The organism is Candidatus Symbiopectobacterium sp. 'North America' (assembly GCF_015762685.1).
Classification (GTDB): domain Bacteria; phylum Pseudomonadota; class Gammaproteobacteria; order Enterobacterales; family Enterobacteriaceae; genus Symbiopectobacterium.
In genome coordinates this window covers 1-49,398 of the sequence record NZ_PEHF01000004.1, presented here as the reverse complement: position 1 = coordinate 49,398, position 49,398 = coordinate 1, and the positions used below count along the sequence as shown (strand labels likewise).

Annotated in this window: 32 protein-coding genes and 14 pseudogenes; 34 read left to right on the top strand and 12 right to left on the bottom strand. The window is 51.9% G+C overall.

Annotation, left to right across the window (positions count from 1 at the left end; all coding sequences use genetic code 11):
* Positions 1–756 precede the first annotated feature (756 nt).
* The 15 genes and pseudogenes from CS369_RS01550 (at position 757) to CS369_RS01475 (ending at position 15,435) form a co-directional block, all read left to right on the top strand.
* Positions 757–1,452 (top strand): hypothetical protein, encoded by a 696-nt coding sequence (locus tag CS369_RS01550; protein WP_210769472.1) that lies wholly within the window; start codon positions 757–759, stop codon positions 1,450–1,452.
* Between the two features lie 355 nt (positions 1,453–1,807).
* A complete protein-coding gene (locus CS369_RS01545; RefSeq protein WP_196905732.1) occupies positions 1,808–2,401 on the top strand; it encodes a hypothetical protein in 594 nt (197 codons plus the stop codon).
* A gap of 71 nt (positions 2,402–2,472) precedes the next feature.
* Entirely contained in the window at positions 2,473–2,727 is a 255-nt protein-coding gene (locus CS369_RS01540) for a hypothetical protein (protein ID WP_196905731.1), read from the top strand.
* A gap of 456 nt (positions 2,728–3,183) precedes the next feature.
* Positions 3,184–3,936, top strand: a complete 753-nt coding sequence (locus CS369_RS01535; RefSeq protein WP_196905730.1) for a hypothetical protein — start codon at positions 3,184–3,186, stop codon at positions 3,934–3,936.
* The gene (locus tag CS369_RS01530) at positions 3,937–4,326 is read left to right on the top strand and encodes a hypothetical protein (protein WP_196905729.1); all 390 of its coding nucleotides are present in this window, start codon (positions 3,937–3,939) and stop codon (positions 4,324–4,326) included. It begins immediately after the preceding gene.
* A gap of 1,017 nt (positions 4,327–5,343) precedes the next feature.
* On the top strand, positions 5,344–6,030 hold the full coding sequence (locus CS369_RS01525) for a MurR/RpiR family transcriptional regulator (protein ID WP_196905728.1): 687 nt from the start codon (positions 5,344–5,346) through the stop codon (positions 6,028–6,030).
* A complete protein-coding gene (locus CS369_RS01520) occupies positions 5,990–6,271 on the top strand; it encodes a hypothetical protein (protein ID WP_196905727.1) in 282 nt (93 codons plus the stop codon). The genes CS369_RS01525 and CS369_RS01520 overlap by 41 nt, the downstream gene beginning before the upstream one ends.
* A gap of 48 nt (positions 6,272–6,319) precedes the next feature.
* Entirely contained in the window at positions 6,320–7,357 is a 1,038-nt protein-coding gene (locus tag CS369_RS01515; protein WP_196905726.1) for an ABC transporter substrate-binding protein, read from the top strand.
* Between the two features lie 35 nt (positions 7,358–7,392).
* Positions 7,393–8,172 (top strand): annotated as a pseudogene (locus CS369_RS22820) (ABC transporter ATP-binding protein).
* Positions 8,173–8,308: 136 nt separating this feature from the next.
* Entirely contained in the window at positions 8,309–8,938 is a 630-nt protein-coding gene (locus CS369_RS01500) for an ABC transporter permease (RefSeq protein ID WP_244664703.1), read from the top strand.
* Between the two features lie 34 nt (positions 8,939–8,972).
* Positions 8,973–10,184: a Zn-dependent hydrolase gene (locus tag CS369_RS01495; RefSeq protein ID WP_196905722.1), complete on the top strand. Its 1,212-nt coding sequence runs from the start codon at positions 8,973–8,975 to the stop codon at positions 10,182–10,184.
* A 30-nt stretch (positions 10,185–10,214) separates the two neighbouring features.
* Positions 10,215–11,168: an N-carbamoyl-D-amino-acid hydrolase gene (locus tag CS369_RS01490; protein WP_196905721.1), complete on the top strand. Its 954-nt coding sequence runs from the start codon at positions 10,215–10,217 to the stop codon at positions 11,166–11,168.
* 32 nt (positions 11,169–11,200) lie between these two features.
* Positions 11,201–14,384, top strand: a pseudogene (locus CS369_RS01485) (molybdopterin cofactor-binding domain-containing protein).
* Between the two features lie 3 nt (positions 14,385–14,387).
* Complete coding sequence (locus CS369_RS01480) at positions 14,388–14,846, top strand: (2Fe-2S)-binding protein (RefSeq protein WP_196905720.1); 459 nt, start codon at positions 14,388–14,390, stop codon at positions 14,844–14,846.
* 19 nt (positions 14,847–14,865) lie between these two features.
* The gene (locus tag CS369_RS01475) at positions 14,866–15,435 is read left to right on the top strand and encodes an NTP transferase domain-containing protein (RefSeq protein WP_196905719.1); all 570 of its coding nucleotides are present in this window, start codon (positions 14,866–14,868) and stop codon (positions 15,433–15,435) included.
* Positions 15,436–15,448: 13 nt separating this feature from the next.
* Here the strand turns inward: CS369_RS01475 and CS369_RS01470 are convergent.
* A pseudogene (locus tag CS369_RS01470) lies at positions 15,449–17,208 on the bottom strand (sigma-54 interaction domain-containing protein).
* A gap of 413 nt (positions 17,209–17,621) precedes the next feature.
* Between CS369_RS01470 and dpaL the strand changes: the two are divergent.
* Together dpaL and hydA are read left to right on the top strand one after the other, a co-directional pair.
* Positions 17,622–18,818: pseudogene (dpaL, locus tag CS369_RS01465) on the top strand (diaminopropionate ammonia-lyase).
* Between the two features lie 29 nt (positions 18,819–18,847).
* Positions 18,848–20,217, top strand: a pseudogene (gene hydA, locus CS369_RS01460) (dihydropyrimidinase).
* Between the two features lie 174 nt (positions 20,218–20,391).
* Here the strand turns inward: hydA and CS369_RS01455 are convergent.
* Positions 20,392–21,018: an XdhC family protein gene (locus CS369_RS01455; RefSeq protein WP_196905717.1), complete on the bottom strand. Its 627-nt coding sequence runs from the start codon at positions 21,016–21,018 to the stop codon at positions 20,392–20,394.
* A gap of 347 nt (positions 21,019–21,365) precedes the next feature.
* On the opposite strand from CS369_RS01455, the pseudogene ygfK reads away from it, so the two are divergent.
* The 7 genes and pseudogenes from ygfK to xdhB all read left to right on the top strand — a co-directional run bounded on the left by ygfK (position 21,366) and on the right by xdhB (position 32,746).
* A pseudogene (gene ygfK, locus CS369_RS01450) lies at positions 21,366–24,460 on the top strand (putative selenate reductase subunit YgfK).
* A 3-nt stretch (positions 24,461–24,463) separates the two neighbouring features.
* Positions 24,464–25,793: pseudogene (gene ssnA / locus CS369_RS01445) on the top strand (putative aminohydrolase SsnA).
* Between the two features lie 184 nt (positions 25,794–25,977).
* The gene (locus tag CS369_RS22815) at positions 25,978–26,796 is read left to right on the top strand and encodes a hypothetical protein (protein WP_244664701.1); all 819 of its coding nucleotides are present in this window, start codon (positions 25,978–25,980) and stop codon (positions 26,794–26,796) included.
* 90 nt (positions 26,797–26,886) lie between these two features.
* The gene (locus CS369_RS22810; protein WP_244664700.1) at positions 26,887–27,315 is read left to right on the top strand and encodes a hypothetical protein; all 429 of its coding nucleotides are present in this window, start codon (positions 26,887–26,889) and stop codon (positions 27,313–27,315) included.
* Positions 27,316–27,618: 303 nt separating this feature from the next.
* Positions 27,619–28,973: pseudogene (gene guaD, locus CS369_RS01435) on the top strand (guanine deaminase).
* Positions 28,970–30,412, top strand: coding sequence for a xanthine dehydrogenase small subunit (gene xdhA / locus CS369_RS01430; RefSeq protein ID WP_196905716.1), 1,443 nt, complete (start codon positions 28,970–28,972; stop codon positions 30,410–30,412). The pseudogene guaD and the gene xdhA overlap by 4 nt, the downstream one beginning before the upstream one ends.
* Before the next feature lie 4 nt (positions 30,413–30,416).
* Positions 30,417–32,746: pseudogene (gene xdhB, locus CS369_RS01425) on the top strand (xanthine dehydrogenase molybdopterin binding subunit).
* A 46-nt stretch (positions 32,747–32,792) separates the two neighbouring features.
* Here the strand turns inward: xdhB and CS369_RS01420 are convergent.
* On the bottom strand, positions 32,793–33,803 hold the full coding sequence (locus CS369_RS01420; RefSeq protein ID WP_244664699.1) for an alginate lyase family protein: 1,011 nt from the start codon (positions 33,801–33,803) through the stop codon (positions 32,793–32,795).
* A gap of 243 nt (positions 33,804–34,046) precedes the next feature.
* Between CS369_RS01420 and epsC the strand changes: the two are divergent.
* The 8 genes and pseudogenes from epsC (at position 34,047) to CS369_RS24805 (ending at position 41,274) form a co-directional block, all read left to right on the top strand.
* Positions 34,047–34,985: pseudogene (epsC, locus tag CS369_RS24980) on the top strand (serine O-acetyltransferase EpsC).
* A 161-nt stretch (positions 34,986–35,146) separates the two neighbouring features.
* A complete protein-coding gene (locus CS369_RS01410) occupies positions 35,147–36,211 on the top strand; it encodes an ABC transporter substrate-binding protein (RefSeq protein ID WP_196905715.1) in 1,065 nt (354 codons plus the stop codon).
* Positions 36,208–37,233: an iron ABC transporter permease gene (locus CS369_RS01405; RefSeq protein ID WP_196905714.1), complete on the top strand. Its 1,026-nt coding sequence runs from the start codon at positions 36,208–36,210 to the stop codon at positions 37,231–37,233. Before CS369_RS01410 ends, CS369_RS01405 begins: the two co-directional genes overlap by 4 nt.
* A gap of 4 nt (positions 37,234–37,237) precedes the next feature.
* Positions 37,238–38,010 (top strand): annotated as a pseudogene (locus CS369_RS01400) (ABC transporter ATP-binding protein).
* Positions 38,007–38,696 (top strand): annotated as a pseudogene (locus CS369_RS01395) (molybdate ABC transporter substrate-binding protein). The pseudogenes CS369_RS01400 and CS369_RS01395 overlap by 4 nt, the downstream one beginning before the upstream one ends.
* 153 nt (positions 38,697–38,849) lie before the next feature.
* Positions 38,850–40,231 (top strand): annotated as a pseudogene (gene dbpA, locus CS369_RS01390) (ATP-dependent RNA helicase DbpA).
* Between the two features lie 309 nt (positions 40,232–40,540).
* Positions 40,541–40,843, top strand: a complete 303-nt coding sequence (locus CS369_RS24810; protein WP_307833633.1) for a hypothetical protein — start codon at positions 40,541–40,543, stop codon at positions 40,841–40,843.
* A 107-nt stretch (positions 40,844–40,950) separates the two neighbouring features.
* Positions 40,951–41,274 carry a helix-turn-helix transcriptional regulator gene (locus CS369_RS24805; RefSeq protein ID WP_307833632.1) on the top strand — a complete coding sequence of 108 codons (324 nt, stop codon included), beginning with the start codon at positions 40,951–40,953 and terminating at the stop codon, positions 41,272–41,274.
* A 19-nt stretch (positions 41,275–41,293) separates the two neighbouring features.
* On the opposite strand, the gene CS369_RS01380 is transcribed toward CS369_RS24805, so the two are convergent.
* The 9 genes and pseudogenes from CS369_RS01380 to CS369_RS01345 all read right to left on the bottom strand — a co-directional run bounded on the left by CS369_RS01380 (position 41,294) and on the right by CS369_RS01345 (position 48,117).
* Positions 41,294–41,644, bottom strand: coding sequence for a type II toxin-antitoxin system RelE/ParE family toxin (locus CS369_RS01380; RefSeq protein ID WP_196905713.1), 351 nt, complete (start codon positions 41,642–41,644; stop codon positions 41,294–41,296).
* Positions 41,645–41,667: 23 nt separating this feature from the next.
* The gene (locus CS369_RS01375) at positions 41,668–41,895 is read right to left on the bottom strand and encodes a type II toxin-antitoxin system Phd/YefM family antitoxin (RefSeq protein WP_196905712.1); all 228 of its coding nucleotides are present in this window, start codon (positions 41,893–41,895) and stop codon (positions 41,668–41,670) included.
* Positions 41,896–42,078: 183 nt separating this feature from the next.
* Positions 42,079–44,691, bottom strand: a complete 2,613-nt coding sequence (locus CS369_RS01370; RefSeq protein ID WP_307833631.1) for an insulinase family protein — start codon at positions 44,689–44,691, stop codon at positions 42,079–42,081.
* Between the two features lie 62 nt (positions 44,692–44,753).
* The gene (locus CS369_RS24800; protein WP_307833629.1) at positions 44,754–44,876 is read right to left on the bottom strand and encodes a hypothetical protein; all 123 of its coding nucleotides are present in this window, start codon (positions 44,874–44,876) and stop codon (positions 44,754–44,756) included.
* Entirely contained in the window at positions 44,866–45,378 is a 513-nt protein-coding gene (locus tag CS369_RS24975) for an ATP-binding cassette domain-containing protein (RefSeq protein WP_244664702.1), read from the bottom strand. Before CS369_RS24975 ends, CS369_RS24800 begins: the two co-directional genes overlap by 11 nt.
* Positions 45,379–45,416: 38 nt before the next feature.
* A pseudogene (locus CS369_RS01360) lies at positions 45,417–46,448 on the bottom strand (secretin and TonB N-terminal domain-containing protein); the annotation flags it as partial.
* A gap of 144 nt (positions 46,449–46,592) precedes the next feature.
* Positions 46,593–47,315, bottom strand: coding sequence for a FecR family protein (locus CS369_RS01355; protein ID WP_196905710.1), 723 nt, complete (start codon positions 47,313–47,315; stop codon positions 46,593–46,595).
* The gene (locus CS369_RS01350) at positions 47,312–47,575 is read right to left on the bottom strand and encodes a hypothetical protein (RefSeq protein ID WP_196905709.1); all 264 of its coding nucleotides are present in this window, start codon (positions 47,573–47,575) and stop codon (positions 47,312–47,314) included. Before CS369_RS01350 ends, CS369_RS01355 begins: the two co-directional genes overlap by 4 nt.
* The gene (locus tag CS369_RS01345) at positions 47,572–48,117 is read right to left on the bottom strand and encodes an RNA polymerase sigma factor (protein ID WP_196905708.1); all 546 of its coding nucleotides are present in this window, start codon (positions 48,115–48,117) and stop codon (positions 47,572–47,574) included. The genes CS369_RS01350 and CS369_RS01345 overlap by 4 nt, the downstream gene beginning before the upstream one ends.
* Before the next feature lie 399 nt (positions 48,118–48,516).
* Here CS369_RS01345 and CS369_RS01340 point away from each other — a divergent pair, with 399 nt between their 5' ends.
* The gene (locus CS369_RS01340) at positions 48,517–49,020 is read left to right on the top strand and encodes a hypothetical protein (protein ID WP_196905707.1); all 504 of its coding nucleotides are present in this window, start codon (positions 48,517–48,519) and stop codon (positions 49,018–49,020) included.
* Between the two features lie 9 nt (positions 49,021–49,029).
* Entirely contained in the window at positions 49,030–49,284 is a 255-nt protein-coding gene (locus tag CS369_RS01335; RefSeq protein ID WP_196905706.1) for an energy transducer TonB, read from the top strand.
* Positions 49,285–49,398 lie beyond the last annotated feature (114 nt).

Here is a 49,398-nt window from a genome sequence, read left to right as displayed (position 1 = left end):
CGGCTGATGGCTGAAAACCCGGAAATCTCAAAAAGTGCGTGGAACTAAAACCTGTGTGCTTACACTGTTGCGATAGTCTGTAGTGAACTGCCTTCTGGCGACTGCCTGTCTCATTGTGCCGAGTGTGGCGAATTGATCCCTGATGTCAGGCGATAAGCTTTACTAGGGGTTCATTTTTATTTCTTGTCGACGAGTAATTAATAATAGGCGTCGTCTTTTTTCCGGTGATAACCGCAGAGGCTACTAAATATAGTCAACTTCTATAAATATACTAATTTGTTATATTCTCTACAATTGAGTATAAGTATTAATATAATGAGTTTCATTTTGATCTCTCTGAAATAATAATGAGTATATATAATCGTAAAGTGATATAGTTTACGGTTTTTTTTACGTATTATTGGATTCGTTAATTCCTGTAGTGTACATACAATGAAGTTTATTATCATTTGATGGCGGATCATAAGGAATATATTATAAGTGTGGCATGTGATGATCAGATATTCATAATCATTTAATAAAGAGATATTACCAATATTCCTTTGGAATATATGGTTTTTTCTTGATGGGTGTTGTTTTTTTACATTGGCTTGGATAAGTAATTATAATACATCATTATATATGCTGTTGAATAGTTATTTAATACATTCATGTTGGTTCTATGTCGTATTTACATGGCGCCTTTTTAAATAAATACTTCTGAGGTTATAAATGCCGATAACGTCTGATTTTGAATATCAATATCATGATACTTTCTTGTACGATGATACTTTAAATCATACTCAGCAAAAAGATAATTTTTCTTTAATCAATGAGATAATAACCATCAATAATGAGCAAGGTTTGAATGAGTGCAATAAGCATCTTGTCACGAAAGAATATGATAATAAAATATTACTCAGCATGCCTCATTTAATAAGAAATAATAATGACGATAAAACAAAGAAAGTATCAAAACATAGAATGCTTAAAAGAATATTGGGACTCATTGTTTCAGTGACTAGTATTATATCTTTATGGAAAATAGGGGAAAGCAGTTATCATAAAGATAATCAACTCTGTTTATCAATTGATAAAGGCCTTGATTTATTGAATGACTCCCCAATTAGAGATATAGGAAATGCTAGTGATATACTGCTATTGAAACTATATAAAAATGATAGATCATTTTATAATATACCATGTGATGATGTGACCTTATCACAACATGAATATTTAAAAAAGATTGTAGTCATTGAAAATTTATCATTGCATCATATCAATGATTTATATCAATTCGTATTATTTATAGACCATAAAAGAATAACAAGATCAATACCCTCCTCATATGAACATCAGGTTAATGCATCAGAGATAATTAGTAATATTATAAACAACAATGATATTGATTGGAGGATCAGAGAAGAATTTAAGGGGGGGGTTGTCATAAAGCTAAAGATTTTCTTGAAATAAAAAATATAAGTGAAGGAGTAGAAAAAGACGTAAAGCTGATTTTAGCCTGTGTTGGTTTAATGTTACAATACCTTTATGAAAATAAAATTAATAGTTTAAGTCAGGTCTCTTTTATTTATGGCGTTGCTTTTATCGAATCATTACTTTCCATTTTGGATGAGATGAAGGCGTTGGATTTAGGCATAATAGATATAAACCAACTGTTAATGATAAGAGATATTTATTCCAATAAAAAAGTGAACCATATAATAACCCTCTATATCTTCATGAAAATGGCATTAATGGTAAATTATTAGAAGAAGATAACATTTATTTTTACTCTGTAGTAAGAAACTCTGTACTTGAAACAAGGAATGTGACTACTGCTACCCCTGAGTCTGAAAAAGATGATGTTAAAGTAGTAAATCTGACCTTGTGCCAGAAGGAAAGAGATTATTTAACATTGGTCGATGTATTAAGAACGATATCTGAAACGATTAAATCACCGTTGCTTAGCCTCATCAAAGAAACCCGGATTCTTTATGAATATAGTATAGAAGATAGCGGATTTCCTGCTCCTATTTCTCCTGAAATGCAAGGTCTTATAGAAATGGTGACTGGGTGTTTAGATGATCTTATGTCATGGATTCTCCATTATAACCGAGGGCGTTTAGTTTCATTGATTGCCGCATCTGTTATCAGCATGATAGCCGATTCTATTGAAAATAAAGAATTATCTTTGGATTCTGTCAGCGAAATCAATGGATATATCTTAAACTTAACAAAAGATATTGTCTCATCCCTGTCAACAAAGCAAATTAAAGACATGGACTCAGCGAATGCGGGTGAAGAAATTATGACGATGATTAAAGATTTAAAATACCAAAATAATAAATTAACGATTTATACTGAAAACCCAAGAAAAATTGTTTTTATTGATGATGGATACAATAATTTTGTTGATGAATAAAGTCAAAAAACGTTGTGTTATGATTCAAAAAATTATTGGTATATTAGTCGTGATGAAAGTTATACATTTGAGTGGCAAAATGCTTTAGAAAAAATCATGGATATAAATTGAGTGGGCCAAATGTGGTTATTATTAAGAATAATTCTCTGGAATTATATGCGGATGGTACTTTTATTAAACGCAATAATATAATGAAAGTGCTTGTTGAAGGCAAGCTTTATGATGTGTTTGAAATACATGTGAGAGATAATATGTATCGTTATGTTGCATATCATGATAATGCTTATACACCATTGATTAATATAGGTGGTGCGTGGTTTTTTTAAAGTAAAAAAACATCGCATGTAAGTTATGAACTTGTTGATTTTATTAATGTTGATGAGAAGGTTAAATCAAAATTAATCAGTAAAAACATCATTCATGATGATGTTACACCTATACGCCTTTCAAATAAAGTTCAGCTTGATAAAAATGGAAATCAATACATAAAAATTAATGATGATTATTATTCTTTGAAGAGAGGTATTTATTTATCAAGCTATATTGAGGGTGAGTGTGATATTCTTCCTGTAGAGTTGAATAGTGATAAATATCGGTGTGGTTATGATATATTTGATGATATGTATCATTTTTACAAAAAAAAGTTGGTGTATTTAATAGTATTAATGAAGATGAAAAATCTTACCTCGATAGTTCTGTTGTAAAAAAGATGATTGAAAGTAATTTGCTTGAAGAGGATGCGGATTTTTATTAATGAGGATGAATTAAAGAGTAAGCATGTTGTGAAGGCTTCTGAAATTTATGGTGCTACATTTATTGATGAAATTGATTTCATTGTTTTTGATAATAATCTTATAAAGATAATTAGTAATAATGATGATACTTTTTTATTAGGCGACAAAAGCACATTAAGAGCGTATAAAAACATTAAAAGCAATGTTTATTATTATATGCCTAATGAAAATAATGATGACTATCGATCACAAACCTTTAAAATACGGAGTTATAATTGTATAGCAAAACGACAGTTATTTTCGTTATGTTCTGCAAGCTTTTATGAGTCAAAGGATATGACTACACTTCTTAGACGAAACGCTGAACACGGTATTAATTTCGATGATCTTAGCGAGCATCTTGAGCCTTATAAGGATACTAACGGTTTTTATAAAGATAAATATTCCGCTGAAGGGATTTATTACTTGTCGCAGGACGGTGGTTTTTTTCATGCCAGGGAAGAAAAAAATAATGATAATATGATTTCTGTTTTTTTAAAAATTTATGGAAAAAATGAAGATAACAGCATAAATAATAATATATTAGTTACGGAGGTGAGCATTGTTAAAGATTTTGATACCAAAAAATCAATTGTTACCACTCCATTAGAAGCAATGGATATGATATTTAATTTTGATGCTGAGAAAAATAAAGCTCTTTTGCGATGGAGTGAAAGTCAGGTATTACGTGAACCTATAAATGCTAATTTTAAAGTTTTAGAAGACATTCAAAAAAAGGTGAATGGAAATAATAATTTGTGATTGGTGGAGTTACTTTTTTCTCTTAATGAAAAAAAAGTGATCACTTCAATAAAACACAGCGATCATTATATTGAAATGCATAAGGATGATTATCTTTTTAAAAGTAAGGTTTCGCTTGAAGAAAATTCACAACATTCTTATATTATGGACGTTTTTAAAGGTGCATTTAAAAGAACCAAGGGGAATATCGGTATTGTTTATAATTTAATTAAAGAAGAGAATGCTTTGATTTATGATTATTTTTCATCTAAATTGAGAATCTCTTGCTATGGTGCGCGTAATTTATTTATTAAAAGATTATTGAGTAAGTTGAAGCGAATGGAAGCCGTTTTTGATGCGAGTGATAAATCTAATATAATTTTAGTAATGAAGGAAAAAGTATTTCTTTAGATGAAAAATACTCAAGCGAAAAAGACAGTATCGTTGGATTTTCATACATTCATGACCCGCTAGATAGAATATATATTAAAACGGATTCTCTCTCATTGAACAGTCGCAGTACAATGACTGCATGAGAAAAGAACAGAGAGCTTCAAAAAAATAACAAGCTTATCTAACATTATGTGTCATGAGTCTGTTCACGCACTTGGCACTCCAGAGGACTATTTTTATCATAACTCAATTGATGATGGGAAGTATGACATGATAGAGAATACCCTCATAAGAACCGAGATAGCGCTCCGACGAGGTTGGGGAGTCAATGACGCATTTATTAATATGTGTACTCTCTATTTTATGAGCAATCCTGTCTATCAGAATTTTGAACTAAACTCATTGCTTAAACCAGAGGCTCTTAGTCTTTTATTTCAATACGATGATTATCTGCTTGCACTCATATTAGTTAACAACCCAGATACCATCACGGTGATTATCAATGACCTTGTAACGTTGTATTGATTTACTTCTTATTGACACATTTCCTGGTACGAGCATGGCGCCTAGAAACTCTGTCTTGGCAAGGTTTACCCTTACCCTTACCCTTTTTCACATTGCATGCGTGCCCACCTGTGTTCGTTATTTAGTGATTAATAGCATGGAGTCTCTCTTATTAGGGCTATTATTATCTGGATAACTGATCGGAATCGATGTCTCAAAACGAATGAGTCTCATCGCTGTGTTCGCGATGTTTAGCCTCTTTTTGGTGTAATGAACAGAAAATTTGCACCACGACCGCTGTTTACCGTTCTTTTAAGCATTTTCACCTTTTTTAATTTTATCAAGAATGTTAGTTAAAAATTTGATTTTTATATAAAATTAAATTACCCACTAATTTATTATAGTTTTGGCGCGTCTCTTGTTTAGTGTTTGGCACAGGAGTTTCTTTGTGTGTGTTTTCATAAAACAGATGTGCCAGGCATGTTTCATCTCACACTCCGAAACGTACGTACCACACAGACTGAGGTCAGGATGAATAACGCGCTAACAGCACCAAAAGAACACACCAACTTACTGGCTGAGCTTCACACTGCCATCCGCCTTATCTATGGCGCGTTGTCTCCGGCAGAGAAGAAGCTGGTCGATGTCATTCTGGATCATAAACATCAATTGGCAAGCTATAGCGCAACGGAATTATCACGACTGGCGGGCGTCTCTAAATCGACGGCGGCTCGGGTGTTTCGTCGCCTTGGTTTTCAGGATTTCAATCAGTTTCGCGTGAAATGTCGCGGTATTGAGCCAATGGGCTATTCCCCGCTCACCAATTTGGCACAGCGTACGGCTCACCCAACCACGGTGCGTGAACGACTCGATAGGCATATTGAACGTGAACGCGAAAACCTGGTTGGCATGCAACGCGACAGCATGCCCGAAGAGCTGGAAAAAGCGGTACAACTGATGCGTGATGCACGGCGTGTTTGGGTGTTAGGGTTCCGCAATAGCTATGCCCCCGCGTTTTATGCCCAGTCGCTGTTCTCGCATGTGTTGAGTGATGTGCAACTAGTAAATGATCCGGCAGCGAAATTTGCTGACGTGCTGGCAGACATTCGCGAGACAGATGTGCTGTTCGTGGTGGATTTCCCCCCGCCAGATCCAACTGCTGTTACACCTGGTGCGTGTGGCGAAAAACTATGGCACCCGCATTGTGGTACTCAGTAATACCCCTGTGTCTGATGTCTGCGCGCTGGCCTATGTGGCTATCCCATGCGCCGCAAAACACAGCGATATTTTCGATTCCTACACCGCCGCCATCAGCATGGTCAATTTTATTGGCAATGAGTTGGCGACCTGCTGTTCCGAGAAGGCAAGCCAACGCATGCAACGCATGGAAGATATTCATCAGCAGATTGGCGACCTGTATCAACGTGCTCCGCTCTCATCGGCGGACGACAAAAACTAGAGTTAATTCGGGTACACACTGACTTTCACTATATTGAGGACATTCGTGATGTTGACATCCAGATTCGCAACACTGCACAAATTGGGTTGTACGGCGCTACTGTCTTTATCTGTTCTGGCGTCATCCGCCTATGCGGCAGATCCTGTCAAAGTAAAATTCTTTCTCGACTGGCGCTTTGAAGGGCCCTCCGCTTCGTTTTTAATGGCCAAGGCTAAAGGCTATTTCGCTCAGGAAGGGCTGGACGTACAGATCGACTCCGGCAACGGCTCAGCAGGTGCTGTGACCCGCGTGGCGACCGGTGCCTATGATATGGCCTTTGCCGATTTCAACGCATTGATTGAAAAAGAATCCCAGCATCCAGACACTGGCATTAAAGGCGTTTATATGCTGTATAACGCTACGCCTGCCGCGGTATTTTTGCTGAAAAGCGCCAGGGTAAAAATGCCAGCAGACTTGAAAGGGAAAACCATTGCGACTCCGGTCTTCGACGCAGCACGCAAAGCCTGGCCGGCCTTCGCGAAGAAAGTGAGGTTGAGCAAAGATGCCGTTACCTGGCAATCGGCTGACCCCACCGTTACCGCCAACCTGTTGGTGCGTAAAAACTTCGATGCCATTTCCGGCTTCTATTTTACCAACCTGCTGAATCTTGAAGCGCGCGGTGCCAAAGCGGATGACCTGACGATCTTCCCGTATGCGCAATATGGTGTCGATCTCTATGGCAACACCATCATCGCCAGCAAAGAGATGCTGGAAAAACACCACGATACCATCAAAGCCTTTTTGCGTGCCTTTAATAAGGCGGTGCAGGAAACCCTCGCCGATCCCGTCAGCGCCACCAAGTTTGTGAAGGAACCGGATTCACTGATCGATTTGCCGCTGGAAACCCGCCGCCTGCAACTGGCGTTTGATCAGTTGGTGGTAACGCCAGAAACCAAGAAAAACGGTCTGGGCAGTGTGGATCCCCAGCGCTTGAGTAACTCCATCAGCGATGTGGTGGCCGCGTTCGATTTGAAAGAGACGCCGAAAACGGATGCGTTGTTTACCAGTGCGCTGTTACCGGCATCCGCCGATCGTACCGTGCGGTAATTTCTGTCAGGCAGCATGATTTCAGGTGGTGATCAATGAGTTTCGTTAAGTTCGAGAATGTTAGTCTGGCGTACAGCAACAGCAAACAGCTGGCCATAAAGGACATTAATTTCAGTATCAATGAAAATGAGCTCGTGGCGCTGGTAGGACCTTCCGGCTATGGTAAATCGACATTCATGAAGTTGACCTCGGGTCTGCTCTCGCCGAGTGAGGGCTACGTTTTCGTCAATAAACGCGAAGTGGTGGGGCCGCAGAAATGCGTCGGCATGGCGTTTCAGGCCTCTAACTTACTGCCTTGGCGTACCACGCTACAAAACGTCATGCTGCCGATGGAGATCGTGGAGCCTTAGCGCTCTACGCGGCGTAAAAAAGGGCACGAGTATGAAGAGCAGGCGCGAGCCTTGCTAAAGCGCGTTGGCCTGGAAGGGTATGAAGATAAATTCCCGTGGGAATTGTCCGGTGGCATGCAGCAACGCGCCTCGATTTGTCGCGCGCTGATCCACAAACCGCGCTTGCTGATGCTGGATGAACCGTTCGGCGCACTGGATGCGTTCACTCGTGAAGAGCTGTGGTGCATGTTGCGCGATCTGTGGCAGGAAGCGCCGTTTACGGTGGTGTTGGTAACGCACGATCTGCGTGAAGCCTTGTTTCTGGCGGATACCGTCTACGTGATAAGTGCCAGACCAGGAAGGATTATCGCGCGCCGGGAGATAGAACTTCCTCGTCCGCGAGATCTTCAGGTGACCTACACCGATGCGTTTTCTCGCTATGTATTTGAACTGCGCGAGCACATCTCTTCACAACATCATGCCTAACGGAGGCCCGTCGTGATATCTCGCCATGTGTTAATCAAGATAGCCCCCTGGGCACTGGTCCTGCTTGGGCGTTCTCTGGCAGGTGATTGTGGTGGGGCTGGATGTGCCGACCTAGCTGTTTCCGTCATTGAGCGATGTGTTCCGTTCGTTGGTCGCGGACTGGCGGCCCATCGCCGCGCACTCGCTACAAACGCTCTACACCACGCTGGCGGGTTTTGTGTTGGCGGTCCTGGTCGGCCTGGTGCAGGGGGTTGCAGTCGGTGCTTCCTCGCTGGTTTACAAAGCGGTCTATCCGCTGCTGGTCGGGTTCAACTCGATTCCCAAAGTGGCTTTTGTGCAGGTACTGGTGGTGTGGTTTGGCATCGGCACCATTCCGGCCATTGCCACCGCTTTTCTCATCTCTTTTTTCCCGGTCGTAGTCAACGTCGCGACCGGGCTCGCGACGGTAGAGCCTGAAATGGAGGATGTGCTGCGTTCACTGGGGGCATCCCGTTTCGACATTTTGAAAAAGGTGGGGTTGCCCCGATCGCTGCCTTACTTCTTTGCCTCGTTAAAAGTGGCAATCACGCTGGCGTTTGTCGGATCGGTGATTTCGGAAACCGTGGCCTCCAATCTGGGTATTGGCTATCTGATGATGTCGGCCAGCTCCGACATGAATATGGCGTTGGTGTTTGCGGGGTTGATCGTTATCGGCGCAATAGAGGTGGTGATGTATGAAATCTTCGCCTTCATTGAAAAGCGGATGACGCACTGGGCGCATCGTTGATGCCGCTCGGCAGCACTATAAAAAAGGTTATGTCATGACAAGTGAGTTACGCATTAACGGCGAACGCCTGATGGCGTCGCTGTATGAACTGGGCGCGATAGGCGCATTGCCGCAGGGCGGTGTGTGTCGATTGGCGCTCAGTGATGAAGACCGAGAGGGGCGCGATTGGGCAGTGGCGCGCATGCAGGCGTTAGGACTCAACGTTACGGTGGATGCCATCGGTAATACCGTGGGTGTCTACCACGGATTAACCAATATGCCGCCAGTGATGATGGGATCGCATATCGATACCTTGGCAACCGGCGGGCTGTATGACGGTAACTACTGCGTGCTCTCCGGGCTGGAAGTGATTGCCACATTGAAAGATGCCGGTATGCGGCTGCGTCGTCCCGTTGCGGTAGCGTTTTTCACCAATGAAGAAGGTTCACGTTTTCAACCCGACATGATGGGCAGCCTGGTGTTTCAGGGCGGGCTGGCGCTGGAGACCGCGCTGGCAACCCGCGGTATCGATGGCGTGACCGTAGGTGATGCGCTGCGACAAATCGGTTATGACGGCCCTGCATCGGTGGGGCATAACCGGGTGGACAGCTATTTCGAACTGCATATCGAGCAAGGCCCAGTGCTGGACGAAGAAGGGCTGGCGATTGGGGTGGTGGAAGGCGTGCAGGGGATTTCCTGGACCGAATTCCACTTGCAGGGCGTGTCGAACCATGCGGGCACCACGCCGATGCGTTTACGTCACGATGCTGGTTACGTCACCGCACGGATCGGCGTCTTTGCCCGCCAACTGGCGCAAGAGTTGGGTGGCGACCAGGTTGCCACCGTCGGGCATCTGGTGTTCACGCCGAATTTGGTCAATGTGATCCCCGATACCGTGACTTTGACCGTGGATTTACGCAATACCGATGCAGAGGCATTGCGTCTGGCCGAACAGGCGGCGTACGAAGAAGGGATAACCGTGTCACGCAACATGCTGGCGCGTTTTGAGCCGACGCCCTTTGCGCTGGAGGTGGTCGAACTGGTTGCCGCGCAGGCGCGTCTGCGTGGCTTACCGTCGCGCCGCATGCCTAGCGGTGCCGGGCATGATGCGCAAATCATGGCCGCCATGTGTCCGGCCGGAATGATCTTCGTGCCCAGCGTGGCGGGGTTAAGCCACAACATTAACGAATTTACGGCACCACAGGATTTGATCGCGGGCGTGAACGTTCTGCTGGGTGCCGTCGTACAGCGCGCCGATCGCGCCTGATACCCGATGCGTTTACAGGAGAAAAATCACATGGCGCGTTATGTCAATGTCGCTATCGGCCAGTTAGGGCCGGTCAATAAAGAAGATTCCCGTGCTGCCGTGGTGGCACGCTTGATGAACCTGATACGCGAGGCGCAGCAACTGGGTGCGGACCTGATCGTGTATCCCGAGTTGGCGCTCACCACGTTTTTTCCACGTTGGTATATCGAAGATGAGTCCCAACTGGATAGCTGGCGTAAGGCGGCGATGCCGGGTGCCGAGACGCAGCCGCTGTTCGATTTGGCGCGTGAATTGCAAGTGGGCTTTTGTCTGGGATACGCCGAACTGAGCATAGAACAGGGGGAAAAACGGCGGTTTAACACCTCAATATTGGTGGATAAAAACGGCGTTATCGTCGGCAAATACCACAAAGTGCACTTGCCGGGGCACCGGGAGCACGAACCATGGCGTGCGTTTCAGCATCTGGAGAAGCGCTATTTTACGCCGGGAACGGAATTCTCTGTGTTTAACGCTTTTGGCGGCCGGGTCGGCATGGCGATTTGTAATGACCGTCGCTGGTGTGAAACCTATCGCGTGATGGGGCTGCAAGGTGTGGAAATGGTGCTGATCGGCTACAACACGCCGGTGCACAATGCGCCCGCGCCAGAGCATGACGATCTGTCACTGTTTCATAACCAACTCTCTATGCAGGCTGGCGCTTATCAGAATGGCACCTGGGTGGTGGGTGTGGCGAAAGCGGGAACGGAAGAGGGCGTCGAACACATTGGCGGGAGCTGCATCATTGCGCCATCGGGTGAAGTGGTCGCCAGCTGTGTGACCAAAGGCGATGAAGTGGCGATAGCCCATTGCGATCTCGATTTCTGCCAGATCTACAAACGTGCAACGTTCAACTTTGATGTGCATCGCCAGCCCAACGCCTACGGTCCGATTACTGCGTTCAAGGGCGAGGCATTGCTGGCTGATGGCAGTCCGCGTCACCAATGAGGTTAATCATGGCAGCAGAAGAGAAAGACGTGATGGAAATGCAAGTGGTAGGCCATGAAGTGCCGCGCGTGGATGGCTTAACCAAGGTCAAGGGCAGCGCGGTGTACGGTGATGATATTGTCCTGAAAGACATGTTGTACGGCGTGTGCCGCTATGCAGATATCGCAGCGGGGCGGGTGGAAGAAATTGATCTCGACGCCGCATTACAGGTGCCGGGCGTGGTGAAAATCGCCACCTGGCGAGATGTACCCGGCGAAAGCCACATCGGCGTGGTGATGGCCGATTATCCGCCGCTGGTGAATGAGAATATTGCGTTTCTCGGCGATGTGATTGCGGCTGAAAGTTATGAAGCGGCCTGTCAGGCTGCGGATAAAATCAGCGTGCGCTACACGCCGTTTGAGCCAATCACTCGCGTAGAAGACGCGCTAAAATCGGATGCACAGCTGATTCACCCAGGCAGCGCCAGCAATGTGATCAATCACCACCATACCATCAAAGGCGACATTGACGCAGGGTTCGCGGCCTCCAGCCATATTTTCGAGCGGGAATATGAGGTGGGGTATCAGGAGCACGCCTAGATTGAACCGGAGTCGATCATTGCCTGGATCGATGATAACGAGCAGATCATCACGCTGTCAGGGTCGGTACAGAATGCGCACCGCGTGCGTGGTTTTGTGGCTAAGTACCTCGGTTTGCCGCAAGCGCGCGATCGTTGGCGGCTCGTTTGGCGGCAAAGATGACATTATCGACCATCTGGCGTGCCGTGCGGCGCTGTTGTGTCACTTAACCGGCAGGCCGGTCAAATTTACCTACAACCGTGAGCAATCGATGCGGGAGAGCTATAAACGCCACCCGTACAAGATGAAATACAAAATCGGTCTGGATGACGAGGCGCATATTCAAGCCATCAAGATTGAGGTACTGGCGGATGACGGCAGCTACGCCGGGCAAACGCCGTTTGTCACCTGGCGCAGTTCGGTGCAGGCGGCGGGGCCGTACCGCATTCCTAACGTGCGCGTTGATGTTACTGGGGTATACACCAATAACAACTACACCTCGGCGTTTCGCGGTTTTGGTGCGCCGCAAGTGATTCTGGCGAACGAGTCGCTGATGGATGAAGTGGCGGCGGCGTTTGGCCTGTCACCGCTTGAACTGCGTAAACGTAATATCCTGCAACAAGGGGATACCAGCATGGCGGGGCAGGTGTTCAGCGAACACACGGTATCTGCCGAGGAGGTGCTGGCGAAAGCGGCTAACAGCGTCGAATTTATGGCGAAACGCGAACGCTATCAGCAATTGAATGCGCAGGGCGGGCCGATCAAATACGGCATCGGTCTGGCGTTAAGCCACCGTGGATGTTCGCTCGGTGAGGAAGGGTTGGATGCGTCATCCGCGCTGATTCAGGTCAATGCCGATGGCAGCGTCAATATCTCCACGGCAGTTTCCGAGAGTGGTCAAGGACTGCAAACTACTATGTCGATGATTGCGGCGGAAGCCTTCGGCCTGCCGCTCTCATGGATAACGTTTACCGATCCGGCGACCGCGATGATTGCGGACGGCGGCTCGACCGTTGCCTCGCGCGGCACGCTGATGGGCGGGCAAGCGGTGCTCAATGCCGCCAGCAAGATCAAACAGCGCATGGCGGATGCCGTTGCCGTGCAACTGGGTACAAGTGGCGTGGACGATCTGATGTGGTGTGATGGCAAGGTGTTTAACCGTGCCAACCTGGTGCGTTGCATGGATTTCGCTCAGGTGGTGACGCTCACCAAGGCGACCGGTGCCAATCTTTCCGCGTATGGCTGGCATGTCGCACCCTCCATTCACTGGGATGAGGAAAAAGGCTGCGGCAGCCCCTATTTTACCTGGGTATACGGATGCCAGGTGGCGGATGTTGCGGTGGATACCCGTACCGGAAAAATCACGCTGTTGGATATCACGGCGGTACACGACGTGGGCGAGGTAGTGAGCCGCGTGGGGTTTGAAGGGCAGGTATACGGCGGCGTGGTGCAAGGGATGATCGGCTACGGCATGCTGGAAGATTTCAATATCGAAAACGGGGAAGTGAAATCAGAGAACTTCGACACCTACCTGTTGCCGACGATTCGCGATATCCCCAACATTAACGTGATTGCGGTGGAAAACCACGATAAGGCCGGGCCTTACGGAGCCAAAGTGATTGGTGAACCGGTGCTGGAACTGGGCGGTGTCGCGCTCAACAATGCGGTCAGTTTCGCCATTGGCCGTTGGAATCGCACGCTGCCGTTGACGTTGGAACAGGTACGGCTGGGCTACAACCTGAAAAAACCGGTGCGCCAGAGTGAAGTGCAAGCCCATGACGGTGAACATAAGCAGGTGCTGCGTCTCAATACCCTTGAGGTTAGCCAGCCCGCCAGCCTGGATCAGGCGCTGACGCTGTTGGCACAACCCGGCGCGCAGGTGCTGGCTGGCGGCACCGATGTGCTGGTGCAGGCACGTTTAAAAACCACGCCGGTGCGGCTGGTGAATATTTCCGGCTTGGGCGAATTACGCGGAATCCATGCTGAAGGCGACGCCCTTGCTATCGGTGCAGGCACCTGCTTTACCAATCTGGTTAGCGATGAACGGTTGCAGCGCAATTACCCGCTGCTGGTGACAGCTTGTCGCACCGTTGGCTCGCTGCAACTGCGCAACCGGGCGACCGTTGGGGGCAATATCGTCAATGCCGCACCCTGTGCGGATTCTGTTCCGCCGCTGATGGTCTATGGTGCTGAGGTGGAGTTGCGCACTGCCAGTGAATGTCGCCGTGTCCCACTTGAGTCCTTTATCACCGGCGGCTATCGCACCCAGTTACAACCCGGTGAATTACTCACCCGCATTACCCTACTGCCGCCTCCGGCGGGCGTGCTGCACCCGTTTTATCTGCAACTGGGGCGGCGTACTGCCGTGAATATCACGCGCCAAAGCCTCACCGCGCTGTTTCGATTGGACGCGCACGGGAACATCGAACTGTGCCGGTTGGTCGATGGGGCCGTGTTTGGCAAGCCACAGCGCTTGACGGTAGTCGAGCAGGCGCTGCTGGGGCACGCGCCGACACCGGCGGTGATTGATAATGCCACAGCGGCATTGGAAACCCTGGTCACCGAAGCGATTGGTGGTCGTTGGTCGGCACCTTACAAAATTCCGGTTTATCTCGACATGTTCCGTCAGGTGATGACAGAACTGGCGCAGCAGGAGTGACAGATGATTGATGTAGAAATGAAAATTAACGGCATTCGGGTGCGGGCCACGGTGAATGACAATACGCGCCTGCTGGATTACCTGCGTGAAGATCGTCGGTTGACCGGCACCAAAGAAGGCTGTTCCGTCGGTGAGTGCGGTGCCTGCTCGGTCATCATGAACGGGCGTGCGGTGTGCTCTTGTCTGTTGCTGGTTGTACAGTGTGATGGCGCTGAAATCACCACGGTGGAGGCGCTGCATCAGGACCCTGTCGGCGTAAAACTGCAAAATGCCTTCATTCGCCACGGTGGCGTGCAGTGTGGCTTTTGTACGCCCGGCGTGTTGATCAGCGCCAAAGCCTTGCTGGATGCCAACCCTCAGCCGAATGATGAAGAGATTCGCGAGGCGCTGGAGGGGTACCTATGCCGTTGTACGGGCTATCAGCCGATTATCACCTCAATCAAAGCGGTGTTGGCACAGTGATGCTTGTGGAGCTGGCAGCATGAGTGAGAAAGTCTGTCTGATGCTGGCGGCCGGACTCTCCAGCCACATGGGACAGTGGAAAATGATGCTGCCCTGGGGGGAGGGAACGGTGCTTGACAGCGCGCTGGGGGCGGCGCTCTCCTTTTGCGATCGCGTAGTGCTGGTGACCGGTTTTCGCGGTGCCGAGCTGAACTGGCGCTACGGCGACCATGGGCGCATTATGCTGTGCCACAACGAAGATTTTACCGAGGGGATGTTCTCCTCCATTCGCTGTGGTGCAGCGGCGCTCGGCGGCGGACATTTCTTTCTGGCGTTGGGGGATATGCCTGCTGTCAGTAGCGCGGTTTATCGCACGCTGTGGCAACAGCGCGATGCGACCTGTCTGATTCCTGAATACGCTCAAGGGAAAGGGCATCCGGTATTGCTGCCACCCGCCATGCGTGATGCAGTGCTGGCGGCGGATAACCAAACCTCGATGAAAACGCTGATTGCCTGTCACGGCCAACGGCGGGTGCCAGTATCGGATGGCGCGATTCATTGGGATATGGATACGCCGGAACAATACCAGCAACTGCTCCGGCGGCGTTAGCGCTGAGAACGTGCTAGTGAATATCACGTAGCCCGTATTTTTTGATTTTGCGATACAGCGTTGCCACGCTGATCTCCAACTCTTGCGCCAGTTGTGCTTTGCTCACGCCACGACCTAACGCCTCGATAATGCGCTGATGTTCCAGCTGTTTCAGGCTCGGGGGCACGGCTGGTGTTGTTGCCGTAACAGCTTCAACGGCGGGCAACGTGGTGGTTGTGGCTCGATGAAAATGCGGCGGCAACAGCGTCGGATCAATCACCTCGCCGTCGGGCACGATATTCACCAGATACTCCACCAGATTACTCAATTCACGCACATTGCCCGGCCAGCGGTAATCACGCAGCAAAGCCATTACCTCCCGGCTCACGCCAGGGTAGGTGCTGCCAATATGGCGCGTGTGTAGATTGAGAAAGTGGTGCACCAGCAGTTCTATATCCGCCGTGCGCTCGCGCAACAGTGGGATCTCGACCGGTATCACCTTCAGGCGGTAGTAGAGATCCTAGCGAAAGTTTCCCTCTTCGATCGCACGCGTCAAATTTTGGTGGGTGGCAGAGATAATGCGGATATCCACCGCCACCGGCTTGCTGGCCCCCAGCGGCATCACTTCGCGCGTTTCTAACACCCGTAGCAGCTTGGTCTGCAACGTCAATGGCATATCGCCAATCTCGTCGAGAAACAAGGTGCCAAGATGGGCGGACTGAATCAGCCCCGCCTTGCCATTCGGTGCGGCACCGGTAAATGCGCCTTTGACATAACCGAACAGTTCACTCTCCAGCAGATGCTCAGGTATCGCCGCACAGTTGATGGCAATAAAAGGGTGCGTGCTACGCCGTCCCACCTGATGAATGGAGCGCGCCAGTACCTCTTTACCGCTGCCGCTCTCACCGGTGATCATGATGCTGGAGGGGATATCGGCAAAACGCGCGATGTGCTGTTTCAGCGCCTATACCGCAGGCGCATTACCGATAAAATGGCCGATACGGGGTTCGCTGTCCGCCTCATTGATCGGCGCGGGACGCTCAGATTGGTGAAAAGCAAACAAGAACAACTGCCGGTTGTTACCGTTATGATGCTGCCCGATCACCACTTCTTGCTGGGCCGCAAAGGCGATCACATGCTGTGCATTGCCGTTGGCGAAATCTTTGCTGGCCACCAACGGACGGATGGTAACCGGCGTGTTGACCAGGGTTTCCCAGCGGGTGTTGAGCAGCGTCAGCGCATTCTGATTGGCAAACGTCATAATGCCATGCTCATCCAGCACCAGAATACCCTGATCCATGCTGTTGATGAGCGTGGTGAACAGCACATCCATGCCATCATTGGCGGTGGGGTTTTTCGTCAGGTTAGCGATCAGCAGTGAGGCAATATGCCGAACGTAATCGGAAAATACGGTGATATTGTCCTGCAATCGCTGCTGCTGTTCTGCATTTATAGCCGCAAGGCTGATGACGCCCAGACAGCGCTCACCGTGCATCACTGGCAGGTCAAGAAACGCCAGCTCGCCGCAGTTGCCATACTGACCACAACCCTGGCAAATCGGATCGTGCTGCGAGTGAATGACCGCTTTCTCTTGCTTGTTATCAATGACGTATTGCAGCAGGTGGGTGTTATCCGATGGATGGCCAATGTGGGTACGATAGGGTCCACTGCCTGCCACGCGCAGCAACCTGTTATCAACGATCTCCACTTCCAGCCGTAATACCTGACTGAGCACTGGGTGAAATGCCGAATGGTGGGCTGGATATGCATCAGTGACAGGGTCTGGCTGGTCATGGGCTACGCTCTTGTATCGGGTAAAGCGCCTCGCGGCAGTTTCTCATTTTGAGAATAGGCATCACCGGTTCGTCTGTCGCAATGCGACAGTCAGGCCTGATGGCTGCTCACCGTTGTCATGACCTCGCAGCTCCGTCACTCCCGCCCACCGCCGTCATTCCCGCGAAAGCGGGAATCCCGTGCAGAAGAAACACTTTTATTCTCAAAGAGATATTAGGCTTTCGCCGAGGATGACAAAGCGTAATGTCATTTTGTTATCCGTCTGCCATGCGGCGCAAACACGCTTTTTTTCTGTTTTTGATTATTCGACATTGTGCTGTGCTGGGTGCTGCAACTACAAACTGGCACAGATATTGAAACATGGATATGGAATAGCTATGGGTGAATCATTTAATCAAAATCAGGATGCCAACATGTCAACGTTTTCACTACGGATGCAGATTGCCGATAACGCTTACTTTACGCCGCACGGCGCAGAACTGTTCAGCCGGGAACAGGCAGAACAGGCGCGCAACTTTCATCAACGGATGCCGGATTATCGCCCGACGCCGCTGCACTCGCTGACGGCGTTCGCGGCTGAATTAGGCGTAGGGCAGGTGCTGGTGAAAGATGAATCTCAACGTTTCGGGCTCAACGCCTTCAAAATTCTCGGCGGTGCCTATGCCATCGCCCGCTGCGTGTGCGAAAAATATCACTTCTCTCTGGAGGATTTTTCGTTTGAGCAAGGCCGCGCGGCACTGCCGGAAAGCATTACCTTCGCCACCACCACGGATGGCAATCACGGTCGAGGCGTTGCTGGGCGGCCAAAGCGTTAGGGCAACAGGCTGTGGTCTATATGCCCAAGGGGGCGTCTGCGGAGCGTGTCGCACACATCACCGGGCTGGTGGCGGAATGTATCGTCACTGACATGAACTATGACGATACCGTGCGCCTGACCATGCAAACTGCGCAGGAAAAGGGCTGGGAAGTGGTGCAGGATACCGCCTGGCCCGGTTACGAAAAAATCCCCTCCTGGATAATGCAAGGTTATGCGACGCTGGCGGTGGAAGCGGTAGAACAGATTGCCGAGAACGACTGGCCAACACCAACACACGTTTTTCTTCAGGCTGGCGTGGGCGCGATGGCGGCGGGGGGTGCTGGATTATCTGGTGAATTGCTATGGCGCAGATAAATTGCATGCGGTGATCGTGGAGCCGGATCGCGCTGACTGTTTGTTTCGCTCAGCGCAACAAGGGGAGATCGTCGCTGTCGGTGGTGCGATGGATACCATGATGGTGGGGTTGGCTTGCGGTGAACCCAATCCGTTAGGATGGCCGCGCCTGCGAGATTGTTCCCGCCAGTTTATCTCCTGTGAAGATCGCGTCACCGCGCTGGGTATGCGGGTGCTGGGTAATCCGCTTGGGCAGGATGCGCGCATCGTTTCCGGTGAGTCGGGTGCTGTCGGCATGGGGGTCTTGGCGGCGATACTGCATAGTCCGGATCGCGCGGCGCTGCTGGCTCAGTTGGGGTTGGATTCGTCCTCCTGCGTGCTGGTAGTCAGTTCTGAAGGCGATACCGACAGACAACACTACCGGGAAGTGGTGTGGGAAGGCCGTCCCTTGATGGATTAACCGTCTTCAACTTGATGCAGGAGAATACTATGCAGCGCTTACTCAAAGGCGGCACGTTGATCGATCACCTGGGGCAGTATCATGAAGATCTGCTGATCGAACAGGGGCGGATCGTACAGCGTGGGCCCAATATCGCCATCACGCCCGAGATGGCGGTGATTGATGCAACCGGGTATCAGGTGATGCCCGGCGGTATTGATGTACACACCCATTTCAATATCGATGTCGGCATTGGCCGCAGCTGCGATGATTTTTTTTCCGGCACTCGTGCGGCGGCGTGCGGCGGTACCACCACCATTGTCGATCATATGGGCTTTGGTCCGGCGGGATGCAACCTGCATCATCAATTGGGCCGCTATCACGCTTATGCGAAGGGGCAGGCGGCGATCGATTGCAGCTTTCACGGCGTGGTGCAGCATGTCGACGATGCCATTCTGGATGAAATGGCGTCGCTGGTGGAGCAGGAAGAGATCAGCAGCTTCAAACTCTACCTTACCTATCAGTACAAACTGGATGATGCAGCGGTGTTGCAGCGGCTGCGTCAGGTAGGCGCGTTAACCACGGTACATCCGGAAAATGACGCGGCGATTCGATGGCGTCGCTATGCCTTTGTGCAACAGGGGAACACGTCGCCGATTTATCATGCATTGAACCGATCCGTCGCCTGCGAGGCGGAGGCGATCGCGCGCATGATTAATCTGGCGTCGTTAGCCGATAACGCGCCGCTGTATATCGTTCACCTGTCCAACGCGTTGGGACTGGATTATATCCGTCTGGCGCAGCGCAACGGGCAGCCGGTATGGGCCGAAACCTGTCCACAATACCTGCTGCTGGATGAGCAACGTTACCATGACCCCGACGGGATCAAATACATCCTCAGCCCACCGTTGCGTGGGCAGGAAGAGCAGGCCGCGTTATGGCAAGGGATGGCTGAGGGCAGTATCGCCACGCTGGCGACCGATCACTGTAATTTTTCACTGCATCAACGCCACATGCTCTCCGGTGGGAATTTCAGCCGTTGTCCGAACGGGTTGCCGGGCGTGGAAAATCGTCTGGCATTACTCTATTCGAACGGTGTATCGACAGGACGAATCAGCTCTGAGCAATTTGTCGCATTGACCAGCACGCGTCCGGCGCAACTGTTTGGCCTGTGGCCGCAGAAGGGTAACCTGATGCCCAGCGCGGATGCCGATCTGGTGCTGTTCGACCCGCAGCGGCGCGTTACGCTGCGTCACGATGAGATGCATGATAATGGCGATTACTCTCCCTATGAAGGCATGGTATGCCAAGGTTGGCCGATCATGACCTTGAGCCGTGGTGAGGTGGTGTGGCGTGAGGGCATGGGCGCTTTCTGCGCCGCAAGCCGTTTAACGCCGCGTTGGTCGATGCGCTATTTTGATACGACAGCCAGCGTGGTGGAGTGGAGTGATACCGCACTGGCTCCACTTTTCACCTGAAGAATTTCCGCTATCACGCTGATGGCGATCTCCTATGGGGTTTCCGCCCTGATATCCAACCCAATCGGCGATCGCAGCGCGGCGATGTCAGCAGCATCGACGCCACGCCTCTCAAGCTAGGCGCGAAAGGTTTGGATCTTTCTTCGGCTGGCCAGCAAGCCAAGGTAACGCACCGGGCTGCCGATGGTGTGTTCCAACGCTTCTCTGTCCTGATGGTTGGTGGCGATCACCACATACCAGTTATCATCCAGCGTCAGCTGCTGGATACCGGCGGTGAAACTCTCAACCAGCAATTTGCGGCTGGCAGGCGGCAGATCCGGGTGATCCAGATTCTCTTTCCAGGTATCCATCAGCGCGATCTCGAAGCCGAGCGGCGCGGCCACCACTGCGATGGCGCGGTTCACGTGGCCCGCACCAAGCAGGACCAACTGTGGCCCGCGTGGCTGCACGGCGATGTGTATCTTCATGGCGCTGCCGCGATCCGAGCCAACGACTCCTTCACCCTGACGCGCCATGCGCCCGCTAAATACGCGGGGTTGTCTTTGCGCTAACGCTTCTTTTGCTTGCTCCAGTACCAACCGCTCCATCATCCCGCCGCCGATGGTTCCCAGACTGTTGCCGTCTTCATCAACCAGCATGCTGGCATTGTGGCGCGGTGTAGAGCCGCGACTTTCTACGATCTGGATAAAGGCAAAAGCCCGGTTGTTTTTTTCCAATTCCGCTGCCTGAGTAAAAAGCCCCATTGCATACCTCGCATAAATCATGACTGATGATGGGGTAATGCAAATTCTGTGCCTGCGTATTGGTTTATTTTGGCGCGTAATGGCACGAGTTATTTCGGGAAAACTCCCATTATTTTCTCAAAATGAGAAATGCGATTATTAATTTGCAAAAACGTGATGCTAACCCTGATCATCCCGCCCTTTCACCCTCGCCATACGTATTTAATCTGGTCAGCAGAACACGCTATAGCGCCTTTTTCCCTCACCCCTCTCCCTGACTGCCTATTTCTGGCCTGCATATTGCTTTAAGCACAACAACAATGTCGTTCGATTTATTTTCAAAAAAAGAACAAATAAAGGAGAGCAATGTGGGTGATGTGATGCGTCCCATTCCGTTTGAGCAATTGCTGGAGAGAATGTTTTCTGAATACCAGCAAAGTCGCTCTATTTTTGGCATCCCTGAGAGCCAGTTCTATCGCCGCAATCCCGCTCGGCAAATGCGTGTGTTCGGTGAAGTCTGCGACACCCCGGTGGGGCCAGCACAGGGCCGCATACCCAGTTGGCGCAAAATATCATTACTGCATGGCTGACCGGCGGCAGTTTTATTGAACTGAAAAAAGTGCAGATTCTGGACAAACTGGAGCTGGAAAAGCCCTGTATTGATGCGCAAGATGAAGGGTTCAATACCGAATGGTCCACTGAGTTTACGCTGGTAAAAACGGCGGATGAATATCTTAAAGCGTGGTTTGCGCTGTGGTTGCTGGAGTGTCTGTTTGCCCCACGCACGCCTGAACAAGGCCGCTCATTTATTTTCAATATGAGCGTAGGTTATGACCTGAAAGGCATTCAACAAGCCCCAATGCAAACCTTTATTGCCACTCTGATGGATGCCGCGAATTCACCCGCTTTTCAGCGCTATCGCCAGACGCTGGCGCAGTGGATCGCTAACGTTGATACCCTGTTCGATGGCGTGGTGCACCACGCCCGCACCGCACTGGCGAAGTTGCCTGTGCGCATTCCTTCCCGGCTGGTCACCGGCGTGACCTTATCGACTATGCACGGTTGCCCTCCCGATGAAATCGAAGCGATTTGCCGCTACATGCTGGAAGAAAAGGGCCTGCATACCTTTGTGAAACTGAGTCCGACGCTGCTTGGCTATGCGCGTGTTCGCGAAATTCTGGATGGCTGCGGGTTTGATTATATCCAATTAAAAGAGTCCTCTTTCCTGCACGACTTGCCGCTAGACCGGGCGTTGGGCATGTTGGAGCGTCTGCTGGTGCCGGCACTCCAGCAGGGGTTGGAATTCGGCGTAAAACTCACTAATACGCTGGGTGCCGGCAATCATAAACACAGTCTACCGGGCGATGAATGTACATGTTGGGGCGGGCGCTGTTTCCCATTTCGATTAACGTCGCAGCGGTGTTATCACGCCATTTCGAAGGAAAGCTGCCCATCTCCTATTCCGGCGGGGCCAGTCAGCTCAATATCCGTGCGATTCATGAAACCAGTATTCATCCCATTACCATGGCGACCGATCTGCTGAAGCCCGGTGGGTATCTGCGTCTGGCGGCCTGTGCGCAAAAGCTTGAAAACTCTGCGGGCTGGGCGATGAGCTCGGTGGACGTGGCACGCTTAGAGACGCTGGCACAGGCGGCGCTGACGGTGAAATACCACCAGAAAGCCTGGAAGCGCGAAGAGACCATCGATGCCGGTGGCGTTTTGCCTCCGTCCGATTGTTATGTTGCCCCCTGTGTCAGCGCCTGCGCCATCCATCAGGATATTCCCGAATATCTGTGTCTGGCCGGCGCAGGGCGCTATACCGAGGCGCTGGAGCTGATTTATCAGCGTAACGCGCTGCCAGCTATTACCGGTCACATTTGCGATCACCAGTGCCAGTCCAACTGTACCCGACTGGATTACGACAGTGCGTTGAATATCCGTGAAGTCAAACGTATTGCGCTGGAAAAAGGCTGGGCGGGATATCAGCAGCGCTGGTGTAAACCGGCCGGTTCTGGCAACCGTCATCCGGTGGCGGTGATCGGTGCAGGTCCGGCAGGGCTGGCAACCGGGTATTTTTTGGCGCGAGCAGGACACCCAGTCACGATATTTGAGCGTGAAAAGAGCGCTGGTGGCGTGGTCCGCCACGTGGTGCCGCAGTTCCGTATTCCGGCGGAAAAGATCCAACACGATATTGATTTTGTCGCACAGCACGGCGTGCAGTTTGAATATGGCTGCGACAGCGGACTAACGATTGATGCGTTGCATCAGCGCTGTTTTTCCTATGTCTGTGTCGGCACCGGAGCATACTGCAGCCGCGACGTGGCGCTGGCGGTGAATAACCGTGCAGTGTGGTCATCATTCCAGTTTCTGCGGCGTTTCAATCGGGCTGAGCCGCTCACGCTCGGGCGTTCCGTGGGCGTGGTGGGGGCGGGGAATACTGCGATGGATTGCGCTCGTGCCGCGCTGCGCGTGCCGGGCGTTGAGCAGGTAACCATTCTCTACCGTCGCGGTGAAGGCGATATGCCTGCCTGGCGCGAAGAAGTGGAAGAGGCGCGTCACGCCGGGGTTGAATTCCGCTATTGGGTGAATCCGGAACGGTTTGATAGCGACGGTGCCGTGACGCTACGGGTGATGCAACCCGGCGAGCCCGATGCGCAGGGCCGAGCCCGTTCTCTGGCGACCGAGCGCACCGAAGTGCTGCATCTGGATGCCCTTGTCTCCGCCGTTGGGGAAGAACCGGACTATGCGGCGCTGGCGCAGATGGAGATTCCCCTGTCGGCCAAGGGTATTCCGGTGGTGGATAGCAAAACGCAGGAAACGCAGCGCAATAATGTGTTTCTTATCGGTGATGCGCAAAGCGGTCCGGCTTCCATTGTGGCGGCAATCGGCGCAGCGCGGCGCGCGACGGATGCCATTTTGCTGCGTGAGAATATTCGCGACGACCATGCGGCGAAACGCTGGCTTAATACCGACCCGGCAGATATCTATCGCCGTAAAGGGACGATAGACGTCCAACTGGTCGCAACGGATGAACAGGACGCTTTTGCCCAGAAAGAAGCGCAGCGTTGCCTGTCGTGTAACTATGTGTGCGCCAAGTGTGTGGATGTTTGCCCTAACCGCGCCAATATCTCCATTGCGGTGCCCGGTTTTCGTGACCGTTTCCAAACGCTGCATATTGATGCCTATTGCAATGAATGCGGCAACTGTGCCCAGTTCTGCCCGTGGGACGGCAAACCCTACCGCGATAAAGTCACCATCTTCAATTTGCGGCAGGACTTCGCTGCCAGCAGCAATCCCGGCTTCCTGTTGGACGAAGATGACATTCTGGTGCGCCATGAGCAGCAGATCTATCATCTGGCTATTGACCCGTACGGCCATATTGCCAGCGCTGGCAGACATGTGCCGCATTATTTCAACGGTTTATCAACATCATCACTATTTACTTGGCGCGGTGGAGGCGTAATTCATGCTGATTTTGCGTAACGCAACGGCGGTGCAGTTTGAACCCGCTCGGGTGGATGAGGGCGTGGATATCGCTATTGACGGCACGGCGATCGTCACGGTGGGGAAAAAACCTGACGGCGCGCTATCCGGCTGCGACAGTGAAAGAGATGCAGGGGCGACTGGTGATGCCGGGCATTGTCTGTGCCCATAACCATTTTTACTCCGGGTTGGCGCGTGGCATTCTGGCACGTATTGACCCCTGTCCGGATTTTATCTCCACGCTAAAAAACCTGTGGTGGAAACTGGACCGCGCGCTGGATGAAGAGTCGCTGTATTACAGCGGGTTGGTGTGTTCGCTGGAAGCGATTAAACAAGGCTGTACCTCGGTTATCGATCACCATGCCTCCCCGTCGCTGATAGGCGGATCGCTGGATATTTTACGCCGTGGCTTTCTCACCGCCGGTTTGCGCGGCATGACCTGCTATGAAACCACCGATCGCAATGGCGGGCTGGATGAACTGCGGCGCGGCGTGGAAGAAAATATCCGTTTTGCTCACCGTATCGATCTGAATAAAAAGTCGGGTAAAACACCGTATCTGGTGGAGGCGCACATTGGTGCACACGCGCCGTTCACGCTGAGCGATGCCGGACTGGAACTGTTGGCCGATGCGATTCAGAGCACGGGACGCGGGCTGCATATTCAAGTTGCGGAAGACCGCTATGATGTGTCTCACAGTCATCATCACTATGGTGTTGATCCGATGGTGCGACTGGCGCGGGCGGGGTTGCTTAACGAGAAAAGCCTGATCGCGCACGGCCTGTTTCTTTCGGCTCAGGATGTAGCGGTGATCAATGAGTTTGATGCTTGTCTGGTGCATAACGCCCGTTCCAACATGAACAATCAGGTGGGCTACAATCCGCGTCTGGCGGAGTATCGTCATGTGGCCCTGGGAACCGACGGTATTGGCGCGGATATGTTTGAAGAGTTGAAATTCGCCTGCTTCAAGCACCGCGATGCAGGCGGCACGCTGTGGCCAGACAGTTTCCTGCGTTTCCTGCATAACGGTAACCTGTTGCTGGAGCGTAACTTCGGTGCGCAGTTTGGCTCGCTGGCTGCGGGTTATCAGGCCGATTTAAACATTTGCGATTACCATTCCCCGGCGCCGCTGTGTGCTGAAAATCTGGCCGGGCATTTGGCCTTCGCACTGAATTCCGCCAGTGTGCACAGTGTGATGGTGGCAGGGAATCTGGTGTATGAAAATCGCTGTTTTCCGTTTGATGTCGAGGAGATTTATTTCCACGCACGTCAGGCTGCGGAGAAATTATGGCAACGTATGGATAATCTCGCGTAATAAAATAAAAACACGGCTGAAATAATAGAAAAAGATTCTCAATTATTCTTCATCCTCCGCAATAGCGGAGGGTGATCATCAAAATAATAACTAACCTGCATAAATAACGTAATCGCCGTTGTTATACTTGGCTATTCCTTGTTGCAAGGTGGCTTCCTTTAATTTTTGTAGTAGGAACCTAACTGTGAAACATAGCATTGTATCTTTATTCCCCGGGGATATTCGCACAGGTCGTTTATTTTCCATCAGTACCGTTGCAGCCGCACTGTTATTACCCACATTCGCCTTTGCCGAATCGCCAGCAGCAATAAAACCGCTGAGCAGTAATCTGGGACAAACCTGCAAACAAAATGCCTACGGCGTAGATAATGCGCTTGATGCGTTGCGCTGCGGTTCTGTCCATGGTTCGTTGCGTTCGTTGTATTACTCCACCAAGAATGCCTATTTCGTGAGGAATAATAATCAGGATACTGCCAGCTATGGCGATAATATTCTGTTCCAAACGGCTCCGTATTACGGTATTAGCGCAGGCGTTGGTGGGATTTATCAACAACAGTGGCGTTCACCGGGCGCTGGCCGTGGCGTGACGGAATTGGCGACCAATCAAAACGGTTTTAGTGAAGCCTGGTTGCGTTGGCAGTATCAGGATTTCCGCTTTACGGCGGGAGATCAGCGCATCGATATTCCCTTTATGAGCGATTATGACTGGCCTATTACGCCCATTCTGTTTCGCGCTGTGGATATGCATTGGGGCGATAAAACGGATTTTGTACACGCCACCAAGATATACCGCTACAAGCCGTGGCGCAGTGATAAATTCCTGGCGACCAGTGCTTATAGCGCGATTAAAGAAGAGACCAATGGCGCCTGGGCCGTGGGGGCGGGCCGCTCAAAACAGGCGGGCGATATGACCCTGACTGGCCAGTTATGGTATGAAAGCTATGATGACTATGTGAATATTTTCTATAGCGAAGCGCACAGTCAGTGGAAAGCCGTGCCGTAGCAGCCGGATATTGGCGTGCAATTTATTCGCGGTAGCTGTGAGGGGGAGAGTTTACGCGGCGAAGTAGACAGCACCTCTTAAGGCGTGCAATTGGCGCTGACGCCGACCAGCAAAGTGAAGTGGTCTATCAACTACAACCACATTGTCTCCAACCCTGAAGCCTATCTGAATGGGGCGCTGGTAACACTGTATTCCAGCAGTACCTCGTCGGGTAAATATTTCGCACAACCGTATTTTATCAGCACCCAGGATCTCGGTACCGGAAACGCCTATTCTACGCGGATTACTTATCAAGTGATGCCTGCGTTGAGCATCGGGACGTATTATTCATTTATGGACCTGAAAAGTTCAGCTAGCGCGCCTAGTCGCAATCAGTCTGAATATGTTGTCTTTGGTATTTATCAGTTTGATGGTGCTTTAAAAGGATTAAGTTTGTCTAATTTCCTTGGGGTGCAAACCTCGCCGGTTTACGATTATTCGTTTTGGCAGAATCGCGTTTCTCTGCAATATAATTTCTGATGTTATTTTTTCTAAAAAGGTATCCGTAATGGATACCTTTTTTTATATGTTCTATAACACACTATACCCATGCACTCTATATGGTCATTAAGGCGTGCATATGCCACCTTATGGTGTAATATGGCTCATCAATATTATTCATTAAATACACAATTATCTTTTTTATAAAAAAGGTGATCGTTTGCTTAAAAATGCAACCGTTTGCCTGTCGTTAAAATACTTTACCGCCGAGTCAGTTTTATTGTGGTATGGGAATTGCTGTTTATTACATCACGCTTGGTTTATTACGCAGGATAAAACAGCATGACCGTATGCAACCATTACGCTATCCGCAGCGCGTTTTTCGATATTGAAGCACCCGCAGAGAATCCGCAGCAGATCGCTGAGCATGCCCGTTTATTGACAATGGTGTGTTGCTGATTGAGAAGGGAAAAATCGTTGGTTTATACCCCTGGCAACAAGGCGAAGCGCGTGTGAAAGCGGGCTGGTCGCTGATCGATTATCGCGGAAAAGTGATTTTGCCGGGTTTTATCGATACGCATATCCACTTTCCACAGGCTGAAATTATTGGTGCCTACGGTGAGCAGTTGCTGGAGTGGCTCGAGCGCTACACCTTTCCTGCCGAAAGCCGCTATGGCGATATGGCGATATGGCGATATGGCGATATGCATTATGCCACACGGATGGCTGCGTTTTTCCTGCAACAACTGCTGAGTAAATGCACCACCAGCGCCATGGTGTTTGCCACCGTACACCCTGAATCCGTAGAGGCACTGTTTAGCGCTGCGCAAGGGTTGGGGATGCGCCTGATTGCGGGCAAAGTGATGATGGATTGCAATGCGCCGGACAACCTGGTCGAAACGGCAGAAAACAGCCATCGCCAGTGCCAGGCGTTGATCAGGCGCTGGCACGGCCGTGGACGTCTGGGCTATGCCACCACCCCGCGTTTTGCGCCGACATCGTCACCGGAACTGCTGAGCGCCGCGCAGCGCCTGCGCGAAGAATTTCCCGATACCTGGCTACAAACGCACTTGAGCGAAAACCCGCAGGAAGTGGATTGGGTACGCGAGCTTTATCCCGATCGGGACAACTATCTGGATGTGTATCACCACTACCGCTTGACCGGTCGGCGCAGCGTTTTTGCACACGCTATCCACCTCGATGATGCGGATTGGGACTGTCTGCACCAGACACAATCTGCCGTGGCGTTTTGCCCCAGTTCTAACCTGTTTCTCGGTAGCGGGCTGTTTCGTTTGCAGCAGAGCTGGCACAAGGGCGTGCGTATTGGCATGGGTACCGATGTGGGGGCGGGAACGTCGTTCAGTCTGCTGCAAACATTGGGAGATGCTTACAAAGTCGGGCAACTGCAACAGTACCGGCTGTCAGCCTGTGAGGCATTCTACCACGCCACGTTGGGAGGCGCATGTGCGCTGAATCTGGAGCATGAAATCGGCAATTTTGCGACAGGGAAAACCGCAGATTTCGTGGTTATCGATCCTGCTGTCACCGCCTTACAACGCCTGCGTGATGACAAGTGCCAGGACATTATGGAGCGGCTGTTTGTGCTGATGACGCTGGGTGACGATCGTAATGTGGTTGCCACCTGGGTCAATGGGCGTCCTGTCTGGCAGGCTGACTGTCAGGAGGTGGCCGCATGACCGCCTTTTTACTCAACGACGCATTGGTCGTGGAGCGGGATGGCGATCCTGCGCTGACCGTATTGCAATACCTGCGCCAGCGTAAGCGTCGCACCGGAACCAAAGAAGGCTGCGGTTCTGGCGACTGCGGTGCCTGCACTGTCGTGCTGGGCCGCGTGGAGCAAGGACGTATCTGTTATGAAACCACCAGTGCCTGCCTGACGCCATTGAGCGCATTGCAGGGTAAACAGTTAATCACGGTAGAAGATCTGCGGCAGGATGGAGAACTGCACCCGGTGCAGCAGGCGGTAGTGGATCTGCATGCGTCACAATGTGTTTTTTGTACGCCGGGTATGGTGATGTCCCTGTTTGTGCTGCAAAAACAGCACAGCGGATGGGATCGTAAGCAGGCGGAGCAGGCATTGGCAGGAAATTTATGCCGCTGTACCGGCTATCGGCCCATCATGGACGCCGCGCGCCAGTTGTGCGAACACCCGATAGTGGACAGCTTTACCCGACAGGAAGCGCGCACCGTCGCACGTTTGAATGCACTGGCGAGCGAGGTCGCCGAGGAGCCATCCGGTGAGGAGCAACGCTGCTTTATGCCAACCTCGCTGGAACAGCTGGCGGCCTGTTATCTGCGATATCCACAGGCGCGCTTGCTGGCAGGGGGGACTGATCTGATGTTGGACATGGCACAAGCCGGATCTGCCCCTCATCCGGCGATCGCGCGGGAACAGGTAGAGACACTGCGTAACGCCTATACGGATGACAACCATATCCATCTTGGTGCCGGATTGACCATTACCCAGTGTGAACATCGCTTACACGCCGCACTCCCTGCTTTTGCTCAGGCGTTGCAGCGCTTTGCATCACGCCAGATCCGTAATCGCGCTACGCTTGGGGGCAACATTGCCAACGCATCACCAATAGGCGATACTCTTCCCATGTTGTTGGCTCTGGATGCTGAATTGCTGTTACAGCGGGGAGCGGATCTCCGCACGATACCGTTGCGTGAATTTTTCCTGGCTTACAGCAAAACGGCATTAGCGCCGGGCAAGTTTATTCGCGAGACCCTGATCCCGCGTGGGGTGCTGCTGGACAACTTTCGCGCGTGGAAGGTATTCAAACGGACCGATGACGATATCGCTATCGTGTTCGGCGCTTTTTCTTTGCATATCGAACAGGGACGTATTGTGCAGGCGCGCGTCGCTTTCGGAGGGATGGATGCGATCCCACGTCGGGCTAAACGCAGTGAGCATGCGCTGCTGCATCAGCCCTGGAACCGGGAGACGGTTATGGCGGCCAGTCAGGTGCTGGCGCAGGATTTCACACCACTCAGTGACGCGCGTGCCAGCGCCGATTACCGTATGCAGCTCGCCAGGAATTTGCTGCTGCGTTACTTCTTCTGCATACAGGGAGAAGACGTCGCAATGGAGGCCACACACCATGTCGCATAATAACGTGTCGCATAACCCTTCATCGCCTGCACCGACGCAAAAAGCGTTGCAGGCGCAATTCGCTCAGCCGCTGTCTGGCAGTGTTGGGCACAGCCGTATTTACGAAAGTGCCGCCCTGCACGTCAGCGGCGAGGCGCGTTACATCGACGATCGACCGGAACCGGAGGGGCTGCTGCACCTCTGCCCGCGCCAGAGTGATCACGCCCATGCCCGCATTCTGAAGATTGATGTTGAACCTTGCTACCGCATTCCCGGCGTGGTGGCGGTGCTGACCCAGCAGCAGATACCGGGGAACCCAGATATCGGCGCACTGGCTCCGGGGGATCTGTTGCTGGCGGATGGCGAGGTGAACTATGCCGGGCAGATGGTGCTGGTGGTAGCGGCAGAATCCCGTGAGACGGCGCGATTGGGCGCTCGGGTGGCAATCATCGACTATGAGGTGCTGACACCGATACTGAATTTGCGTGAAGCGCTGGAAAAGCAGCATTACGTTGAGCGCCCCTTTGTGCAACAGCGTGGTGATGCGGATGCGGCGCTGGCGCGCGCGGTACAGCGTTTGACAGGGGAATTTCATATCGGTGGGCAAGAGCATTTTTATCTGGAAACGCAGGCGGCACTGGTTTATCCCGGCGAGCATCAAACGGTCACGGTCCAGGCCTCCACTCAGAACCCGACCGAAGTACAAAAGCTGGTTGCCTCAGTGTTAGGTGTTAGCCAGAGTCAGGTGACCGTTGAGATGCGGCGTATGGGCGGTGCGTTTGGCGGCACGATTGACCGGACGGCCGGTGAAAATGTGCCTGTCACGGCGTGACGATATGTGTATTACTGGCAAGCGCCACGCTTTTTTTGTGCGCTACGAGGTCGGCATTGATGAGCGCGGAGTATTTTGCGGGGTGAAGATCGATTTAGCCGCGAATTGCGGCCACTCACTGGATTTGTCTGGCTCGATTGTCGATCGCGCCATGTTCCATGCTGACAACGCTTACTATCTGGGTGATGCGCGTATTACCGGTTATCGCTGTCGTACCCATACCGTTTCCAATACGGCCTTTCGCGGTTTCGGTGGCCCTCAGGGCATGGTTGCGATCGAGCAGGTGATTGAGCACATTGCATCTGGACCCGCTGGAAGTGCGCAAGCGCAACTATTATGGCGCGCACGACGGCAGTATTAACGCGCGCAATATCACCCACTATCACCAACCGGTGGGACAGAATCTGCTTGATGACATCACCGAACGGCTGACACGCAGCGCCCAGTATCAGCAACGTCGTGCCGAGATTGAGGATTTCAATGCGCACCATCCTGTGTTGCGGCGCGGTTTGGCGCTGATGCCAATCAAATTCGGTATCTATTTCACCTCGACCTTTCTCAACCAGGAGGGGGCCTTGCTGTTGGTGTATACCGATGGCAGCATTTAGCTTAATCATGGCGGAACCGAGATGGGGCAGGGGCTGAATACCAAGGTCGCGCAGATTGTGGCACAGGTGCTGCAAATTGATAGTGCGTCCATTCAGGTCACAGCTACCGATACTGGTAAGGTGCCGAATACCTCCCCGACAGCGGCGTCCAGCGCTGCCGATTTGAATGGCAAAGCCGCGCAGCAGGCAGCGGAAATCATCCGGCAGCGCTTGGTCGACTTGCTGTGTCGCCTTTATTCTTGCGCTCCCGAATATGTCGCCTTTTGCAATGGCGTCGTGCGTGCGGGTGAGCAGCATTTTACCTTTGCGCAGATCGCGCAGTTGGCATGGCTCAATCAGGTGCCGCTGTCGGCAACGGGATATTATCGGGTGCCGTGTATCCATTACGATCGTGACGCCAGGCGCGGAAAACCCTTCTACTACTTTGTTTATGGCGCAGCCTGCGCCGAAGTGGTGGTCGATACGCTGACCGGTGAATATCAGGTAAATCGCGTGGACATTTTGCACGATGCGGGCGCTTCACTGAATCCGACGCTGGATATTGGTCAGGTAGAGGGTGGGTTTGTAAAGAGAATAGGGTGGGCTACCACTGAGGAACTGTTGTGGAACGCGCAGGGGCGTTTGCTGACTGATACCGGTGCCACCTACAAGATCCCGACCGTGGCGGATATTCCGCATGATTTTCGCGTGCAACTGTTGCCACAAACGGATAACGCGGTAGACACGGTGTTCCGTTCCAAGGCGGTGGGCGAGCCGCCATTTATGTTGGGCATTGCTATCTGGTGTGCGTTGCAGGATGCGGTGGCGAGCCAGAATGATGCCGAGCCCCACATTTTGCTTGAGCTGCCCGCCACACCGGAACGGGTATGGCGAGCGCTGCAACGATCGCAGGCTGGCGTCACTGGCAGGGCGTAATCGCCCACAGCCAGCGCGCTGGCGTTTTGTTGAGCTGCCGCTCTGTCTACAGATAGCGGAGATCCAGCACGCTGGCAGACCAATAGACATTCGCGGCATTGCTGGGTTGCCACTGTCCGTCGAACCCTTTAACACCGGCTTTACGGCGCTCGATATCGAAGCGTACCTCGGTATTGGCGAACTCCTCGTGCGTTTTTTCACCGTCGGCATAGGGCTTGAGCCATTCCAGCGCGGTACGCAGGCTCTGCCCATGGCGGCCTTTCAGGTTAATCCAGTTCTCACCTTGCAACTGCGCTGCCATGGCGGCGCGCAGCAGCGGCTCCAGCGAGTAGACCACGTAGTGCAAGGCATCGCGTTCGGTGAAATCCATCACTTCTCCATCTGCATGAATATTGGCATCTAACTGACGGATAAACGCGGCTTTGGCCTCTGCCTGCAACGTGGCGTCATCTATAGCCACCGCGCTCATGGTAACTAACTTAATGCGATGGCTTTGCCAGTTGTTGCTCCAGATTTTTTTGGCGCTATTCTGGTTTTCGTCCATCGTCTGTAAGTACCCGGTTGCCATTGCATGTAGGAAAGTGCGGGTGCGCTCACGCGTGGATTCCGGCAGGGCGCTGCGCGTCAACCGGTATGCTTCAATCAACCCGTCGAAGCTGGTTTCGTCGATAGGGTTAAAGCTCAGTTGATAGGTTTTCATCCAATCATCCAGATAGAACGTCAAGCGTGACAGCAGCGCAGCATCCTGAGTCCGTTGCCAGGCCAAGGCCAGATCGCGCATATAGCTGAAATCACGCCGTGCCGCGTTAGACATATCGTAGATGCCCTGATGAGGCAAGGTGCCTTCCGTGTGCACGATCGGTATCGCTTGCGGTTTGGAGGATGGTGGATGCGCGACCGTGGATAATAATGCCTGGGTTGAGGGGGCCGTAACCTTGTTGTAAAGTCCTTCACTGGCCTGTACTGCTGGTAGCAACAGCATGGTCAGTATTCCCAGCGCGGCGGGAACACGGTGAAATCGCCGAAAACGGCTGAGCGTCGATTCGACGGTATCCATAACAAGCATCCTGTGATTATCAATCACCACATCATACTGGAATGCGCCAGGTTGGGTTTAGCGCTGTTTCACATTCAGCTTTTTTGTTCAGTGTGGTTTATTCATTTATTGGCTATGCAAAGCCGATAACAGTATTTGTTTTGTGAGTGGATCACGCATAACAATTGAGAAAATAGGTCATCCCAATCCATTGCAGGCCTTTGAGAGGAAAACATGATGTCGGAATTAGGTGAATTAGTGTTTATTTCTCAACGAAATAATCATTGGCATCTGGATGGGGTCGTTGATGAATTACGCCGTGTGCGTCAGCAATGGCGTGACCGTTTTTCTCAGGGCGATTATCAGAATAAACGGTTGCTGCCCTCAAAACAGAGTATCCATAGCGTTGCCGATACGCTGATTAAGGTGTTGTATCCCATGCGATTGGGTGCCACCGATTTGCGTAAAGAGGGGGAAGATTACTACGTCGGCTATCTGCTGGGCACCGCGCTCGATGCGCTGGTGGAAGAGGCGGCGCTTGAATTGCACTATCAGGCAGGCACTCCAACGCAGCACGGCGTCACATCACCCGAGACGTAGGACGCTGAGCACCGTATCCGTAAGTTTGCCACGCACTTGCCAGTGATTCGGCAACGTCTGGACAGCGATATTCAGGCCGCGTATCAGGGCGATCCTTCCGCGCGCAGTCGGGATGAAGTGCTGCTGTGCTATCCCGGTATTCATGCGGTGATGCATTACCGACTGGCCCACGAATTGTATCAACTGGGGCTACCGCTGTTGGCGCGTATCATGACGGAGAAGGCGCACAGCGAAACAGGCATTGATATTCACCCCGGGGCCCAGATCAGCGAAGGTTTTTTTATCGATCACGGTACTGGAGTGGTGATTGGCGAGACAGCGATCATCGGCAAACGTGTGCGGCTTTATCAGGTGGTCACGCTCGGTGCCAAACGCTTTGTCACTGACAATGACGGGCAGTTGCAAAAGAACTATCCTCGACATCCGATCGTGGAAGACGATGTGGTGATTTACGCCGGAGCGACATTATTAGGGCGTATTACCATCGGTGCGCGCTCCAGCATTGACGGAAACGTCTGGCTGATGCACGATGTGCTGCCGGACAGCAATGTGCGCCAGGCTAGCGTGTTGCACACTCAGTATCGCGACGGTGACGGTATTTAATTCGTCGGACACTCCAGCATATAACCGCACTTCCTCATCCTTAAGTGGGTGCATAGCCTACTCCCTTATTGGTAATGAAATCGCATTATGAGCGAGATCAGTATTTTCTTGATCGCGATCGTTGTATTGTTCTGTATATATCGAAACACCAGGACATCAACATGATAAAGAAAATAGGTTATACACTCGGGGTTGTCGGGCTGCTTATGGCGTTTTCCTCTGCGTGGGCGGCGCGTCAGGTCACCGATCAGTTAGGGCGTAATGTCACGATTCCCGATCACGTTAATCGCGTGGTGGTCTTGCAGCATCAAACGCTGAATCTGCTGGTACAGTTGGATGCGCAACAAAGTGCGGTCGGTGTGCTGTCCAGTTGGAAAAAGCAATTGGGGGACAGCTATCTGCGCCTTGCCCCCCAGTTGGCGAATTTACCGATGCCGGGCGATCTGACACAGGTGAATATTGAAAGTCTACTGAAACTCGAACCGCAGGTCGTCTTTGTTGCCAACTATACACCTCCGGAAATGATCTCACAGATTGAACGTGCGGGCATCCCGGTGGTGGCGATCTCCTTGCGTCAGGACAAGCCGGGGGAGGCTGACAAAATCAATCCGATCATGAGCGATGAAAATACCGCGTATAACGAAGGGCTTAAAATCGGCATCCGCTTGATCGGTGATGTAGTGGAACGCCAGAAACAGGCAGAAGCGCTCATCAGTTATACCTTTAGCGAACGGGAAAAAGTCAGTGCCCACATCGCTGCTATCCCTGAAGAGAAGCGTATTCGTGTTTACATGGCCAACCCCGATCTGACCACCTACGGCTCAGGAAAATACACCGGCCTGATGATGTCTCACGCTGGTGCTATGAACGTAGCGGCAGCCTCCATCAAAGGCTTCAAACAGGTCTCTATTGAGAATGTGCTGGCCTGGAATCCACAGGTTATTTTCGTGCAAGATCGCTACCCGGACGTGGTGCAGCAGATTATCAACGACCCGGCCTGGCAGGCCATTGATGCGGTGAAACAGCATCGGGTCTATCTGATGCCCGAATACGCCAAAGCATGGGGATATCCGATGCCGGAGGCGTTAGCCATTGGCGAACTGTGGATGGCGAAAAAGCTCTATCCGGAACGCTTTGCCGATGTGGACATGCAAAAAGCCGCGAATGACTATTACCAGCGCTTCTACCGTATGGATTACCGCGCAGACAATCCAGCAGCACAATGACGTCGCAACGCTATCGTATTACACTGCTGACTGTGGTGGTGGGGACGTTGTTGATTGCCCTGTGCTCATTGGGACTTGGGAGCTATGGCCTTTCCCCGTGGCGCATTGTACAGATACTGGTCGAGCCTTTGTCCGACAGCAATCCGACGCTGAGTGACATTGAACGCCAGGTGGTGTGGAGTGTGCGCTTACCTCGGGTGCTGCTCGCGCTGTGTGCCGGAGCCGGGTTAGCCCTGAGCGGTGCCACGCTGCAAGGCGTGTTCCGTAACCCACTGGTTGATCCACACATTATTGGCGTCTCTGCCGGTGCGGCGTTTGGCGGCACGCTGGCGATCTTGCTGTGCTGGACGCCACTGTTTCTGCTGCTCTCGACGTTCACGTTTGGCATGGCCGCCCTGCTGCTGGTGTTCATGATGGCTGCCGCGTTGGGCAAGCAGAATGCCCTCATCCTGATACTGGCGGGGGTTATCATCAGCGGCTTTTTCGGTGCACTGGTCAGTCTGATGCAATATCTGGCGGATATCGAAGAAAAATTGCCGAGTATTGTGTTTTGGCTGTTGGCGCGTTTCGCCACCACCCATTGGGATAAACTGGTCACACTGGTGCTGCCGCTCGGTCTGGCGGGGAGACTGCTGCTGCGCCTGCGTTGGTACATTAACGTGCTATCGATGGGAGAGCAGGATGCGCGCACGCTGGGCATGGCGGTGCAACCAGTGCGCTGGCTGGTGCTGAGCCTGTGCGCGGCGGTGGTGGCTGCGCAGGTGGCCGTGAGCGGCAGTATTGGCTGGATTGGCTGGATTGGGCTGGTGATCCCCCACGTTGTGCGCATGCTGGTTGGGGCCGATCACCGGCGTTTATTGCCGGTATTGTTCTGGCTTGGTGGCGGGTTTATGGTGCTGGTGGATGATTTGGCGCGCACGCTCAGTGATGCAGAGATCCCGTTGAGGATACTTACGGCGCTGTTTGGTGCACCGCTGTTTGCCGTGCTGCTGTATAAAACGCAACGGCAGCGCAGAGGTTGATACTATGTCACTGATTCGACTATCTACACAGGCGCTGGCGTATGGCTATCACGCGGGAGAGCCGTTTTTCTCACCGCTCGAACTGTGCTGCCGGGCTGGGGAAATCACTGCCATTTTGGGGCCAACGGTCGGGGAAAAACTACATTACTGCACACGCTGCTCGGTTTTCTGCTGCCGCTAGCTGGCACGGTGCAGCGGGAAGGGGGGATGGGTTTTGTGCCACAGCTTTTTACGCCGCCTTTCTCCTACAGTGTGCTGGATATGGTACTGATGGGGCGTGCGGGGCGTATTGCGCTGTTTTCCCTGCCCACGGCGCACGATATTGCTGCGGCGCACCGTGCGCTGGAGATGCTGGGTATCGCGACGCTGGCCGATTATAATTTTAGTAAGCTGTCGGGCGGGCAGCGGCAACTGGTATTAATCGCTCGCGCGCTGGCCTCGGAATGCCAGACGCTGATCCTTGATGAACCGACCGCTGCACTTGATTTGCATAACCAGGCGCAGGTGGTGCAATTGCTGACACAGTTGGCGCGCGAGCAAGGGCTGTGTATTGTACTCACCACGCACGATCCGTCTCATGCGTTGGCGATCGCGCAGCGGGCGTTGTTGTTGATGGCAGACAAACAATACCTCTACGGCCACCGCGATACGGTGGTGACAGAAGAGAATCTGACCCGTCTGTACGGTATTCCCGTGCGGCAGGTTACGCTTGAGATGCCTTTGCAGCAGCCTTATCAGGCACTGATCCCCCTGTTTACCTTAACGGAGCCGCGATGACGCTTCCTATACGCCTCTATGCGGCGTGCAGCCTGCGTAACGCATTGACACCGCTGCTGGCTGTATTTTCTGAAAGCCACGCGTTGGATGTGATGACAACGTTCGGTCCGGCGGGGCTGTTGAGTGAGAAAATCGAGCAAGGGGATGAGGTCGATCTCTTTGCATCGGCAAACTGCGCTCACCCTCTGCGCTTGAAAATTCTAGGTCTGACGCACGACACGATGGTCTTTACCCGCAATAACCTGTGCATTGCGATACGCAATGTACCGCAATTGACCTCGCAGCACTGGTTATCCGCGCTGTGCGACCCCCGGTTTGTGCTCTCAACGTCAACACCAGGAAACGATCCCGGTGGCGATTACGCTTTTCAACTGTTTGAACGTATTGAACAACATCATCCCGGCACCGGCAGATTACTGCGCAACAAGGCCAAACCGCTAGTCGGGGGCTAGATGACGCACAATGTCCCGCCGGGGATGACCGCAGGGAGTTATCTGATCCGAAGTGGACAAAGTGATATGCACATCGGCTATTCCAGCTATTTGCCGCTATTGCTGAATCAGCCGGATTTACACGTGGTTGTCGTACCGCCGCCCTACAACATCACAGCGGAATATATGTTGGCACTGTTGAACCCTGTCAGTCCGGAGGCACGTCTGCTGGCAGACGCCATCTTGTCACCGTGAGGGCAGGATTTTCTGGTCAGTAACGGGTTTACCGCACTGGTCTGACGCGGTAAATCGGTTACTCATGACAAATTCTGCTATGATTGCGGCTCATATGCGCTGTGCCTGATGACAGCGTGTCTTTCCTTTGTCGTCGTTGGTAGAGCAATCACTGTGAGTACAACTTCTTTTTCTTCTCTGGCGCTGCCTGCGGAGCAGCTATCTAATCTTGATGAACTGGGCTACAGCGAAATGACGCCTGTTCAGGCTGCCGCGCTCCCTGCCGTGTTAAGCGGTGTGGATGTGCGTGTGAAAGCGAAGACCGGCAGCGGGAAGACGGCGGCATTTGGTATTGGCTTGTTGAATCGCATCGTGGTGAGTGATTTTACCACCCAGGCACTGGTGCTATGCCCCACGCGTGAACTGGCGGATCAGGTGAGCAAAGAGCTACGCCGCCTGGCGCGCTTTACGCAGAATATCAAAATCCTTACGCTGTGCGGTGGTCAGCCGATGGGGCCGCAACTTGACTCGCTGGTGCATGCGCCGCACATTGTGGTGGGAACGCCGGGCCGGCTTCAGGAACACCTGCGCAAGCAATCCTTGTTGCTGGACAACCTTAAGGTGTTGGTGCTGGATGAAGCCGATCGTATGCTGGATATGGGGTTTAGCGACGCCATTGATGATGTGATTTCCTATACCGCGCCCAAGCGGCAAACCCTCCTGTTTTCCGCCACTTATCCGCAGGAAATCGAACAGATTAGCGCCCGTGTTCAGCGCGAGCCGCTGCGCGTGGACGTGACGGACGATGAAGTTGCCCCCGCGATTGAACAACATTTCTACGAGACCACTCCGCAACAGCGTTTGCCGCTGCTAGTTGCCGTCTTGAATCATCATCAACCCCGTTCTTGCGTGGTGTTTTGTAACACCAAACATGATTGCCAGAGCGTGTTCGAAACGCTGGAAGCGCGTGGGATTAGCGTGTTAGCACTGCACGGCGATCTCGAACAACGCGATCGCGATCAGGTTCTGGTGCGCTTTGCCAACCACAGTTGCCGTGTGCTGGTCGCTACCGATGTGGCGGCGCGCGGTCTGGATATTAAAGACCTGGAACTGGTGGTTAATTTTGAACTGGCGTTCGATCCGGAAGTGCATGTGCACCGCATCGGCCGTACTGAGCGTGCCGGTCAGCCAGGCGTGGTCGTTAGCCTGTGCACGCCGCAGGAAATGGCACGTGTGAACCTGTTGGAAGACGTGCTTGGCATGAAAGTGCAGTGGGCTTCTTCTGATTCCCTCACGCGCAACGCAGAAGCGATGCTTGAGCCGGAGATGATGACGCTGTGCATTAATGGCGGTAAAAAGGCCAAGATTCGGCCCGGTGTATTCTTGGGGCATTAACCGGCGATGCGGGATTGACGGCGGCAGAAGTCGGTAAAATTGATATGTTCCCGATGCATGCTTACGTGGCAATTCGTAAGGCCAGCGCCAAACGTGCGTTGCAGCAGTTGCTTAAAGGTAAAATCAAAGGAAAAAGCTGCAAGGCCCGGTTATTGAAATAATCGTGTGAGGGCAGGTTTAGCCTGCCCTTTACGGATGTCCAGTACCATTTATATTATATATAAACTATTAATTATCTTCTTCAGTTATTCATTTATACATATCTGGTTTTCAGGTTAATAGAAAAATAACTTCAGCGATGAGTAAGTCAGTAGCACCTGTTTGAAGCCATTTCGTTATGCTAGAGTATAATATACTCTATCTTTTTAGACGTATAATATCTTTGTTATCGACGATAGGCTGGCACCAGGGACTCTTTTATCGATCTGATTATAATGATTTTATACTGTGAGATAATGTGTTGATTGAGTGTGAAACAGAAACCAGTATGGATGATGGCGAAAAATAAAGAGAAGAAAACCATCGTGTTCAGCACCATTGAAAATATTCCCCTGATTTCTGTTATGGAACACGCGTCGATTCCTTGGGGAATAAAGAGCAACGAATCAAAATTTGTCTACATGAATCAAGCCGCAATGCACTTTTGCAACATCCCTAAAGGATTTGATGTTGAAGGTCGACTGGATTCGGAGGTTCCGGTCTCTTGGAGTGAATTAGCCCCGGAGTTACAAGCGCACGATAGAAAAGCTGAACAGAGCAAAGAGGGGGGCTGAGATTATAGAAACGGCGCATTTTGGTCGTGAGGCGATTCTTGCGCCTTGGTATTGTGCCAAATTTCCGATTTACGCTGGTGATGGCAAAGTATTAGGCACGATGTTTTATGCCAAAGCATTTAATTTCTATTCGGTATATGATTATTTTTAATAACGGTAAACCCACCGTTATTACGCTTACCCCACCCGTCGATATTTTTACTCCGCGTGAGCTGGAAATCATCTCCTTCGCTATTCGACGACTCTCGGCAAAGGAGATTGCCGACAGGCTGTGCCTTTCCTATCGTACGGTGCAAAATCGCTTGAACGGCATTTACACTAAAGTGCAAACCACATCGCTCAATGGCTTGATCGAATATTGCAGAACGGTAGGGCTGAACGATTATATGCCAAGAAGTCTGTTAAAACAGAAGGTGGATTTTTTCTGGTAGCGCGATCCAGACACCGGCTTCAGCGTGCAATGATGCGATCGAAAAGAAGCTGTTGGATGTCTTCGCGCTGTGCTTGAATAACATGCACGACAATCCTGTTTTGTACGCTGTTAATGGAATAAAAGAACCGATAACCGCTTTCCGTATTACATTCACGGTATTTCATGCAGCCCAATTTAAATAACTGCGGTGAGATAGGGCAGCTTGCAGGGAACGCTGTGACGATATTTTCAAACTCTTGGATCGCAAGCTGTAACACAGAACGATGATCGGTATTGTTACTGCGTAGGAAGAACGCTATTTTGTTTACACAGAACTTTGCTGTTTCTGTATAGGTGACATCGACTCCTGTTTTGTGCCGTGCGGTCATACTGACTCCCTGTCATTGGAACGTTAAATTCCATTTAGCAATTCGTCGCGTGCAAATACCCGCTCTTCCGCGAGATCTTTTTCGGAAATGGTCAGCAGTTTTAACAGGGCGATCGCATCATCGCGTTGCTTTCTTTCTTCAAAAGACTCAATAACATAAGCGGGCATACCATTTTGAGTAACCAAAATCGGCTCAGAAAGCTCAAGCGCAGCCGCATGCTTTTTAATATAGCTGATGGTTTCGACTCTCATAATGACTCCTGTGGTTTACTTTAAATATCGCGGGGCGCATCACAGGGAGATCCTGTGTCACACGATACCGCGTGACAGACAAACCCAAACATGGTCTGAGTGTGGACCATATTTGGATTTTCGTCAATCTTGAAAGCGCCTCACCGCTTCAATTTGAGACAAATCATCATGGCCATTGCGGCCTCACGGTGGCGTCAGCATAAAGACTTTTTCGTTCTGTCCCAGATAGCGTGCCGCTACCCGATTGATATCAGCCACGGTAAGGCGATTCCAGATGGCGAGTTCCTGATCCAGACGAGCAAAGTTTTTGTCATCGGCTGCCGTTTGCGCCAGCGCATCGGCCCAGAAACTTGCGCTTTGCCAGGCGGGTTGCTTTTCGGTGCGCCAGAGGTTTTTGGCTTCCTTAAGCTCCTTTTCTGTCACACCGTGCTGGCGTAATGACGCGATCACTGTTTGGGTCAGACGTGTCATTTCCTCTGCGCGTTCCGGTGCGGTGGTAAAATTTAATCGACCGGTGTAATAGGGCACGGGCAGCTTGGCGAGCATGGAAGCAAAGCCCAACGAATAAATGCCGCTTGCCTGTTCACGCAGCGCAAACCGCAAACGCTGGCTAACGATAGTATCCAGCAATTGCAGTGCCAGGGCCTCTTGCGCTGACCACTGGGCGGGGGCGGCGAACTGGATACTGATCATGCTTTTATCCGAACTGGGGAGGGGATAGGTTTTGATCAGCGTACTCATTTTGGGGCGAATGCCCACATCGCGCCAGTGCAGACGTTGATCCGTTGCGGGTAACGCAGCAATCCAGCGCTCCACCGCCACTTTCACTTTTTGCACATCCACCGCCCCCGCAATCACCAGTGTCATGTCCTGCGTCGCCCCCAACAACTGCTGGTGGCTTTGTTGAAGTTGATAGGCGGTAAACTGCTGCCAGTTGCCCTCAGGGCTGATGGTCAAGCGATCGCCATGCAGATAACTTTCTCGGTTAATGTTATCCAGAAACTGGCGCTCTACCGGCATCCGTTTCAGCGAGGAGGCAAAGCTGGCCTTGTACTGTTCCAGTTTTTGCCCGTTGAACTGAGGCTGAGTGATTTTCAGATAGAGCAGTTTTAGTGCGATTTCCAGCTCATCGGCAGGCGTGCTGCCGCGATAGCCGTGATACAACATCTCGCTATAAGGCTGGAGCGTAAGACTGTGTTGTTTGCTAAACAGCGCGAGCTCTCGACTGCTGTAAGCCCCGTACCCACGGCTTTCCGGTAGTTTCAGCGCCCATTCCACCAATCCCGGCGTTGCCTCGATTTCCAGCGATCGGCCACCGGGAATGCGTAACGAAAACTGCACGTCGTCTTGCAGTGCCTTGTCGCTTTTCACGATGACAGTAATGCGATTGCTCAGCGTCCACTGTTCGGTATTGTCCAGCGGCAGTGGCTGATGTGCACTGATATGCCCGGCGGTAGGGGCGGGCAGCGTTAACGCAACGGCTTGGGCTTTCAGGGCAAACGGGCCTGGCTGAGAGCGGCGAATTTGCTGCCATAGCGTGGTGAACGCTTGAGGCTGAAAGGTGGTGCTGTCGCTATCCAGGCCTATGAGGGCCAAACGGGGCGATGCACTCTCGAGAAACGCCGCGACGTGACGTTGCTGATCGGCTGGCTTGACGTCTTTGATCAGCGCATGGGCCATAAAAAGCTGCTGCTTTTTGTCAAACAGAGGCATCTGGAACGCTAACGCTGTGGTTATCTGATCGGCCAAGTAATCATTCTGATAACGCTGTTGGGTGGCAGCCTGCTGGCTGAGCTTGGCGAGCAGGCGTTGACGTACACCGTTCAGTTCATCATCGCTGACGGGGGATGTCGCCATGCGTTGCACTTCCGTCCAGAACAAGCGCAATGCTCCCTGATAATCTTGCCCTGAAGGACGCACAATCATCAACTGCTGGCGCCGTTTTTCATCCAGCAATGCCCCTTGCTCATTGACCGAGGCTGAAGGGAGTTCACCGTTGTCTACCAATACCGCAAGGCGTTGGTTAAGGATCGGTATCCAGAGGTTATCCAACAGATCGTCACGTTGCCCTGCGGCGGTATTTAGCGGTGTGGTGGCATCACGTTGCAAGGAAAACTGGATCACCCGATCGCCATATTCACGATCAAAGATAGGGGAGACCAGCAGGGTGGATTGTGGCGCAAAGCGTTGCCATTCCGGATTGTCCGGCGTGGCGGGTTGAGCAGGCTTGCTGGAAAAGTAACGCGAAATGGCGCTTTTTATTGCAAATTGATCCAGTTCGCCGACAATCACCAGCGCCATGCGTTCAGGCTGATACCAAGTGCGATAGTACGCTTTTGCTTGGTCTAGCGGTGCCTGCCAAACGATATCCAGCAGGCCGATAGGGTCGCGTTCGGCATAGCGGCTACCGTGATAGCGTAATTGTTCCAGTGCCTGATTAATGCGGAAACCCACACCCTGACGTACCCGCCACTCTTCGACGATCACCCAGCGCTCTTTTTCAAAGGCGTCCTGCTCGAACGTGATCCCCTGTGCCCAGTCGGACAGCAATTGCAGACCGGTTGCGGTTTGCTCGGGTGTAGCCTGCGGCAGCGAGAGCTTATAGATGGTGGAATTGAAGCTAGTCACGGTGTTGACGTGATTACCTAGCTTGATACCTTGTTGCTCAAGCTGTTTAAACCCGCTGGTGCCGGGGAAATGGGTGGTGCCTTTGAACGCCATGTGTTCCGTGAAGAGTGTCAATCCACGCTGCTGTTCGTTCTCTTGTAGTGAGCCGCTTTTCACCAACAGGCGCACCTCGATGCCTTTTTGGGCACGTGGCAGCAGGTAGATATTAAGCCCGTTGTCCAGTGTGAATGTTACATGTCTGTATGCGTCGGCACAGTACTGGCAGTCGATGGGCGATCTGTGCTGGCGCAACTCAGCAGTGCCAGGCTCATGATGCTGATGGCAACGCGATAGGTGAATGGGTTATGACGCATGAAGCGTTCCTTCTGATAACGGGAGATGCTCTGCGGCAGGGGCGTATCCGGTTAAATCGATAACGCGCTCGGCTTCTTCCCGTAAAAACGTTTGGTGACTCACCAGCACGATGGCGCTGTCCGGCAGATGTTGTTTAAGCTGGCGCAGCAGCGCGCGTGCGCTGGATTCATCCAGTGCCGAGGTGGTCTCATCCAGAAGCAGTAATTTCGGTTGGTTTAACAGCAGTCGAGCGAACAGCAAGCGCTGCTGCTCACCGCCAGAGAGTTGCTGTGCCCAGTCGATATCCTGTTCCAATTGGTCGGCTAACGGCATCAGCCCGACAAGGTTGAGCGCATCGCGGTATTGCGCCGTACTGAAAGCCTGGTTCGAACGAGGATAGGCAAGCAGTGTATCCAAGCGGCCGGGGGGCAGATAGCTGTTCTGGGTAATCCAGCAGGTATGAGTATCTTGTTGCACGCTGCCAGTGTAGTAGGGCCAATGGCCACTGAGCGTGCGTAACAGCGTGGATTTTCCCAGACCTGACGGCCCGCCGCGCTTTCAATCATCTCAAACTCACCAGCGTCATTGAGGATCACACCCTCGCCGCCAGTGGTGTACATGGGGATGGTGGAACTGCGTCGTGGGGCGGAAAACAGCAGCCCTGAATTCTCCGTTACGCCGGTTTCAAACGAGCCGCCGAAATCTTCCTTGTTATAGCGGTTCTGGAAACGCGCCGGGTTGCTGGTGTCATTCTTGCTGCTGTCTATCGGCTGGGCTTCGTCATTAAACAGCTTGGTCCAACTGGATTGCGTGGTGCGGTAGTAGGCATGGGCGCTGTTTTCTCCGCGCCAGCGACGGCTGGTCACGTCAACGGTGCCGCCGGTAAATCCGCCGTACTCCACCGGGATGTTGTTGTTATACACGGCAACGCTATCGATCAACCGGCTGCCGATATAGATCCCCTGATCGCCGGTGTCGATGCGGGTTTCCGTTTCGCCATTGTCGTTTTTAGCCGGATCGAAATCGTTGTTAAAGTTGACGCCGTCCAGCTTGTAGGCGTTCTGGAAACTGGAGGCACCGTTAATGAAAATGCGCGATGGCTTGATTTCGCTCTGATTAAGTGAACTGCTGTCGCCGTTGGCAAATTGCACCACCGGGTTGGTTTTCAGCAGGTCCGTCACGTTACCATCACTGGTGTTGCGCTGGGCAATCTCTTCGGAAGTCAGGTATTGCGGCGCGGACATCACATCGGTCGCCGGATGGCGACCCACCACCCCCTGCACGCTGGTTTCCGGGATCACCAGCGCATTACGCGCGGTTTTTTGTGGGCGAACCACAAAGCCCGAACCCTGTGGCACCATTTCCAACCCGGTGCCGAGCAGAATTTTTTGCAGCGCTGTTTCCGGCGTAAAGGTGCCGTTGAGGGCGGGCGCACGCAGCTGTTTTACAGCGGTTGCGTCATACAGCACCTGAATTTGCCCCTGGCGGGCGATAGCATTGATCGATGTTGCCAGCGACTGTTCTGGCAGGGCTATCTGTACGTCTTTAGCGAAAGTCTGTCCACACCAGAGCAGGCCCGCGCAAACGGCGATGGTCAGTTTCTACGGCCTGAAAGAGGGGAAGCGGCGTTTTGTTATCATGTTTTTCGGTCTTAGCATCATGCCAAAATAAAAGCGTCATGCAGGAAGAATTAATAATGAGAATCATCCTCATCTAGAAAAACACAAGTTTTTGCATTATTTTTTCTTTTCTTTATTTATCAATAAATTGTTCTTATCTTGCCAAACCACATTAACAGGCAACAGCAGGGGGAGCGCATTAAAAAAGACGGTTAGATCGTCCAAATTGACTTGCCCGGAAAGGGGGAGATTGCCCAATGCGGCGTCCGACAGCGTGACATTCACGGCATAATAGGGCTTCAGCGTGGCAAGTACTTCGCGTAGCGGTTGATTGTCAAAACTGAGCTGACCGAAGCGCCACTCTCCCACGGCGGCGAGATCAACCGGATTTACCGTGAGGCGATCGCCGCGTGAGTAGCTAGTTGCACTCTCACCCGCGTGCAATAAGGTCTGAGGGACATTGAGTGCAGTAGTCACAGCAACCACACCTTGAGAGACGGCAACCGCTACCCGCTCTTCCGCTTTGCGGATATCGAAAGCGGTGCCGACCACTTTGACCTGGCGTCCATAGATCTCCAAGTAAAAAGGGCGCTGCGGATCGGGGCTAACGCTAAAGTAGGCTTCGCCCGCCTCAAGCCATAGCAGACGCTGGTCGTGCTGGTAGACGATGCGTAAGCGTGAATCCCGGTTCAGCATGATGCGGCTGCCGTCAGAAAGCTGAAGGGTTTTCGGCTGATCGGTCGTCGCCACTGTCAGGCTATCTTGCAGCAGGGCGGGCCACTGGCTGTAAGGCAATACTAGCGCGAACAATACCAACAGACCCACAGCCAGATGTTTCAATGGGCGAAATCCCCAGGGAAAACGCTGGGGGGGCGGGAAGCCAACGCCGGGCGCGGGAGTTCAGCGGCATCGCGCCAGAGCGTAAACATGCTCTCGAAAGCGTGCCAGTGTTGCGCCGAGTGCGCCAGCCAGGCTTCCAACGCCTGCCGCTGCGTGCGGGGCATACGGCGATTTTGGCTACGGGCAAACCACAGCGCCGCTTGCTCATCGATATCCGCCACCAATTGCGGGTCTGTTTGCACGTCAGGCCCTGTGCTCATTGTTCTTCCTCACTGTGTACCGCATTTTCCACATAGCGCTTGCAATGCAACATGGCCCTAGCGATATGTTTTTCTACCATACTGACAGAAATATCCATTTTTTCAGCAATTTCACTTTGTGACAGCTTATCAAACCGGCAAAGAACAAACGCTTCCCGCTGGCGCGCTGGAAGCGTCTCAATGGCATCATACAAACGCTGCAAGCGCTGCTGGTGATTTAGCACCTCGGCGGGATCGTCTGAGACGGAACCTGCGTGGTTCAGGTGTGCCTCTTCCTCCATGGGCGATTGCAACTGTTCCTGCTTCTGATGGCGATGCCAGTAATCAATCAGCACATTGTTGGCGATTTTAAACAGAAACGCGCGGGATTCCTGAACCGGTGTATCCTCCCGTCGGTTAAGCCATTTGGCGAACACATCCTGCGACAGATCGCTGGCATCATGGCGGTTTCCCAAGCGCTTCTGGAAAAAACGTTCCAATTGATGATAGGTTGATTGATAGGCATTGCCGATAAAATGCCGCAATGGTTTGTTTATAGTCATGTGCCTGGTGTTACCCGTCATACTTCAAGTTGCAGGTGCGTTGGCTACGTTCGTTCACCCGAATCACTTACTTGCAGCGTTACGAGACTCATAAATGAGTCTCGCCCTAAAGGGCCAGCGCAAGCGCTGTTCAAAACGTTAACGTTTTGTCCTGCAACTCGAATTATTTAGGGTAAATAATAAAAGTGCATGAAAAATCAGCTCTAATACATTGCTAGCGTGTCGTTTGTGGCACGAATAACGATCGTTTCTTATTTTATTGAGCGCTCTGTATAATAAATATCATTTGCATTCGCGTTGTGTCTATAATCTTCTGTAAAGAAAGTATTAAGCCCTTACGTTACAGCAACATGTTTCCATGTTGCTGCACCGGATAATCAGGCATGGCGAGCAGAGGCAATGAGCAGCATAGGCGTTTTTCTCCTTCCCCGACGTTTTTATCTTGGTGGTTCTGCCGCCAGTATTCTGTTTCACATAACAGTAGTGGCGATCTCAGTCGTCTGGTCAACGCGTGTGATACAAAATCAGAAAGGCGCGTTACCGCCCGTGGTCAGCGTACAGTTGGGTGCCTACCAATTGGAAAAAGCGCCTCCTCAGGTGGTAGAAGGGCCCAAACAGGTTTTTTCCGCGCCTCAACCGCGCCAGCAGCAGGATCAACCTGACGATCCCGTGCTGGATAACTTACCGGTAGTGGCGAAGAGGACACTGGAAAAACGCGTTAACGTGCGCGAAAAACCACGCCCGCAGAAAAAAGAGATACAGCCTGAGGGGCGTAGTGAACCGACTCCTCCGGTCGCGGAAAACGCGCCTGCGACCTCGGCATACAGCGCCGGAGAAGCAACGCGTAGCGCCGCCAATTTCACCAGCGCGGCCCAGCAAGCGATCAGCGGTCAGGTGGGTTGAGAGAGCTTGTTGCATACGCATCTAGCGAAATTCAAACGTTATCCCCGCGCCGCATTGCGCTATCGGGCGACGGGAATTAGTCATATCAGCATGGTGTTAAATGCACAAGGTCAGGTGATTGACGCCGCGATTGTCACGTCGTCTGGCAACCGTATTCTGGATAACGAAGCGCTGGACATTGTTAAACGCGCCGCGCCGCTGCCGCATGAGCTGAACGGTGATGGTCAGGTGCAGGTGGTAGCACCCATTTCGTTTTATTTGTAAAACCTTGCTATACTGTATGCAATTGGGTCTTCCCCGATCATGGTGAGAGACTCATAACCCCATGTTTAACCTGACGTAATGGAACATCACTGCCACCTTAAAGCGTTCTTTGTT

Coding starts and splice junctions, on each gene's coding strand:
- CS369_RS01420 (WP_244664699.1), bottom strand. CDS start 33,803: ATGGATACCGTCGAATCGACGCTCAGCCGTTTTCGGCGATTTCACCGT.
- CS369_RS01380 (WP_196905713.1), bottom strand. CDS start 41,644: ATGACCGCACGGCACAAAACAGGAGTCGATGTCACCTATACAGAAACA.
- CS369_RS01345 (WP_196905708.1), bottom strand. CDS start 48,117: ATGACTATAAACAAACCATTGCGGCATTTTATCGGCAATGCCTATCAA.
- CS369_RS01375 (WP_196905712.1), bottom strand. CDS start 41,895: ATGAGAGTCGAAACCATCAGCTATATTAAAAAGCATGCGGCTGCGCTT.
- CS369_RS01480 (WP_196905720.1), top strand. CDS start 14,388: ATGATTGATGTAGAAATGAAAATTAACGGCATTCGGGTGCGGGCCACG.
- CS369_RS01340 (WP_196905707.1), top strand. CDS start 48,517: ATGAGCAGCATAGGCGTTTTTCTCCTTCCCCGACGTTTTTATCTTGGT.
- CS369_RS01405 (WP_196905714.1), top strand. CDS start 36,208: ATGACGTCGCAACGCTATCGTATTACACTGCTGACTGTGGTGGTGGGG.
- CS369_RS01475 (WP_196905719.1), top strand. CDS start 14,866: ATGAGTGAGAAAGTCTGTCTGATGCTGGCGGCCGGACTCTCCAGCCAC.
- CS369_RS01515 (WP_196905726.1), top strand. CDS start 6,320: ATGTTGACATCCAGATTCGCAACACTGCACAAATTGGGTTGTACGGCG.
- xdhA (WP_196905716.1), top strand. CDS start 28,970: ATGACCGCCTTTTTACTCAACGACGCATTGGTCGTGGAGCGGGATGGC.
- CS369_RS01490 (WP_196905721.1), top strand. CDS start 10,215: ATGGCGCGTTATGTCAATGTCGCTATCGGCCAGTTAGGGCCGGTCAAT.
- CS369_RS01350 (WP_196905709.1), bottom strand. CDS start 47,575: ATGAGCACAGGGCCTGACGTGCAAACAGACCCGCAATTGGTGGCGGAT.
- CS369_RS01525 (WP_196905728.1), top strand. CDS start 5,344: ATGAATAACGCGCTAACAGCACCAAAAGAACACACCAACTTACTGGCT.
- CS369_RS01455 (WP_196905717.1), bottom strand. CDS start 21,018: ATGGGGCTTTTTACTCAGGCAGCGGAATTGGAAAAAAACAACCGGGCT.
- CS369_RS24800 (WP_307833629.1), bottom strand. CDS start 44,876: ATGCGTCATAACCCATTCACCTATCGCGTTGCCATCAGCATCATGAGC.
- CS369_RS01495 (WP_196905722.1), top strand. CDS start 8,973: ATGACAAGTGAGTTACGCATTAACGGCGAACGCCTGATGGCGTCGCTG.
- CS369_RS01410 (WP_196905715.1), top strand. CDS start 35,147: ATGATAAAGAAAATAGGTTATACACTCGGGGTTGTCGGGCTGCTTATG.
- CS369_RS24805 (WP_307833632.1), top strand. CDS start 40,951: ATGCCAAAGCATTTAATTTCTATTCGGTATATGATTATTTTTAATAAC.